The following is a 56,302-nucleotide window of genomic DNA, read 5'->3' as shown; positions in this document are numbered from 1 at the left end:
GGCGGCGTTGACGGCGATGCCGCGGTCCAGTCGGTCGAGGTACTCGCCGACGGACCGCCAGTCGAAGTCGATGTCGCTGCCGTCGCCGTTCCATCCGGTGATGGCCCGCCGCACCTCACCGAGGGTGCGGTCGTCGACGGGCGCGTACGAGAGCCCGTCCTGCCCGAGCACTTCCAGGGTGACGCCCTGGGCGGCCTTGGCGCTGTGGTCCGGGTCGCGGAGCAGGGCCAGGTCGGAGTGGGCGTGCATGTCGATGAACCCGGGGGAGAGCGCGAGGCCGTGGGCATCGAGGGTGCGGCGGGCGGTGAGCGGGGGTTCGCCGGGCTGCCGGATCCTCTCGATCCGGCCGTTGGCGAGGCCGACGTCCGCGGGGTAGGAGGGGGTGCCGGTGCCGTCGATGACGCGAGCGTCCCGGATGACCAGGTCCATGGTGCCTCTTCTTGTTTCGTCGCTGCGTGCGGCTGCGCCGGGCGGGTGCGGGGTGCGGCTTGCCCGGGGTGCCCTGGGGCTCCGCCCCGGACCCCGGGACTTCGCCCCGCCCCGCCCCTTCCCGCAACCCTCCGGGGGAGAGTTCGTCGTCTGCGGACCGTAGGGGCCGTTCGCGCAGTTCCCCGCGCCCCTGTAGGTGACCGGAACTCGCGGTGCGGGCCCGCATCGGGGCATTTCAGCCTGTCCGGCGTTTGAGGACGAGCGCCGTTCAGGCGCGAACGGGGGTCTGGGGGCGGAGCCCCCAGGGGCCTTTCAACCCCCGGGGTCTGGGGCGGAGCCCCAGGGGGTGCTGGGGCCCGGGTCAGAAGTACGTGCGGATGTAGTCCGAGACCTCCCCGTCCGCCCCCACCACCGGCACCAACCCCCACTTGTCGAACACCGTGCACGGATGCGAGAGCCCCATCCCCACCCAGTCCCCGACGGACAGCGAGACCCCCGGTTCCGTGCGGAGCCACCCGTGCTGGTCGGAAAGACCGGTGACCGAAATGCCGGAGGCGTCCCGCAGCTCGCCCGTACGGGCGTCCCGCACCACCTGTGCCTCGGGCAGATCGAGGTCGTACGCCGCGTCCCGCTTGCCCGCGTTCACGAAGGCCTGCTCGGGGGAGGGGCGCGAGACGACCTGGGCCCAGAGCCGGAAGGCGGGCCGGAGGGTCCCCTCCGAGGGCACCCGGTTGAAGGGGGTCAGCTTCCGGTAGTGCCCGTCGTCGTGCGAGACGTACGCCCCGGAGCGGAGCAGCTTCAGTACGGGCAGGCTCAGTCCGGGCACGGACGCGAACACGTCCGCGACCGCGTCGAACCACGCGGAGCCCCCCGCGCTGAGCACGATCTCGGAGACCCCGAGCCCGGCGAACCGCCCCGCCTTGTCGAAGTCGGCCGCGAGGGAGACGAGCCGGGTGAGGTAGGCGTGGACCCGCTCCGGGTCGGCCCGGGGCACCTCGCCCTCGTACCCGGCGACCCCCACGAGCCGGAGCGTGCCCGTGCCGGCCACCGCGTCGGCGACCTCCGCGCACTCCGCCTCCGTACGCACCCCGGTGCGCGCGCCCTCGCCCGCCGCGAGTTCGACGACGACGTCGACCCGTCGGGCCGAGCCCCGCAGCGCCTGGTCCATCAGCTCGACCCCGCGTACGGAGTCGACGTAGCAGATGAAGCGGAACGCCTCGTCCCGCTCCAGCTCGCCCGCGATCCAGCGCAGCGCCACCGCGTCGACGAGTTCGTTCGCGAGGAAGATCCGCTCCACCCCGAACGCCCTTGCCACGCGGACCTGGTGGGGCATGGCGAGGGTGATGCCCCAGGCGCCGCGCTCGATCTGGCGGGCGAAGAGCCGCGGCGCCATGCTCGTCTTGCCGTGCGGCGCGAAGGCGAGGCCGTGGCGTTCCGCGTACGTCTCCAGGAGCGCGAGGTTGTGCTCGACGGCTTCGGCCGACAGGGTCAGGACCGGCGTCGTGAAGCCGCCGGTGAAGAGGTCGCGCCGCTCGGCCGCGAGCTCCGCGACGGTGAGCCCCTCGGCGTCCGGCGGGAGCCCCTTGAAGCGGTGGTCGACGCGCTCGGCGCCCAGCGCCGCAAGCCTGTCTTCGCGATCGGTGGCTGCCACGGAAACCTCACCCTCCTCGGGACGGCGTTGCAGCATCTGCAACACCCATTGCGCATATCGCTTAATGCTGTCTAACATCCGGGCCAACGCCGGGTCAATGACCAGCCTCGGCCGCCCAGCAGCGAGGAGCCAGCAGTGACCACCGGATCCCCAGCCGTCACGGACGACGCCGACACCCCCGTCGACGTCGTCTGCCTCGGCGAGTCCATGGTCACCTTCCTGCCCGCCCGGCCGGGCCGCCTCGCCGACGTCCCGGCCTTCGAGCGGGCCATCGGCGGCGCCGAGTCCAACGTGGCCTGCGCGCTCGCCGCCGCCGGACACAGCACGCGCTGGGTCAGCCGGGTCGGGGCGGACGGCTTCGGCGACCACCTGGTCGAGGCGATCGGCTCGTACGGCGTCGACGTGCGCGCCGTGGGCCGCGACCCGGAGCGGCCCACCGGCATCTACTTCCGCACCGCCGACGACCGGGCGGCCCACGGGCACGAGGTGCTCTACTACCGCGCGGGCTCGGCGGCCTCCGCGATGTCGCCGGCGACCGTCCCGTACCGCGATCTGTGGACGGGCCGCATCCTGCACCTGTCCGGGATCACCGCGGCCCTCTCCGACGACTGCCTCGCCCTGATGCGCGACCTCGTCGTGCCCCGCCCCGGCCGCCCCCCGGTCTCCTTCGACGTCAACTACCGCCCGGGCCTGTGGCGGGACGCGGCAGGGCCGCGCGTCCTGCTCGACCTCGCCCGGGGCGCGGACATCGTCTTCGTCGGCGAGGACGAGGCGGAGGCCGCGTGGGGGCTGCGCGGCGCCGCCGCCGTGCGGGCCGCCCTGCCCGAGCCGGAGGTGCTCGTGGTCAAGCAGGGCGCGGCCGGGGCGACCGTCTTCGCCCGCGAGGATTCCCCCGCATCCGGCGAGGCCGGCTGCTTCGCGCCCTCCCCCCGTGTCGACGTCGTCGCCCCCGTCGGCGCGGGCGACGCGTTCGCCGCGGGCTTCCTCTCCGCCACCCTGCGCGGCCTCGGCGTCCGCGACCGGATCCGGCACGGGCACCTCATGGCCGCCGCCGTGCTCACCGTCCCCGGCGACCTCACCCAGCCCCCGGCGCGCGCCCACGCCGACCGGCTCGTGGCCCTGGACGACACCGCCTGGGGGAGACTTCGACTCGGCCCCGGGTGGACGGGGGACGACCAGGAGGTACGTACGTCATGAGCCAGACCGTCGACCGGGCGCTGAGCATCCTGCCGCTGCTCGCGCAGGGGCCCGCCGACCTCGGGCAGGTCGCCGACCGGCTCGGGGTGCACAAGTCCACCGCGCTGCGGCTGCTTCGCACCCTGCACGAGCACGGGCTCGTCTACCGCCAGGAGGACCAGCGCTACCGGCTCGGCGCCCGCCTCTTCGCCCTCGCGCAGGAGGCCGTCGAGAACCTGGACGTGCGCGAGATCGCCCACCCCCACCTGGTCGCGCTCAACGAGCGGATCGGGCACACCGTCCACCTCGCCGTGCACGAGGAGGGCGAGGTCCTCTACATCGACAAGGTCGAGAGCCGCTACCCGGTGCGGATGTACTCCCGCATCGGCAAGCCCGTCGCCATCACGGTGGCCGCCGTGGCCAAGCTGCTGCTCGCCGACCTCCCGGAGGCCGAGCGCCGCGCCGTCGCGGAGAAGCTCGACTACCCCACCTACACGTCCCGTTCGACACCCAACGCCGCCGCCTTCCTCAAGGAACTGGCGACGGTGCGCGAACAGGGCTGGGCCACCGACCTCGGTGGCCACGAGGAGTCCATCAACTGCATCGGGGCCCCCATCCACGGTGCGGACGGCCGGGTCGTCGCCGCCATGTCGGTGTCCGCACCGAACGTCGTCGTCACGGCCGAGGAACTCCTCACCCTGCTTCCCCAGGTGCGCCGCACCGCGGAAGCGATCAGCCGCGAATACTCCGGCACCGCACCCAACACCCCATCCGCACAAGGAAGTTCCGATGACCGATAAGACCGCCCTCACCCCGGCCACGCACACCACCCCGCCCGCCAAGTTCTCGCACGGCGTGCGCAAGGGGAACATCCTCCAGGTCGCAGGCCAGGTCGGCTTCCTGCCGGCGGTCGAGGGCCAGGCGCCCACCCCGGCGGGCCCCACCCTGCGCGAGCAGACCCTCCAGACCTTCGCCAACGTCAAGGCGATCCTGGAGGAGGGCGGCGCGAGCTGGGACGACGTGATGATGATGCGCGTCTACCTCACGGACGTGGACCACTTCGCGGAGATGAACGAGATCTACAACGCGTACTTCGAGGAGCAGGGCCTCAAGGCCCCGGCCTCCGCCCGCACCACCGTGTACGTCGGACTCCCCGCGGGCCTGCTCATCGAGATCGACGCCCTCGCGGTGCTGGACGCCTAGTTCCTTGCCGCCCTTAGTCCAACCGCTCGACCCGCCGCACGGTGCGGCGCCCCGGACCGCCGGGGTGCCGTGCCGCGGTCCCCCCTGCCCTGGAACCCCCCTGCTGTACAACGGAGTTGGCACATGTTGTTCCAAGCTGTCGCGGCCGCCGCCCCACCACCCCCCGTGCACACGGGCGGCATCCTCCCCCTCGTCGGCGGCACCGCCGGTCTGCTGACCGTCGCCGTCCTGGGCATAGCCCTGCTGCTCTTCCTGATCATCAAGGTCAGGCTCCAGCCCTTCGTGGCGCTGCTCGCGGTCTCCATAGCCGTCGGCCTCGGCGCCGGGCTCTCGGTCACCGAGCTCTTCGGAACCGTGCAGAAGTCCGCCGCCGTCTCGGTCATCGAGTCCGGCATGGGCGGCATCCTCGGACACGTCGCGATCATCATCGGCCTCGGCACGATGCTCGGCGCGATCCTCGAAGTCAGCGGCGGCGCCGAGGTGTTGAGCACCCGGCTGCTCACCCTCTTCGGCGAGAAGCGCGCCCCCCTCGCGATGGGCCTCACCGGCCTGATCTTCGGCATCCCGGTCTTCTTCGACGTGGGCATCTTCGTCCTCGCGCCGATCGTGTACGCGGCCGCCAAGCGGTCCGGCAAGTCGATCCTGCTCTACTGCATGCCGCTGCTCGCGGGCCTGTCCATGACCCACGCCTTCCTGCCGCCGCACCCCGGCCCGGTCGCCGCCGCCGGTCTGTTCCACGTCTCGCTCGGCTGGGTCATCCTGATGGGCGCCCTCGTCGGCATCCCGTCCGTGCTCGCCGCCTGGGGCTACGCCGCCTGGATCGGCAAGCGCATCTTCGTCGAGGTCCCGCAGGACATGGTCGAGGCCGCCGAGGAGGCCAGGGCCGCCGTCGCGGCCGAACAGCAGGCCTCCGGCGTGACGCCGCGCGAGGAGCCGGTGTCGCTCGGCGCGGTGCTCGCGATCATCGGCACCCCGCTGATCCTGATCCTGGCCGCCACGTTCTCCTCGATCGCCCTTGCCCCCTCCACCCTGCGCTCGGTCCTGGAGTTCTTCGGCAACCCGTTCGTGGCGCTGACCATCGCCCTGGTCCTCGCCTACTACCTGCTCGGCATCCGGCGCGGCTGGTCCCGCAAGTCCCTTGAGACGGTGTCCACTTCCTCGCTCAAGCCGGTCGGCAACATCCTGCTCGTGGTCGGCGCGGGCGGCATCTTCGGCGCGGTCCTCAAGGCGTCGGGCATCGCGGACGCGCTCGCCGACACCTTCCACAGCGTCGGCCTCCCGGTGATCCTGCTCGCCTGGCTGATCTCGGTCGTCCTGCGCGTCGCCCAGGGCTCGGCGACCGTCGCCATCGTCACCACGGCCGGCATCGTGGTCCCCCTGGTGGAGGGCTCCGGCTACTCCCAGGCGCACCTCGCCCTGATCATCATGGCCATCTCGGCAGGCTCGATCTTCGCCTCCCACGTGAACGACGGCGGCTTCTGGATGGTCGCCAAGTACTTCGGCATCACCGAACGCGACACCCTGAAGTCCTGGACGGTCCTGGAATCCGTCCTGTCGGTGGCGGGCTTCGTGGTGGCGGCACTGCTCAGCCTGGTGATCTAGCCGGACGAGCAGGGACGAGCACGGACGAGTACATCCCATCGAGGGCGCCCTCCGCGTGAGGGCGCCCTCGAACACGTTCGTCCGCTCAGTAACTCCTTTTGTCCACTTGCCGGTTGGGAGGTGCACACTCAACAATGCGCATGACAAAACAGCACTCCTTCATCATCCGAGCACCCCCACAAAGGGAACCCCCACATGAAGAAGTCCTACGTCGGCGCACTCGGCGCCGTCAGTGCCCTGCTGCTCGCGGCCGCGGGCGCGGTGCCCGCCGTCGCCGCGCAGCCCGCGGACGGCCAGGCCCGCGTCGCCGCGCAGACCTCCGTCAGCAAGGCCGCCCCGGCCCCCGTCAAGGCGGTCAACTTCGCCGGAACGGTGGCGCTGAGCAACTGTTCGGGCTCAGTGGTCCGTACGCCCAGCTCGCAGCCGAGTGACCCCGCGCTCGTGCTCTCCAACGGCCACTGCCTCGAAACCGGATTCCCCGCCGCCGGTGAGGTCATCACCAACCAGCCGTCGTCCCGCACCTTCTCGCTGCTCAACGCGTCCGGCTCCAAGGTCGCCACGCTGCGCGCCAGCAAGGTCGCGTACGCCACGATGACCGACACGGACATCACGATCTACCAGCTCAACACGACCTACGCCCAGATCCAGAGCAGCTACGGGATCAGCGCGCTCACCCTCAACGACGCGCACCCGACGCAGGGTTCGGCCATCAAGGTCGTCTCCGGGTACTGGAAGCGCACCTACAGCTGCAACGTGGACGGCTTCGTCTACCGGCTGAAGGAGGGTGACTGGACCTGGAAGGACTCGGTCCGCTACACCTCGTCGTGCAACACCATCGGCGGCACCTCGGGCTCCCCGGTGATCGACACGACGACCGGCAAGGTCGTCGCCGTCAACAACACCGGCAACGAGGACGGCGAGCGCTGCACGGAGAACAACCCGTGCGAGGTGGACCAGAACGGCAACGTCACCGTCCGCCAGGGCATCAACTACGCCGAGGAGACGTACATCATCGTCCCCTGCATAGGCGCCGGCAACAAGATCGACCTGAACCGCGCGGGCTGCACCCTGCCCAAGCCGTGACCCGGTAGGACACGCACGACAGCAGCGCCACCCGGGGGAGCGGGGGGCGCTGCTGCCGTATGCGGTGCGGGTTACGGAAGGGCGTGGACGTGCGGACCGACCGAGCCGGACCAGGCGTTGCCCGACTTGGCGTCCCAGTTGGTGGACCAGGCCATCGCGCCGCGCAGGGTCGGGTAGGTCTTCGAGGGCTTGAAGTTGCCGCAGCTCGTGCCCTTGGTCAGGCAGTCGAGCGCCGCGTTCACCACGGACGGCGAGACGTAGCCGCTGCCCGCGCCGGAGGTGGAGGCCGGCAGGCCCAGGCCGACCTGCGAGGGGTCGAGTCCGCCCTGGAGCTGGATGCAGGCGAGCGCGGTCAGGAAGTCCACCGTGCCCTGCGAGTAGACGTTGCCGTCGCAGCCGTTCATCGAACCGCTGTTGTAGTACTGCATGTTGACGACGGTCAGGATGTCCTTGATGTTGAGCGCCGTCTTGAAGTACTCGTTCGACGGGGACTGCATGTCGATGGTCTGCGGGGCCATCGTGATGACGGTCTTGCTGCCGCCCTTCGCGGCGATCGACTTCAACGCCTGTGTCATGTAGGTGGAGTTGAGGCCGTTCTCCAGGTCGATGTCGACGCCGTCGAAGCCGTACGTCTGCATCAGCGAGTAGACCGAGTTGGCGAAGTTGTTCGCCGAGTTGGAGTCGCTCACCGAGACCGTGCCGTTCTGGCCGCCGATCGAGATGATCACCGACTTGCCCGCCGCGTGCTTGGCGGCGATGTCCGCCTTGAACTGGTCGACGGTGTAACCGCCGAGCCCGGCCGAGTCGAGCGTGAAGCTCACCGCGCCCGGGGTGGTCGTGGCGTCCGCGAAGGCGACCGCGATGATGTCGTAGTTCGCCGGCACATCGCTGATCTTCTGGACGGTCGCGCCGTTGTTGAAGTTCTGCCAGTAGCCGGTCACCGCGTGCTTGGGCACGTTGCCGCCGCCGCCCGGGTTGCCGCCGGAGGCCGAGGTGGTGCCGGTCACCGCCGCCGACTTCGGGGACTCGCCCGCCGCGTTGGTCGCGGTCACCTGGAACTGGTACGAGGTCGACGCGCTCAGCCCGGTCACGGCCGCCGAACTGCCCGTCACCGACTGCACCTTGGTGCCGCCCTGGTAGACGTTGTACCCGGTCGCGTTCGACACCGCGCCCCACGACAGGTTCACCGAGGACGAGCTGACCGAGCCGACCGCGAGGCCCGCGGGCGCCGCCGGAATCGTCGGGGCCGGGTCGCCGCCCCCGCCGCCGTCGGGCCCGTACACCGAAATGTCGTCGGCGTAGTACGCGGGCTGGCCGTACCAGCCGTGCGTGTAGATCTGCACCGAGGTGGTGGATGCGCCGGTCTTGAAGGTGGTGGACAGCTGGCTGTAGCCGCTGCCGGTGCCGGGCGTCCAGGTCGAGACGTCGGTGGTGCCGGTGCCGCTCGCGCCGAGGTAGACGTAGCTGCCCTGGACCCAGGCGCTCAGCGTGTACGTCGAGTTGGGCTTCACGGCGACGGTCTGCGAACACTGGGCGGTGTCCGAGCCCGACGGGGTGGCCTTGAGCGCGGAGGTGCCGCCGTGCACGGGGGAGGAGACGGTGGCACCGCTCCCGGCCGAGCAGCTCCAGTTGCCGAGGCCCGACTCGAACCCGGCGTTCTTGGCGTTGTTGACGTCGGCCGCCTGGGCGGTGCCGGCAAGCCCGGCTATGGACAGGGCGCCGGCCGCGGCCACGGCCAGAGCGAGCCTTGCATGTCTCGCGCGGTTCACTTGCTGCCTCCGGGAGGGGAGTGGGGAGGGTGGGGAGTGACGGGACGGGGGAGCAGGACGGGAGGTGGCGGTGGGCGTCGTCCTGGTCGCACAACTTGGTCCAGACCAATTCGGTTGTCAAGACCTCCCGCACGGACCCGCGCCCCCGGCCCCCGCGCCGGCCCCCGCGCCGCTCCCCTCCGAGCCCGGAGGATCAATTCCGGCCGGGGACATGGCCGACTTCGTACGCAACTCCCGTCCCACGCGCACCAAAACCGGCCTCGGAAGCACACAGGAAAGGAGAAGACGGTTCTCCGGCCGGTAGGTCGTGGATAAAGTGCTGATGCAGGTGGGAATTGCAGGGATCAGTTGCGGTCGTGGGGGCTCGCACAGGCTCGCGCACCGCACGGAACGGGGGCCCAAGGTGGCGACCGCGAGCAGCGAACGGGGGCCCGAGACGTGCCGACCGCGATAGCCGTCACCAGCCCCGACCTGGTGCTGGCGCCGACCGACCCGCAGACGCCGCTCGCGGCGCTGCTCCAGTCGCCGGACGCCCAGCCGCTCGACTCCGCACTCGTCGACATGCACCGCCTCCTGGAACAGCACGGCTACGTCATCGCCTTCTATCCGGCGTCAATTCCGGCGGCCCATGAACACCGGCTGCATACCGTTCGGTCGCTTCTCGAAACCGACCGGATCACGCTGATCAAATCCGATCTGCCACCGCTCGGACTCGCCATCCTGGTAAGGCAGTTGAGGCAGCTCTCGGTGTGCGACTTCAGCCCCGGCGTCATCGCCTCGGCGGCCCGGCTGCTGTCCCACTACATCCACACCGGCGCCGTCCTCAACTCCGTGGCCCGCCTTGAGCGGATCCCGGTCGGCCTCACCGCGCACGCCAGGTCCTGGATGCCCGGCAGCCAGTTCGCCGTCGTCGCCAACCCGCGGCCCCAGCTCGTCAAGGTCGGCCAGGCGGCCACCCCGGCCGGGCCGGACTTCGCCTGCGAACTGCTCCTCGCCAGGGGATCCGCCGGCCCCGACTGGATCACCGGCACGCTCGCGCCCGCCTGGGGAATCAAGACCGTGCGGGAGACTGCCCTGCCCGCCGATTCGGCCGCCTGGTGGGGCACCGGCAAGCTGACCGAGTTCGCCGCCTACCTGCCCGACATCGCGGTGCTCTACCAACTCGTCGCCTCCGTACGGCGCGAACAGTGCCGCTGGTGCGCCATGGAGCTCATCGGCGACCGCTGCGGCTTCTGCGCCTCGCACCAGCCGGCCGAGGAGGAGCCCGACCCGCCGCACGCGGCCGCCGCCCTCGGCCCGGTACCCGCATCCGCCTACCGCTCCCGGCCCCTCACCCGGGCCGAGCGCCGCCGCGCCATCGCCCCGGGCCCCTGACCCGACATCCGTCAGCAGCAAGCCACTTGCCCGCTCTGCCCCACGTCAGCGAACGAGGTCGTACGGTCAATGAACTCCCGCCAGCGCCGCGGCATCATCCTTCTCCTCCTCTCGCTCCTGTGTGCCCTGGGCGCGTTCGCCGGGGTGTTCACCGTGATCAGCGACGTGGACTCCAAGGTGGGCCCCGAGGTGACGGCGTACAAACTCAAGGACGACATCGACGCCTACGCACCTTTGAAGGCGGACCAGTTCGCCAGGACGAGCATGCCCAAGCGGTGGCTCTCCCAGGGGGCGGTCACCGATCTGTCGGACGTCATCGGCAAGATGGCCGCCACCCATCTCACCAAGGGCTCGCTGCTCCAGGACGGCATGTTCACCGACCGGCCCCAACTCAGGCCGGGTGAACAGGAGATCGCCATCATGATCGACGCGTCGACCGGGGTCGCCGGAAAGATCAACGGCAACGACAACGTCAACATCTTCGCCACGTTCGCCGCCACCAAGCAGGGTGACACCCCCGAGTCCAAGCTCATCGTGGCGAACGCCCGGGTCATCCAGGTGGGCGCCGTCCAGGCGCTCAACCCGAGCGCCTCGGACAAGAACCAGGCCACCCAGGCCGTCCCGATCACCTTCGCCCTCAGCACCCTGGACGCCCAACGGGTCGCGTACGCCGAGTCGTTCGCCACCCACGTCCGCCTCGCGCTGGTCGGCCGCGGCAACGGCGACAGCACGATTCCGCCCGGTGACCGTACGTACCGGCTCGAAAAGGACCAGTGAGGTGCGGATGACCACCCGAATCCTTCCGGCCGTCTCCGACGCGGACGCCGCCCGATCCGTCACCACCCTGCTCAGCCAGCTCCCCGACGCCGAACCCGCGGTGCCCGTCGGCGACTCGACCCAGCTGCTCGACACCCTGGCCAGGCTCGCGGGCGAGTCCCTCGACGAGCTGCCCGAGGTGGTCCTCGTCCACGAGCGCATCGGCCCGGTCCCGGCCCTCGAACTCATCCGGGAGGTCGCCCTGCGCTTCCCGGCGGTCGGCGTCGTCCTGATCTCCTCCGACGCCGGGCCCGCCGTCTTCTCCGCCGCCATGGACTCCGGCGCGCGCGGCCTGGTCGCGCTGCCCCTGTCGTACGAGGAGCTCGCGGTCCGCGTCCAGGCGGCGGCCCAGTGGTCCGCGGGCGTACGCCGGCACCTGGGCGCGAGCCTCGACGTCTTCACCGGGCCCGGCGGCACCGTCACCACCGTCACCGGGGCCAAGGGCGGCGTCGGCACGACCCTCGTCGCCGTCCAACTCGCCCTCGCCGCACGGGCGTCGGGCCGCACCACCGTGCTGCTCGACCTGGACCTCCAGGCCGGCGACGTCGCCTCCTACCTGGACGTCCAGTTCCGGCGCTCCATCGCCGACCTCGCCGCGATCACCGACATCTCGCCCCGCGTCCTCGCCGACGCCGTCTTCAACCACGAGAGCGGGCTCGCCCTGCTGCTGGCCCCGGGCGAGGGCGAACGCGGCGAGGAGGTCACCGACCGGGCCGCCCGCCAGATCATCGGCGCCCTGCGCACCCGCTACGAGGCCGTCGTCGTGGACTGCGGCACCCAGACGACCGCGGCCAACGCGGCCGCAGTCGAGATGGCCGACGTGGCGCTCCTCGTCACCACCCCGGATGTCATCTCCGTACGCGGTGCCAAGCGGACGGTCCGCATGTGGGACCGGCTCCAGATCCGCAAGGCCGAGGAGACCACCACCGTGGTGAACCGGCACACCCGGAACACCGAGATCCAGCCCCCGCTCGTCCAGAAGATCACCGGCACCCGGGTCGCCCAGAACGCGGTACCGGCCCACTTCAAGGAGCTGCAGTCCGCCGTGGACGCGGGCCGGCTGCACGACCTGGACAACAAGAGCACGGTCAAGCAGGCCGTGTGGGCGCTGGCCGGTGAGATCGGCCTGCTCAAGGCCCCGGAGGGCAGAGCCAAGGCGCGGGCCGCCCGGGGCTCCGGCCTGGTGCTCCGGCGCAGGGGCGGATGATGTCCGCGATGCGCCGGGGGCGTCCGGTGCTGGGGGCTTTCGCGATGCGCCGGGGGCGTCCGGTGCGGGGGATGCGTGGGGTGCGGCCACGGATCCCCGTGGGCGAGCGAGACCGGGGACAGACCGTCATCGAGTTCGTCGGCGTGGTCCCGCTGATCCTGCTGCTCCTCGTCGCCCTGTGGCAGTGCGCCCTGGTCGGATACACCTTCGTCCTCGCGGGCAACGCGGCGGACGAGGGGGCGCGGGCCGGGGCCGCGGCGGAGGGGGACGCGGCGGGCGCGTGCCGGACGGCCGCCCTGCGTGAGGTGCCGTCCTCCTTCGAGGGCGCCGCGGTGTGCGGCGAGTCCGGCGGCGGGATGTACCGGGCCACCGTCACCCTGAAGATGCCCGTCCTGATCCCGGGCGTCCTCAACAGCCTCCCCGTCGACGGCACCGCCGCCCATGTGAAGGAGCGGTGAGCCGTGCGCATCCGTATGCCGAGAGGCCGCGACCGGGGTCAAGTCGCCCTGGAATACATCGGGTTCGTCGCCCTGTTGCTGCTCGTCGGCCTCGCCGCGATCCAGCTCGGGGTCGCCGCGTACGCCGCGAACCAGGCGGGCACGGGGGCACGGGCGGCGGCGCGGGCGGCGACCCTGGACGCGCCACGGGCGGGCGAGCCCGCGCCGGACCCCGTGGCAGCGGGCACGGCCGCGGTCAGCGGCTGGCTCAATCCGCAGGTCACGCCCGCCGGGGGAGGGGGCGACGGCGTGACGTACACCGTCACCGTCAAGATCCCCAGCGTCATCCCCGGCCTGGACGCCGGCTTCTTCGGCACCGCCACCCGGAGCTCCACCATGCCCAAGCTCCGGCAGCAGAACTGATGCGCACGAGCCGACCCGAGAAGACTGGAGACAGGACATGAGTCTGCGGGCACGGATCGCCGCCCCCGAGGAGAGCGGTGCCGGACGCGAGGACGGCCACCTCGTCGCCTCCTACCGGGCCAAGCTCCTGGAGGAGATCGACCTCGCGGAGATGTCGTCCCTCGCCGCCGCCGAGCGCCGGGCCCGTCTGGAACGGGTGCTGGGGCACATCATCAGCCGCGAGGGCCCGGTGCTCTCCACCACCGAGCGGGCCCAGCTGATCCGCCGGGTGGTCGACGAGGCGCTCGGCCTCGGCATCCTCGAACCGCTCCTCGAAGACGCCTCGATCACCGAGATCATGGTCAACGGGCCCGACCAGATCTTCGTGGAGCGCGGCGGCCGGGTCGAGCAACTCCCGCTCCGGTTCGCCTCGCACGAGCAGCTGATGCAGACGATCGAGCGGATCGTGTCGACCGTGAACCGTCGCGTCGACGAGTCGAACCCGATGGTGGACGCCCGGCTGCCGTCCGGCGAGCGCGTCAACGTGATCATCCCGCCGCTGTCCCTGACCGGCGCGACGCTCACCATCCGGCGCTTCCCGAGGTCGTTCACGCTCCAGGAGATGATCACCTTCGGCTCGCTCGACGAGCCCATGCTCCTGTTGCTCGCCGGTCTTGTGCAGGCCCGCTTCAACGTCATCGTGTCGGGCGCCACCGGCACCGGCAAGACCACCCTCCTCAACGCGCTCTCCGGCCTGATCCCGCCGCACGAACGCATCATCACCATCGAGGACTCCGCCGAACTCCAGCTCCAGCAGGCCCACGTCATCCGCCTGGAGGCGCGGCCGCCCAACGTCGAGGGCAAGGGCCACATCTCCATCCGCGACCTCGTCCGCAACTCGCTGCGCATGCGCCCCGACCGGATCGTGGTCGGCGAGGTGCGTGGCGGGGAGTCCCTCGACATGCTCCAGGCGATGTCCACCGGCCACGACGGCTCGCTCGCCACCGTCCACGCCAACAGCGCCGAGGACGCTCTGATGCGGCTCCAGACGCTGGCCTCCATGTCCGAGGTGGAGGTCCCCTTCGAGGCGCTGCACGACCAGATCAACTCGGCCGTCGACGTCATCGTCCAGCTCACCCGGCACGCCGACGGCGCCCGCAAGATCACCGAGATCGCCATCCTGGAGTCGCACGGCCGCGACCCGTACCGCATCACCACCGTCTGCCGCTTCGAGGCCCGGCCGATGGCCGCCGACGGCCGCGTCCACGGCCGCTTCCAGTACTTCCCGCTGCCCCGCCGCGTCGCCGACCGCCTCTACCTCGCCAACCAGCCCGTGCCCCAGGCCTACGGCGTCGCCTCGCACGCCGAACAACTGGCCGTCCGCCACGCCAACTGACGTACTGAAAAGCCAACTTGCCGCTCTCCACGCCACTGGCCGCCCACTACCCCAACCGACAGGGAACGCGCAGATGAACCTCTCCTTCCTCACGCTCGGCGTCACCCTGCTCGCCGGGGTGCTGGCGGTCCTGGGGCTGCGCTCCTACGGGGCGGGCCGCGCCCAGCGCGAAGCCCTCATCGACCGGCTCAGCAACCCCGGCGCCCAGCACGCACCCGGCCGGAACCGCCCGTTCCGTGGGGTGGACCGAAGGCTGCGCGGTACGAAGCTGGGCCGCCGCATCGAGCTGAAGCTGGCCGCGACCGGCCTCGATCTGACCCCCGGCGAGTTCTTCGTGTACATGCTGGCCGGGGTGGCCGCGCTGTGGCTGATCGCCGCGTCCGTCCTCGCGTCCTTCTTCGGCCCGCTCGCCGGTCTCGCCGCGCTGTGGGGCGCCAACTCCTTCCTCAACTGGCAGCGCCAGAAGCGCATCGAGCGCTTCATCAACCAGCTGCCCGAGCTGTCCCGCATCCTCGCCAACGCCACCCAGGCGGGCCTCGCCCTGCGCACCGCGATCGCCATGGCGGCCGAGGAGATGGAGGCCCCGGCGGGCGAGGAACTGGGCCGGGTCACCGACCGGCTGGCCGTGGGCGAGTCCCTCGAAGACGCGCTCGGCGAGATCGCGGAACGCCTGCCCTCGCGCGAACTGGTCGTCCTGGTGACGACATTGGTGCTCGCCAACCGCGCGGGCGGCACCGTCGTCAGCTCGCTGCGCAACCTGACCACCACCCTGGAGGAGCGCAAGGAGACCCGGCGCGAGGTGCGCACCACACTGGCCCAGGTGACCGTCACCGCCTACGCCGTACCCGGCTTCGGGATAGCCGCGCTGCTCATGCTGAACGCGGTGATGCCGGGCGCCCTCGACCGCATGACCGGCGCCTTCCTCGGCCAGGCGGCGGTCCTGGTCTCGATCGCCCTGTACGCCCTCGGGTTCATCGTGGTCCGCCGGCTGTCCCGCATCGACGTATGAGCCCGAGCCGAAGAGGTTGAAGAGAGGGGAGTGAGCGACACATGGGACTGCTCTTCGCGGCCCTGATGGGCCTGAGCGTGTACGGGATGTTCCTCGGCATCCGCATGTACCGGGCCGAGGTGAAGCTCCCGAGCGACCTCTCGGTGGCCCTGGAGGTGGGCGCGACGCGCACCACGGCAGTCGGCTCGGCCGTCGACCGGCTCGGCATGCGCTGGGCGCCCGCCGTGCTGCGGATGATGGGCCCGGACCGGGTCGCGAGGAAGCGCCGCCAGATCGACCTCGCGGGCAACCCGGGCGGCCTCACCGTCGACCGGTACGCGGCCCGCCGCGCGGTGTACGGGCTGCTCGGCGCGGCGGCCGCGCTGCTCATGCTGCTCGAAGGGCACTGGATCATCGCCCTGGTGATGGTGGCCTTCGCCCTGTTCTGGGTGGAGGTCGGCATCTGGTCGGCGGTCCGGGTGCGCCGCGACCACATCGAACGCACCCTGCCCGACTTCCTCGACGTCCTCGCCGTCGTGGTCAGCGCGGGCCTCGGCTTCCGCCAGGCACTCGACCGCGTGGCCGACAAGTACGAGGGGCCCTGGTCGGACGAACTGCGCATCACCCTGCGCCAGATGGACATGGGCGTCAGCCGCCGGCAGGCCTTCGAGGAGCTGCGCAAGCGCAATGACTCCGAGCAGGTCGCGATGTTCGTGACCGCGCTCCAGCAGGGCGAGGAGCTGGGCGCGCCCATCGTGGACACCCTGATAGCGATCGCCGCCGACATGCGCCGCACCGACGCGCAGAACGCCCGCCGCAAGGCGGCCCGCGCGGTCCCCAAGGCCACCTTCGCCGTGACGACCTTCCTGCTGCCGGGCACCCTGATCCTGCTCAGCGTGGGCTTCGTGTACGGAGCCAACCTGGACTTCGGGGGCTTCCTGGGAGGCCCCAAGTGACCCTGCAACTGGCCGTCGGCGCAAGGGGGTTGGGGATGCCACTGCTCCGCCGAGGGGTGGCGGAGCCGGTGCCGCCGCCCACCCTCACCCTGCAGATCAACGCCCTCCAGGCGATGTGCCGCCAGGTGTTCGGCTTCCGCCTCGCGATGATCGCCACGGGCGCCCCCTTCGCGCTGGCCGGCGCGGCACAAGGAGCGCCCGGACTGCTGGTGGGCGCGGCGGTCCTGGTCACGTTCATGGGCTCGTACGTCCTGTTCCGCGACTGGGAGCGCTTCGGCCCGCTGCTCCTCAACCACCCCTGGCTGCTGGCGGTCGACGCGGTCTTCGGCGCGCTGCTGCTGATCACGGCGACCCCGGAGTCCTCCCTCGGCTACGTCACCACCTGCACCCCGCTCCTCGCCGGCCTGGTCTACGGCTGGCGCGGCGCGGGCCTCTTCGCGGGCCTCCAGGTCGCGATCCTGACCCTGGTGTACGCCACCGGCCCCCGCCACCAACTCGCGGACGCCTCGGCCCTGTTGCTGCCGGGCTTCTGCGTGATAGCCGGCGCGCTGGGCGTCACCATCCGCAATCTGCTCTTCCGTTTCGGCGCCGCGAGCCAGGCCCTCACGGAGACCCGGGCGCGGCTCGCCGTGCACGACGCGGTCGAGGAGGAGCGGGCCCGTCTCGCCCGCGACCTGCACGACTCGGTGGCCAAGACGCTGCACGGCCTGGCCCTGGCCGCCGACGGACTGGCGGCCTCCGCCGACCGGATGGACCCGCCCGCCCTGCGCCACCGCGCCGAACTGGTGGCACGGGCCGCGCGCCGGGCGGCGGCGGAGTCCCGCGAACTCCTGGGCGACCTGCGGCGAACCCCGGGCGAGATCGACGTGACCCATGAACTGGCCTCACTGGCAAGCGACTTCACCCACCGAACCGGCATGCGGACGGAGTGGCGAGTGCTGGGCGGGCAAGCGGCACCGATGCTCCCGGCGGGGGTGGCCCGTCAGCTCCTGGCGATCGCGAGCGAGGCCCTGGACAACGCCCACCGGCACGCGGGCCCGGCCCGCATCCGGGTGTCGGCGGGTGTCGAGGGCGCCCTGTTCCGCCTCAGCGTCCAGGACGACGGCCGGGGCCTGCCGCCCGGCACCACCCTCGACGACCTGAGACGCGCGGGCCACTTCGGCCTGGTGGGCATGGTGGAACGCGCGGCGGCGATCGGCGCGCGGATCAGGGTGGGGCGGGGAAGCGGCCCAGGCGGCACGGAGGTACGCGTGGAACTGCCGTGGAGCGCGGCCGAGTCGGGGGAGTCATGACGGAAACGGAACGAGGCGGCACCGTGCCGAACGCGGACGCGACGTGCGCCCCGGACCGTGGCGGGACGCCGCTGCGGATCGTCATCGCGGACGACAACCCGGTGGTGCGGGCGGGCCTGACCGCGCTGCTGCACGGCCGCGAGGACATCGAGGTGGCGGCGGAGGCGACGGACGGCCACGAGGCGTACGAGGCGGCGCTGCGCCACCGCCCGGACGTGATCCTCCTCGACGTGCGCATGCCGGGCGTCGACGGCATAACGGCACTGCCGCACCTGGTGGTCCTTGCACCTGTAATGATGCTGACGTACAGCCGCGAGAGCGAGATCGTGCGGGAGGCGTTGCGGCTCGGCGCCGGGGGGTACCTGGTCCACGGAGAGTTCACGGCGGATGAACTCACCGCAGCGGTAAGGGGAATGGCGCACGGCAGGCCCGTCTTCACCGTCACGGCGGCGAACACTCTGCTCGCCCATGTGCGCGAGCAACCGGACCGGCCGACAGCCATTTCCGCAGAACCCCTTTCGCAACTGCAACCGGTTGTGGCACAGTCTTCAACTGGACGGCGTGCGGTGTCCATGCGCAACAGGGAAGACTTCAGGCTGAGTTCGCGGGAGGCCGAGGTGATGGAGTTGATCGCGGCGGGCATGAGCAATCAGCAGATCGCGGCCACGTGCTTCATCAGCGAGAAGACGGTCAAGAACCACATCAACCGCATCTTCGCGAAGCTGCACAGCGCGACCCGCAGCGAGGCGATCGCCCGCTGGCTGGGGGTGCGCCATGCGTAACCCCCGCATTTGGGCCCGCATTTGGGCCCCTGGACCCTCGGTGGCCCCCCCGGCCCCGGCCTACGTTCCCGGTGACGTACGCGATGCCGCAACCGGAGGAGAGCCGCGAGATGCCGCAGGACACGCTGCTGAGGACCGCCGTCGCCGCGCAGCTGCGCGTACGCGACTGGCGGGACACCGCCATCACCCGGGCCCGCGCCCGGTACGCCTCCGGGGAGCGGGACCGGGGGCAGACGTCGTTCGAGTATCTGGGGATCATTTTGGTGGTGGTGGCGATCATCGGCGGGATCATGGCGACCGGGATCGGCACGTCCATCACCAACAAGATCAAGGAGCAGATCGACAAGATCAAGGCCGGCGGCTGATCGCGGATCTTCGCCAGGACCGAGGGCAGGCCTTCCCCATCTACGTCGTGATGGTGGCGGGCTTGCTCTTTCTTGCGTTCGCTTTCTTCGCTGTGGGCCAGGCCTCGGCGACCCGCAACGGGGCTCAGGGCGCGGCCGACTCGGCGGCTCTCGCCGCTGCGCAGCGCGCCCGCGAGGAACTGGGCCCGAAGGTTCTGGCGGCGCTGACCACGCCCGGCGGCCTCGACGGCTTCTTCAATGACAGCCTCGTCCTCGCGGATGCGCACGCCGAGGCCGTGAGCTTCGCGGCGAGGAACCACGCCGACCTGATGACGTTGGTGCCGCAGTCCGGCGGCATGGGCCGGTTTAAGTTCACGGCAAGCGTCCAGACCAAGTACACGGTGGGTGAATCGGTGATCCCGGGCACCGGGCAGGAGCACGGCACCGCCACCGCCACCGCGATGATCGAGCTGCGGTGCGGGCTGCCGCCCGGGAGTGGCGACGACACCGGTCCGACACCCACGCCGACGCCGGCGCCCACGTCTGGGCCGGCGCCTCCTGTCACGATCACGTGCGACGGCAAGGACCTGCCCACCGATCCCTTGCCCGCTCCGGAAGAGTTGTTCGCAGTGAAACTGGTCGACTGACCTCAAGTGACGAGCAGAGGAAAGACACCGATGAGCGTTCGGCATGCGTTGAGGGCCCGTAGGGGGGCGGCGGCGGCAGCGATGGCTGTGGCCCTGGCGTTGGCTGTCGGCGGATGCGGCAGCGACAGCAAGGACGGCAAGTCCGGTACGGCGAGCAGCAGTTCGCAGTCCAAGGGTGGTTCCGGGGGCGGCCAGCAGACGGGTTCCTCCTCGCCCAGGACCGATCCGACGATCAAGCTCGCGGAGTCCACGGGCCAGGGCGGGATCGTCCTCACCATCAACAGCGTGGCACGCGATTCCGGCGGATTCGTCACGGTGTCCGGTCAGCTGAAGAACCCCGGCTCGGAGAACTTCGTCGACACGTCCGGCTGGGTCGGTACCGAGAAGGACGTACTGGCCAGCGGTGACTCGGTGGCCGGGGCGACACTGATCGACAAGGTCGGCAAGAAGCGTTACTACGTGCTGCGCGACACGGGCGGGAAGTGCCTCTGCACGATGGGGATCGTAGGAGTGAAGGCGGGCCAGACCGTCCCGTTCTTCGCCCAGTTCCCCGCTCCCCCCACCGGCACCAAGGACGTCGACTTCCAACTCCCGACCTTCCCCACCATGACCGTCCCCGTCTCCGGGTGATCACCACATGACCAGAACCCGGCACGCAGCCGTAGCGATCGCCGCCGCGCTAGTCCTGGCCGCCGGCGGCACCACCTCGTACGCCGACGAGACGCCGAGCAGCCCCCCACTGCCCGGCACCGAGGCGACCACCGACCCCTCGGTGAAGGTCGACGGGACCTCGCCGAACCTGAAGCTCCCCGAGGGCGGCACGCTCGCCGCGCCCAAGGTGTTGGACATCAAGTCGATCGTCGAGGACCAGGGCGGCGAGGAGCGCCGCTCGGACACCAACACCAGCGTGACGTTCGCGCTCCAGGCGGAGGTGCTGTTCGCGATGGACAGCGCCGCGCTCTCGCCCGACGCCAACGACCGCATCCAGGGCATCGCCGCCGAGATCAAGAAGCAGAAGGCGACGAACGTCCGCGTCTTCGGCTTCACCGACAACCTCGGCACGCACGAGCATGGCGTGGTCCTGTCCAAGGAGCGCGCCGACGCCGTGCAGAAGGCCCTCTCGCTGTCCCTCGGCCCCGACGTCACCTTCGAGATCCGCGGCTACGCCGAGGACTACCCGATCTCCGACAATTCGACGGAGGACGGCCGCAAGAAGAACCGCCGCGTGGAGGTCAGCTTCACCCGCAGCGGCGGGTAGCGGTCGGCGGGACCGGTCAACTGGCGCCTGAAAGCGCTGAGTTGTCCGGTGCGTTAGGGGACCCCCAGCCCGGGTAACCGGGTCAGGGCGGCGGCGGGGCCGTGCTCCGGCGGGGCGTCGGGGGAGGGAAAAAGGGCGGGGCGGGACCCAGCCAATCCACAGGAGTCGTTGTTACGGTGCTGGGTATGAAGCCAAGGCTGCTACGGAGCCGTGCGGCGACGGCCGGGGTGTGTCTGGTCGCCCTCGCCGCCGCGGCGGGGTGCGGGCCCGGCGGTGCCGGTGGCAAGGGTGCCGAGGGTGCGGAGGGTTCCGTGCGGGACACCCCGGCAGCACCCGCCGCCAGCGGTTCCTCGCAGGTGAAGGCGGCCGCCGGGGGGCTCAGCCGGGACGAGCTCGCCGAGGCCGCGCTCGTGACCGGCGACGTGAAGGACTTCTCGGCCGAACCGCTGGAGGGCGGCACCCCCACCGGAAGCTCCCGGACAGCCAAGGCCGAGTGCATGCCCTTTGTCGCCGTCATCAACGGCACGCCCGACCCCGCGCCCTCCGCGACCGTCTACCGGCGCCTGGTGAACGCGACCGAGGACGGGCAGGCCGACCAGACCGTCGTCACCGAGGTGCTCGGCGCCCACCCCTCCGGCGCGAACGAGGTGCTGCCCCGGCTGCGTACCGCCATCGAGGACTGCGCCGACGGGTTCAAGACCAAGGGCGGGGACCTGGAGCCCAGCGAGTTCACCGAGGTCAAGGAGCTGCCCGCGCCGAAGGCGGGCGACGACGCGGTCGCGTACGAGCTGATGGGCACGGCACAGGGCGACCCCGTGCCGATGGTGTTCCTGGTGGTGCGGAGCGGGACCACGGTCGTGACGTACTACGCGGTCGACGTCACCGGCGACGACACGCCCCAGATTCCGCCGGAGCTCGCCGTTGCGCAGGCGGCCAAGCTCAAGTCCTGAGATCCTGACCGGTCGCGACGGCGACCGTCACCCCCGGCCGCAGGCCCCACGCGGCCATCGCGCCCGCCTCCGCCTCAAGGACGTACCGGGCCCGCGGCCGGATCGCGCCGAGGCGGCCCGGGCGCATCGTGCGGACCGCGATCACCCGTAGCCGGCGGTCCAGATGGGCCACGTCGATCGCGAAGCGCATCCGGAAGGTGTGCACACTGCTCGCCGGGGTGAGGAGGATCGCGCCCGTGATGCCGTCCCGGCCGAGCAGGCCCCGCGTACGGGCCCGATAGGACGCCGCGATCTCCAGCGGGACCGGCTCCCCGGCGCCGTCGAGCACACTCAACTCGCCCGTTCCGTCCCTCCATCGGCCCATGGATAAACGGTAGTGGCTCACGGGGCCGCCGCGTAGGGTCCGCAACATGGGCCGAAACATCAGGAACCACAACAACCGCCCCTTCGAGGAACTGATCGACGAGGCCGCGTCCGTCTCCGTCGACGGCTGGGACTTCTCCTGGCTCGACGGCCGGGCGACCGAAGAGCGGCCGTCCTGGGGGTACGCCCGCTCGATGGCCGGGCGGATGGCGAAGGCCACCGCCGCCCTCGACGTCCAGACCGGCGGCGGCGAAGTCCTCGCCGCCGTGCCCCAGCTGCCCCCGCTCGCCGTCGCGACGGAGGGCTGGCCGCCGAACGTCGCCCGCGCCACCGGCCTGCTCCACCCGCGCGGAGTGGCGGTCGTCGCCGACGAGGACAAGCCGCCGCTGCCGTTCGCCGACGGCGCCTTCGACCTGGTCGTCAGCCGTCATCCCGTCACCACGTGGTGGTCGGAGATCGCCCGCGTCCTCTCCCCGGGCGGCACGTACTTCTCCCAACAGGTGGGCCCGGCAAGCGTGTTCGAGCTCGTCGAGTACTTCCTGGGACCGCAGCCGCCGGAGGTGCGCGGCGGCCGCGACCCCGGCAAGGCGCGCAAGGAGGCCGAGAGTGCCGGGCTCGAAGTCGTCGACCTGCGGCTCGAAAAGCTGCGGACGGAGTTCCTGGACATCGGCGCAGTCGTCTACTTCCTGCGCAAGGTGATCTGGATGGTCCCCGGCTTCACCGTCGAGGAGTACCGCGACCAGTTGAAGGCGCTGGACGAGCAGATCCGTACCGAAGGCCCCTTCGTCGCGCACACGACACGCTTCCTGATCGAGGCGCGGAAGCCGCTGAGGCCCACGCGCGCTGCTTAGCATCGGGGCATATGGGGACAATCGCCGATCAAAGGGTAGGGCGGGGCGCACGGTCGCCGAGCACGCTCGTACCCGTCATCTTCCGCATCCCGCGCGTACGCATCGGCCGGCCCGCCCTCCTGTGGTGGGGGTGGGCCGCCGCGCTTTTCCTGCTGTACGCCACCATCTCGGCCCGCCGCCAGGCGCTGGTCCGCACCACCGGCTACGACCTCGGCATCTTCGAGCAGGCCGTCCGCGCGTACGCCCAGCTGCGCGCCCCCGTCGTCCCGCTGCGCGGCGACGGCTTCAACCTCCTCGGCGACCACTTCCACCCGGTGCTCGCCGTCCTCGCCCCCCTCTACCGCGTCGCCCCCTCCCCGTACACGCTGCTCGTGGCCCAGGCCGCGCTGCTCGCGCTCGCCGTGGTGCCGCTCGCCCGGCAGGCCGCGCGGGTCCTGGGCCGCCGGGCCGCCCACGTCGTGGCGTGCGGATACGGGCTGAGCTGGGGCATCGCCTCGGCGGTCGGGTTCGACTTCCACGAGGTGTGCTTCGCGGTCCCGCTGGTGTCCTACGCCCTCGAAGCGCTGGCACGGCGCGACTGGCGGCGCGCGATCGCCTGGGCGGTGCCGCTGCTCCTGGTCAAGGAGGACCTCGGCCTCACGCTCGCCGCGATCGGCGCGTACGTGGCCTGGCGCGGTCCGCGCCGTCTCGGCATCGTGGCCGCCGTACTCGGCCTGGTGGGCAGCGCGCTCGAATTCAAGGTCCTGATGCCGTACTTCAACCCGGCGGGCACCTACGCGCACGCCGCGAACCTCGCGCCCGGCCACCACTCGCTGCTCACCACGCTCGCCCTCGCGCCGCTCGACGCGGTGCGCCCCGAAGTGAAGGCGACCACGCTCGTCCTCGTCTTCGCTCCGGCCGCGCTCATCGCGCTGCGCTCGCCGCTCGCCCTGATCGCGGTGCCCACGCTCGGCTGGCGGATGCTGTCCACCAACGCCTTCCACTGGGGAACGGCCTTCCACTACTCGGCCGTCCTGATGCCGGTCGTGTTCGCCGCCCTCATCGACGCGCTGCGGCCGTACGCCGCCGCCGACGACCCGCTCGCCCGTCGTCACGTACGGGCCTCGCTCGCCACGGTGGCGGCGGTGACGCTGATCCTCGTCCCGTCCTTCCCGCTCGCCCAGATCGCCCACCGCTCCACCTGGCGCAGCGCCCCGCACGTCACGGCCGTACGCGAACTGCTGCGCCGCATCCCCGACGGCGCGACCGTGGCGGCCTCCAACCGCCTTGTCCCGCAACTGACTTCGCGCACCGCGGTCGCCCTGTTCCCGACCTTCCCGGTGCGCTGGACGCTGTACTCCACGGACGGTCCGATCCCGGCCCCCACGGCCCAGTGGATCGTCTACGACCGCGTCCCCCCGGAGTCCTGGCCCTACCCGCCCGGCCCCTGGCCCTACCCGGCCCCCCGGCAGGAGCAGGAGTACGCCGCCGCGCTCGCGCGGTACGGATACGTACGGGTGGCGGAGGCGGACGGCGTCTCGCTGCTGCGCCGGGGAGGCTGACGTCCGCTCGGCGGGTGGGCCCTCGCGGTAAGCGCTCTCGTGTACGGGACGGCATCGGACGGTCACGCGGAGCTGTCCCGCTTGGGCCAGTGGGGTGAAGCACACGCGGAGCGGATTTCCGCCCCCGAAGCGCGCCCGCGAGCGCGCTCACGACCCCGCGGCGACCCCTCTGACCTGCACGGTCAAGGTCGATCCCGGAGTCGTGGTCACCCCTGAGGGGGACCGCTGAACCGTACTGGCCCGGTTTCGGAGCGTAGTTCTGGAGCGCCGTGGCACCCAGCATCACTTACGAAGGGTTATGGTGGAAACCCCCCCTCGGGCCGGTCCGTATCCCCCCCACGGACCGGCCCGTTTTTTCTTCACGGGGCTGTTCTCCACGGGGCTTGGCTAAGGTTCTGGATCATGTCCGACCAGCAGCCCGCACCCCAGACTCCCCAGCCGCAGAACCTTCCGCCGCAGCCCTCATGGGGCCCGCCGCAGCAGCCCGGCCCCTACCCGCCTCCCGCGCCGGGCCCGTACCAGCAGCCGGCGCCGGGCCCGTACCAGCAGCCCGTGTACGGCCAAGTCCCGTACCAGCAGCCTCAGTTCGGACAGGCCCCGCAGTCGCAGCCCGGCTACGGGCAGCCCCCTTACGGTCAACTCCCTCATCCCCAGGCGCCGTACGGATACGGGCAGCCGTACGGAACCGGTGTGCCGCAGTCCATGCCCGGCGGGGTGCGGGCCGCGCAGGTGGTCGTCTTCGCCATGTGCGGGTTCAGCGCGCTCGGCTCGGTGGTCATGGGCGCGGCCGGCGGCGCGGAGGCGGCGGGCTACATGATCGGGGCGAACCTGTTCGGCTGGGTCCTGCTCGTGTTCGCGTTCCTCTTCGGCGGCGGACGCGGCGGGGTACGGGTCAGCGCGATCGTGTTCGCGAGCCTGCAGATCCTCGCCGGTCTCGGCGCCATCGGCGGCGGCCGCCCGGCCGGAGCGCTCGGGGGGCTCGCCTCGATAGCGGTCGTGGTGCTGCTCAGCCAGCGCTCGGCGGGCCAGTGGTTCGGCCGGCCGCGCACCCCCGACCCGGGGCAGGGGTACGCGGCCTGAGCCGGGTGGGTCAGCTGCGGCCGGCCCAGATGTTGGTGCCCTCGGTGTCCACGGCGAAGGCGTCGATCTCCTTCAACTCCGCGTCGGTGAGCGCCAGTCCGGCCAGCGCCGCCACGTTCTCCTCCAGCTGCTTCACGCTGGACGCGCCGATGAGCGCGGAGGTCATGCGCGGGTCGCGCAGTACCCAGGTGAGGGCCAGCTGCGCGAGCGACTGGCCGCGCCGCGAGGCGATGTCGTTCAGGCCGGCCAGACGGCGTACGACCTCGTCGCTCAGCAGGTTCGGGTCAAGGGACTTGCCCTGGCTCGCGCGCGAGCCCTCCGGGATGCCCTTGAGGTACTTGCCGGTGAGCAGGCCCTGGGCGAGCGGCGCGAAGGAGATGCAGCCCATGCCGGCCGTCTCCAGGGTGTCGAGCAGGGCGTCCTGTTCCGTCCAGCGGTTGATCATCGAGTACGACGGCTGGTGGATCAGGGCCGGGACGCCCATCTCCTTCAGGAGGCGGGCGGCCTCGGCGGTCTGCTCGCTGTTGTAGGAGGAGACGCCCACGTAGAGCGCCTTGCCCTGCTGGACGGCGGACGCGAGCGCACCCATCGTCTCCTCCAGGGGGGTCTCCGGGTCGAAGCGGTGCGAGTAGAAGATGTCGACGTAGTCCAGGCCCATGCGGTTCAGGGAGGCGTCGAGCGAGGACAGCAGGTACTTGCGCGAACCCCACTCGCCGTAGGGGCCGGGGTGCATCAGATAGCCGGCCTTGGTGGAGATGACGAGCTCGTCCCGGTAGGGGGCGAAGTCCTGGCCGAAAATCTTGCCGAAGTTGAGCTCGGCCGAACCGGCCGGCGGCCCGTAGTTGTTCGCCAGGTCGAAGTGGGTGATGCCCAGGTCGAAGGCGCGGCGCAGGATCGCACGCTGGGAATCCAAGGCGCGGTCGTCACCGAAGTTGTGCCACAGGCCGAGCGAGACGGCGGGAAGCTTGAGGCCACTGCGGCCGGTGCGGCGGTACTCCATGGAGTCGTAGCGGTCGGCGGCGGCGTGGAAGCGGAGCGATTCAGTCACGTTTCCCTGCTTATCACGGACTTGTGACAGACCGAGTTGGGCCGCCGTGACCCGTCCGCAGTACTGTGCTTTCCCTGGGGCGGCCGGAGTGCGGGGCGGCGGCGGGCCCCCGGAAGGCAACGAGAGGGTGGAATCGGTGAGTTTGCGCGACCTGGTGTACAGGCTCTATGCACGCCGGGTGGAAGGCCGCCTCGACCACGAGCAGGTGCCCAAGCACATCGGCGTCATCCTGGACGGCAACCGGCGCTGGGCCAAGGCCTCCGCTCGCAGCCTCGAGCAGGGCCACCAGGCCGGTGCAAGCAAGATCCAGGAACTGCTCGGCTGGTGTGCCGAGACGGACGTCGAGGTCGTCACCCTCTGGCTGCTCTCCACCGACAACCTGGACCGCCCCGAGGACCAGTTGACCCCGCTGCTCGGCATCATCGAGGACGCGGTGCGGGATCTGGCGGCGGACGGCCGCTGGCGGGTGCACCACGTGGGCAACGCGGATCTGCTGCCCGGGCACACCCAGGCGGTGCTCAAGGAGGCCGAGCAGGCCACGCACGACATCGACGGGATACTGGTCAATGTCGCCGTCGGCTACGGCGGGCGCCAGGAGATCGCGGACGCGGTCCGGTCGTTGCTGCTGGAGCACGCGGCGAAGGGGACGTCGTTCGAGGAGCTCGCGGAGATCGTCGACGTCGAGCACATCTCGGAGCACCTGTACACGCGGGGGCAGCCCGATCCCGACCTCGTGATCCGCACGAGTGGTGAGCAGCGGCTCTCCGGCTTCATGCTGTGGCAGTCGGCCCACTCCGAGTACTACTTCTGCGAAGTGTTCTGGCCGGCCTTCCGCAAGGTCGACTTCCTCCGTGCCCTGCGCGACTACGCGGCGCGGCACCGGAGGTACGGCACCTGAGACCCTGCCGAGCGCCGGCGGCCGTCCGCAGACCGTGCACGGCTGGTCGCGCAGTTCCCCGCGCCCCTGGCAGGACCGGTGCTGGGCCACCTACAGCCTGTCATGGGGGTCCCCCAGGACACGAGGCTCAGCCCACTCACACCCCCGGAGGGTCTCGGGAAGGGGCGGGGCGGGGAGAACCCAGGCATATGACGGGGCATGGCTTCGCGTGTTCGAGGGCATAACCCACCCAGGTCGACGTCCGGTCCACGGACGCCGTATCTCAGTGAGCGGCAGCAGCGCCGCTCGCCCGGGAGGCCCTTTGCACCAGGACGACCGCGCACCGCGCGCGGGCGACGTGGAGGGCCGGAGCTCGGCCCGCGCAGCGCGGTCGAAGCCCGGTCCCCGTTTCCGCGACGCCGTCGCACCCCGATCTCATGCGCCTCTTACGAGGGGGTACGTCCTTCCGTGGTGACCAGCACAAAGCGCCGCATGCCCGACCGGCGCACCTACGTCCTCGACACCAGCGTCCTGCTGGCCGACCCCAACGCGATGACCCGGTTCGAGGAGCACGAAGTGGTGCTCCCCATCGTCGTGGTCACGGAGCTGGAGGCCAAGAGGCACCATCCCGAGCTCGGTTACTTCGCCCGGCAGGCACTGCGCCTGCTGGACGACTTCCGGGTCCGGTACGGACGTCTCGACGCCCCCATCCCGATGGGCGAGCTAGGCGGCACCCTCCGTGTCGAGCTGAACCATTCCGATCCCGGCGTACTGCCCGCCGGCTACAGGTTGGGGGACAACGACTCCCGCATTCTCGCCGTGGCCCGCAATCTCCAGGCGGAGGGGTTCGACGTCACCGTCGTCTCCAAGGACCTGCCGCTGCGGATCAAGGCGTCGTCGGTCGGTCTGCTCGCCGAGGAGTACCGCGCCGAACTGGCCATCACCGACTCCGGTTTCACCGGCATGGCCGAACTGCCGCTGAGCGGCGAACAGGTCGACCTGCTCTTCGAGGAGGAGACGCTCTACGTTCCGGAGGCCGCCGAGCTTCCCGTCCACACCGGGCTCGTGCTGCTCTCCGAGCGCGGCAAGGCGCTCGGGCGGGTCTCGCCGGACGGCAACGTCAAGCTGGTGCGGGGCGACCGCGAGGCGTTCGGCATCCACGGCCGCAGCGCCGAACAGCGGATCGCGCTCGACCTGCTGCTCGACCCCGAGATCGGGATCATCTCGATGGGCGGCCGGGCCGGCACGGGCAAGTCGGCGCTCGCGCTCTGCGCGGGCCTGGAAGCGGTCCTGGAGCGCAGGCAGCACAAGAAGGTGATGGTCTTCCGGCCGCTGTACGCGGTGGGCGGACAGGAACTCGGCTATCTGCCGGGCTCCGAGGCCGAGAAGATGGGCCCCTGGGCCCAGGCCGTCTTCGACACGCTGTCCGCGGTGACCAGCCGTGAGGTCATCGAGGAGGTCACCTCGCGCGGCATGCTCGAAGTCCTGCCGCTCACTCACATCCGGGGCCGTTCGCTGCACGACGCCTTCGTGATCGTGGACGAGGCGCAGTCGCTGGAACGGAACGTACTGCTGACCGTTCTGTCCCGGATCGGGGCCAATTCGAGGGTGGTGCTCACTCATGACGTGGCCCAGCGCGACAACTTGAGGGTCGGTCGGTACGACGGTGTCGTGGCGGTCGTCGAAAAGCTGAAGGGACACCCGCTGTTCGCGCATGTCACCCTCACCCGGTCCGAGCGTTCGCAGATCGCCGCCCTGGTGACCGAAATGCTGGAGGACGTCTCGATCTGAGGCGGTAAGCACGAGTTGGCGCCGTCCGGCGAGCGCAGCAGCGTAGCCGGGCGGCGCCTTCGTGTGCGTGCGATTGGAAAAAACTACTGGGGTGAACGAGGTGTGAGGTTTAACACGCAACGGGGAATTGCCTTGCGGCGTCGGCTTCCGGCAGAGTCTTGGATCCGTCAGGCCCCGCATACGGCACCCCTGTATCCGGGTACCCCGGTACCCACGCAACTCAATAGCCGAGCCGTATGCCGCCCGCGCATCACGCGGCACTTCCCGCAAGGGAGTTGCCCATCGGGTCAGTTCCTCCCGTGACCCAGTAGTTGGGAGGAGAGAGCCAGGGGCACGATTGCGTCCGCGAGGTCACCCGTGCGGATGCTGCTGGAAGGAAACCGTGTGAGCCGGATCTCGGTCCGGGGGTTCGCGGTGGCGTCTGCCACTGCGGTCACCACCGTTGGCGCCGTTGTCGGCGTTGCCGCAGGAAGCCCCGCTGCCGCTTCGAACGACAACTTCGAGGCGACCGCAGCCGACACGACGCTTCTCGCGGACATCCCCGCCGGTCAGCAGGCCCAGGTGCAGACCGCGTCCCTGACGCAGCAGGCGGACGCGCAGTCCGCCCAGGCGAGTGCCGCCGCGAAGAAGTCCGCCGAGGAGGCCGCCCGCATCCAGGCCGCCCAGGACGCCAAGTCCAAGAAGGACGCCGCGGACAAGGACAAGGCCGACAAGGCGGCGGCGGACGCCAAGGCCCGCGACCTGGAGACCCAGGCCGCCAGCCGCTCGTCGAGCCGCACGGACTTCGCGGTCAAGAGCTCCTACTCGATCGCCGAGGTCCAGGCGATCGCCCAGCAGATCGTGCCTTCGGGCCAGTTCCAGTGCTTCAGCCACATCGTGAACAACGAGTCGAGCTGGGACTACACGGCCACCAACGGCGGTTCCGGCGCCTACGGCCTCGTCCAGGCGCTGCCCGGCAACAAGATGGCCTCGGCCGGCTCCGACTGGCAGACCAACCCGGCCACGCAGATCAAGTGGGGCCTGAACTACATGAACGACCGCTACGGCAGCCCGTGCGGCGCCTGGTCGTTCTGGCAGGCCCACAGCTGGTACTAGAGATCGTTCGGCAGGCCGGACCGGCGCAGAAACCGACGGCAGCCGCTCAACCTCCGGAAGCCCCGCACCGTCCTTCGGTGCGGGGCTTCGCCCGTGTACGGTCAGATTCACGGTTCGGGGGTAAGCGGTGGGGAGACTCAGCGTCGGGGAAAAGGGAAATGGCGGGATCATGTCGAGAGTGCCCAGTTTGCTCGGACGGCTAGGCGCGGGACTGACCCGGATGGGAGAGCGTCTGGACGAGCGCCGGAGCGAGGTGGAGGGCGAGGCCGGGATCGACCCGGTGGCCGTCGACCCCGCACCCCCCGCTCCCGTACGCCCCGCCCCCGTGCCCAGGACGCCGCCCGCCGCCCCCGCGTCCGGATCGTCGGCCGAGTCGTCGGCCGACCCGTCGGCCGAGCTGGAGCTCGCCGACGAGCACGCCCCCGAACACGTACCGCCGCCGCCCTCGTACGCGCCCGCGGTCTCCGCCCGGCCGGACCCGGTCGATGCGGTGCCGTGGAGCATGCGGGTCGCCGCCGCGGTCGGCTGGCGCCTGCTCGTACTGGCCGGGTCCATCTACGTCCTGACGCAGATCATCAGCGCGGTGAGCCTGGTGGTCCTCGCGTTCGTGGCGGCCCTGCTGATCACCGCGCTGCTCCAGCCGACCGTCGCCCGGCTCAAGCGGATGGGGCTGCCCAGGGGGCTGGCCACCGCGCTGACCGCGATCTCCGGGTTCGTCATCATGGGGCTCGTCGGCTGGTTCGTGGTGTGGCAGGTCATGGACAACCTCGACGACCTGTCCAGCAAGGTGCGGGCCGGTATCGAGGAGCTCAAGCGCTGGGCGCTCAACAGCCCGTTCCACGTCACCGAGGACCAGATCAACCAGATCGCCAAGAACCTCAGCGACACCATCGGGGCCAACACCAACGAGATCACCAACGCCGGGCTCCAGGGCGTGACCGTGCTCGTCGAGGTGCTCACCGGGATACTGCTCGCGATGTTCTCGACGCTGTTCCTGCTGTACGACGGCCCGAAGATCTGGCAGTGGGTGCTCAACCTGGTGCCGGAGGCCGCCCGTCCGGGCGTCGCGGGCGCGGGGCCCAAGGCCTGGCGCACGCTGACCGCCTATGTGCGCGGCACGGTGATAGTGGCTCTGATCGACGCGATCTGCATCGGCATCGGCATCTACTTCCTCGGTGTACCGATGGCGGTGCCGCTCGCCGTGTTCATCTTCCTGTTCGCGTTCATCCCGCTGGTCGGCGCGGTCGTCTCGGGCGCGCTCGCCGTCGTGGTCGCCCTGGTCACCGACGGCGTGTTCAACGCGCTGATGGTGCTGCTCGTGGTCCTGGCCGTGCAGCAGATCGAGGGCCATGTGCTCCAGCCCTTCATCCTGGGCCGCGCGGTACGGGTGCACCCGCTCGCGGTGGTCCTCTCGGTGGCCGCCGGCGGCCTGGTGGGCGGGATCGGCGGCGCGGTGGTCGCGGTCCCGCTGGTCGCGGTCACCAACACCGTGGTCGGCTATCTGCGCAAGTACTCCCGCGAGAACGCCCTGCGCAGCGCCCGGGCGGTCGAGGGCGCCCCGCCGGCCGCCGTGGCGCCCGCGGTGACCGCCGAACGCGAGTAGTCCGGCCCGTGACGCATGCCGAAAGGGCCCCGCCGGTGCGATACCGGCGGGGCCCTTCTGGTGCTGCTCGCATGGCCTACTGGGCCAGCGCGGCCTCGGAGTCGAGGGTGACGCCCACGGCCTGGACCACCGCGGCGATCTTGAAGGCTTCCTGGATCGTCTCGCGGTCGACACCGGCCTTGCGCAGGACCTGCTCGTGCGAGTCGAGGCACTGGCCGCAGCCGTTCACGGCGGAGACGGCGAGCGACCACAGCTCGAAGTCGACCTTCTCCACGCCCGGGTTGCCGATGACGTTCATCCGCAGACCGGCCCGCAGCGTGCCGTACTCCGGGTCGGAGAGCAGGTGACGGGTGCGGTAGAAGACGTTGTTCATCGCCATGACCGCGGCGGCGGCCTTGGCCGCCGTGTACGCCTCGGGCGACAGGTTGGCCTTGGCCTCCGGCTCCAGCTCGCGCAGCACGATCGGGCTGCGCGAGGCGATGGCGGTGGCGAGCACCGTGCCCCACAGCTGCTGGGCCGGGAGCTCGGAGTTGCCGATGACCGAGCCGAGGTTCAGCTTCAGGTCCTTGGCGTAGTCCGGTACGGCGGACTTCAGCGCGTCGAGGGACATGGGTTACTCACCGGCCAGCAGCGCGACCGGGTCCAGGGTGTTCTCGCCCTTGGTCCAGTTGCACGGGCACAGCTCGTCGGTCTGCAGGGCGTCGAGGACCCGCAGGACCTCCTTGGGGTTACGGCCCACGGAACCGGCGGTCACCATCGTGAACTGGATCTCGTTGTTCGGGTCGACGATGAAGACGGCGCGCTGCGCGAAGCCGTCCTCGCCCTCGATGCCGAGGTCACGCATGAGCTCGTGCTTCGAGTCGGCCAGCATCGGGAACGGCAGGTCGGTCAGGTCCGGGTGGTCCTTGCGCCAGGCGTGGTGCACGAACTCGGAGTCACCGGAGAAGCCGAGGATCTGGGCGTCACGGTCGGCGAACTCGTCGTTCAGCTTGCCGAACGCGGCGATCTCGGTGGGGCAGACGAAAGTGAAGTCCTTAGGCCAAGCAAAAACGACGCGCCACTTGCCCTCGTACGTCTTGTGGTCGATCTGCTGGAACTCCTGGCCGCTCTCCAGCGACACACAGGCAGTCAGGTCGTACGTGGGGAACTGGTCACCAACAGTGAGCACGCGCTCTCCTTGCAAACGAGGAAGTCCGAATCGAGCGGATTCGGGAAGCTTCCTGCGGGGTTGGACGGATTGCCGATCCTGGCACAGGGAGTATTGATCAGGGAAATAGCTAGACTGGGTCAGCGTGATCGGAGGTGCCTATCAGTGGCCATGACTAATAGGGGCAAGCAGCCCAGCCTGGCGCAGTTGCGCGCCTTCGCGGCCGTCGCGGAGCATCTGCACTTCCGCGACGCGGCGGCGGCCATCGGCATGAGCCAGCCCGCGCTGTCCGGCGCGGTCTCGGCCCTGGAGGAGGCGCTCGGCGTCCAGCTCCTGGAGCGTACGACCCGCAAGGTGCTGCTCTCTCCGGCGGGCGAGCGGCTCGCGGTACGGGCCAAGGCGGTGCTCGACGCGGTCGGCGAGCTGATGGAGGAGGCCGAGGCGGTACGCGCCCCCTTCACCGGGGTGCTGCGGCTCGGCGTGATCCCGACCGTGGCGCCCTATCTGCTGCCCGCGGTGCTGCGGCTCGTCCACGAGCGCTACCCCGAGCTCGACCTCCAGGTCCACGAGGAGCAGACCTCCTCGCTGCTCGAAGGCCTCGCCGCCGGACGGCTCGACCTGTTGCTGCTCGCGGTGCCGCTCGGCCTGCCCGGGGTCAGCGAACTCCCGTTGTTCGACGAGGACTTCGTCCTCGTCACCCCGCAGGACCACTGGCTCGGCGGGCGCACCGGAATCCCGCGCGAGGCCCTGCGCGAACTGCATCTGCTGCTCCTCGACGAGGGGCACTGCCTGCGCGACCAGGCGCTGGACATCTGCCGGGAGGCCGGGCGGACCGACGGGGCGCCGGTGACGACGACCGCGGCCGGCCTTTCCACCCTGGTGCAGCTGGTGGCGGGCGGGCTCGGGGTGACGCTGCTGCCGCGTACCGCCGTCGAGATCGAGACGGGCCGCAACGACCGCCTGGTCACCGGGTACTTCGCGGAGCCGGCCCCCTCGCGCACGATCGCCCTGGCGATGCGGACGGGTGCGGCGCGCCAGGGCGAGTTCGAGGAGTTCGCCGCGGCCCTGCGGGGGGCGCTGCGGGGCCTTCCGGTACGGGTGCCGGCGTAGGCCGGCGTCACCCCGCTCGGTGTCAGGGGCGGGGCCCCTTCGACCCCGCTGTCGGCTGCGGGCCGTGCTCGCCTCTCGCGCGGTTCCCCGCGCCCCTGGTGGGGCACCCGGTACCCAGCGGTCGCCCCCGCCGTGGCGGAGCCCCGCACCCCGCTTCCCCGCGGAGCTACTCCGTACGCAACCCCTCCGGACGCATCAGCCGCCACAGCGGGGGCAGCGACAGGGCCGTGACGAGCAGGACCACGCCCGCGCCGATGCCGACCATCGAGACCGCCGGGACCCAGTCGACGGTCACCGGGCGGCCCACCATCCGCAGCAGCACCGAGCCGAGCCCGAGGCCCACCGCCGCCGCGAGCGCGAGGCCGAGCGCGACCGGGACGGCGGTCTGCCACAGGACCGACCAGCTCAGGGTGGTGCGCCGGGTGCCGAACGCGACCAGCGCCGAGAGCAGCTTCTTTCGCTCGCGCAGCTGCTCCAGCATCGACACCAGCAGGCTCGCGCCGATCAGCATCAGGACCGCCGCGGCCCCGATGTAGAGGCCCTTGCGGACCCCGGCGAACCGGCCGGAGGTCTGGACGTCGTTCAGGGCGCGCGCACTGCTGAGCGGGTCGGCCCTGGCGGCCAGGTTCAGGACCCGCTCCTTGGCGAGGTGGTCGCCCGGAACGGTCGAGACGAACGCCGAGGAGTGCGTCGGCAGCTTCGCCCCGTGCGGGAGGGCGCCCGGGGTGACCAGGAGGCCGTTGCGGCGCTCGCCCATCGGGTCGGGCCGGGACGGGGCCTCGCGCGTGGCCGCCGGAACGGTCCAGCGGACCTCGGCGCCCCGGGTGTCGGAGGCGCCGTTGGTCGGGTCGAGGTAGACCGTGCTGCCCGGCGCCGGGGGCTTCTCGCCGGGGTAGTCGCTGCCGGTCGCGACGAAGACGTCGCCGTCCTGGCAGGCCGGCATGGTGGCGACCTCGCCCAGGTCCGCGCAGGTGCCGACGGTGACGCGGGTGTAGTGCTCGGGCTCCTTGGCCTTCTCGCCGGCGCTCAGCGTGCCGAGGGCCGTCGCGCCGGTCACCCCTTCGGTGCTCCTCAGGGCCGCGAGCTCGCGGGTCTGCTCGTCGGCCGAGGAGGCGCCGAGCGGAACGAGCAGCTGGGCCCGGGTGGTGTCCTCGCCGCTGGAGCGCACGTAGTCGCCCTCGACGGCTCCGAACAGCATCTGCAGGGCGATCGCACCGGCCACCGCGACGGCGATGCCGTTCACCATGCGGGCCGCCGAGCCGGACGTCAACTGAAGCCTGCGGACGGCCAGTTGCCACCCCACCGGGCCCCCGCCGAGCCTGCGCACGACGGCCTCCACCAGCCAGGGAAGCAGGGCCGTCACGCCGATGAGCAGCAGGACCGTGCCGCCGATCACCTGGGCCTGGTTGAAGGGCCCGCTGTCGCGGCCCCGGCCCATCAGCGGGAGGAGCAGCCCGAGCCCGGCCAGCGGCGGCAGCACCCGCCACCACATGCGCCGCCTGCGCGGCACCGAGGTGCGCACCACGCCGAGGGGTTCGACGACCACCGAGCGCATCGCGAACAGGGTCACCGCCACGGCCGACGCGGGCACCGCGAGGGCCACGCCCACCGCGAGCAGCGGGCTCGGGTCGATGTCGGCGGGGAAGACGTTGAGACCCGCGACCGAGATGTCGCCCACGTACTGGCGGCCGATCAGGAAGAAGAGGGAGCCGACCACGACGCCCACCACGGCTCCGGCCAGCGCCTCGCCGGCCGCGATCCACCGGGTCATCCGCCGGTCCGCGCCCGCCAGGCGCAGCGCCGCGAGCCTGCGGTCGCGCCGGTCGCCGCCGAAACGTACGGCGGCCGCGATGAACACGCCGACCGGCATGAGCAGCACCACGAAGATGATCACGATGAGCAGTGCGAGGACCGGGTCGAGCTTCTCCTGCACCCGGTTGACGAAGCCGTTGACGCGCAGCACCTCGCCGGGGCCCTCCGCCGCGTCCTTGCGCTGCTTGAGGCTGTCGCTGCCCGCGTAGTAGGCGAGTTCGTGCGGGCCCATCAGGCCCTGGTCGGCGATCGTCGAGGCGATCGTGTACGGGATGCGCTCGCGCAGCAGCTTGCCGTCGGGCGAGGCGAGCAGCTCGCGCAGGGCGGGCGAGACGGCCATGGTGCCGGTCGCCGGGAGCGCCGAAACACCGGGCGGCAGCGGTGCCTTGGGGCCCTCCGCCTGGAGCAGGCGGCCCCGGACCTCCTCGCCCTGGTACTGCGTCTGGGCGCGCCCGATGAGCAGGGTGTCGTCCGCGGGGCCGCTGTCGACCGAAGCCCCGTAGTCGTTGCGGGCGTTGTCGCGCGCGTTGCGGGCGTTGAGGGCGCCCGGCAGTGCGGTGGTGCCGAGCAGCAGGGCGACGCCGAGGCCCACGCCGACGGCGGTGAGCAGGGTGCGCGTCCAGCCCTCGCGGCCTCCCGACAGGGCGAACCGGGCGCCGAGCGCGAGGTCGCGGAGCAGGCTCATACGGAGTGCTCCAGCATCATGTCGCGGGACTTTCCGTCCCGGACCACGATCTCGCGGTCCGAGTAGGCGGCGACCCGCGCCTCGTGGGTGACCAGGACGACCGCCGCGTTGGTGGAGCGGGCCGCCTCGGTGAGCAGCTGCATGACCCGCTCGCCGTTGAGGGAGTCGAGGGCGCCGGTCGGCTCGTCGGCGAAGACGACCCGGGGCTGGGTCACGAGCGAGCGGGCCACGGCCACCCGCTGGCCCTGGCCGCCGGAGACCTCGCCGGGCCGCTTGTGCCCGAGGTCCGCGACCTCCAGGCGCTCCATCCACTCCAGGGACCTGCGCTCGGCCTCCTTGCGCTTGACGCCGGTCAGGCGCAGCGGCAGTGCCACGTTCTCCACGCACGTCAACTCGGGTACCAGCTGGCCGAACTGGAAGACGAAGCCGAACTCGGTGCGGCGCAGCGCGCTGCGCTCGCCGTCCGACATCGAGGACAGCTCGCGGCCGTCGTAGAGGATCGTGCCGGAGTCCGGCGTGACGATCCCGGCGAGGCAGTGCAGGAGCGTCGACTTGCCGGAGCCGGAGGGGCCCATGACCGCGACGACCTCGCCGGGGTGGATGGAGAACCCGGCGCCGTCGAGGGCCGGGGTGGGGCCGTAGGCCTTGTGCAGGTCCTGGGCGACGAGAAGGGAGCCGGCGGGCGTCATTTGCGTACCTCCGAGGCGAGCTGGACGAGGCGGGCGGCGGTCAGTTCGAGCCACCGCAGATCGGCCTCCAGGTGGAACAGGGCGTGGTCGCAGATCAGCTGGTCGGTGAGGTCGCCGCGCCGCTTGCGGTCGGTGAGCACACGCATCAGGCGCAGGTGTTCGGCGCGCTGGGTGTCCAGGACGTCGCCCGCGTCGCGACCGGTGAGCAGGGCGAGGACGACCTTGGTGTAGAGGGTCGACTGGAGGTAGGGCTCGGGCTTCTCGGGCTGCCTGATCCACGTCTCGACGTCGGTGACGCCGGCCTCGGTGATGGCGTACCGCTTGCGCTCGGGACCGCCGCCCGCCTCCACGCCGTCGACCTCGACGAGGCCGTTCTTCAGGAGCCGGGACATCGTCGAGTAGACCTGCCCGTAGTGCAGCGGACGGTCGTGCCCGAACTTCTCGTCGAAGGCGCGCTTCAGGTCGTACCCATGGCGTGGGCCCGACTCAAGGAGCCCGAGGAGGGTGTGGCCGATGGACATGGGGTGTTCCTCTCTTCTCAACTGCCGGATCTCGACTACCGGACCTGGTGCTTCTCAACTGGCTTACATGGAAAGGAAGTTGGTGGCCGTCATTCGGTGCGCAGCCCGTCGGGGCGCATCAGGCGCCACAGGGCCGGCAGGCTCAGCAGGGTGACCGCGAGGATCACGGCGGCGCCCGCCCCCGCCAGCGGCAGGAAGAGCCACCAGTCGGTGACGGTCTTGCCGATGATCCGCAGCATCAGGGCGCCGAGCCCGAGTCCGCCCCCGACCGCGAGGCCGATGCCGAGCACGACCGGGACCGCCGTCTGCCACAGGACCGAGCCCGCGAGCGTCCCGCGCCGGGTGCCGAAGGCGAGCAGCGCCGCCAACAGGCGCCTGCGCTCGCGCAGTTGCTCCAGCTGCGAGACCAGCATGGAGGCCGCGATCAGGCCGAGCGTGGCGAGCCCCGCGGCCTGGAGCCCGGTCCGGATGCCGGTGTACTGCTGGTCGCGCTCCAGGGTGCGTACGGTTCTGACGCCGAGCTGCGGGGAGATCCGGGCCGCGGTGTTGCGGATGTGCTCGGCCGCGTCCGGCACCCGCTGGTCGACGGTGAGCATGGCGGAGGTGTGGGCCGTCGAGCTCAGGAGCGAGGCGTCGATCGCCCCCGGGGTGGCGAAGATGCCGTCGTGCTCGGCGCCCGTGGGGTCCGGGCGGGCGGTGACGGTACGGGCCGTCGCGGGCAGCGTCCACAGCTTCGGCGTGACGCCGGGCTCGCCCGCGGTGGTGTCGATCGGCTCGCCGGGCCGGGCCGTGCGGTCCACCCAGGCGGCCCTGTCCCGGTCGTCGGCGGGGTGCACCACGAAGGTGTCGCCGTTCGCGCAGGAGTCGATGCGGGCCAGCTCGCGCAGGGTCGCGCAGTCGCCGAGGGTCAGCTCGGTGATGGGCCGGACGTCCTCGGAGGCGACCGGGCCCGGCATCGTCACATAGCTGCTGACGGTGCCGATCACCTTGTGCACGCCCGGCGTCTCGCGGAAGGCGTCGATCATGCGCTCGGCGAGCTTGGCGTCCGGGTACTCGGCGAGGACGGTGTACTGGGCGCGGCTCGCGTCGGCGCCCGTCACCTTGTTGAAGTCGTCGTGGATGCCGACGGAGTACATCTGGAGTGCCACCGAACCGGCGACCGCCACGGTGATCCCGCCGACCGCGCGCGCCGCCGGGCCGCTGTTCAACTGGAGCCTGCGCACGGCCAGTTGCCAGGCGGGCGAGCCGCCGCGCAGCCGGCCGACGACCGCCTCCACCAGCCACGGCAGCAGGGCGATGAGGCCGACGAGGACGAAGGTGGCGCCCGCGGCGATGGAGGCGGGAGAGGCGTACTCGTACAGCGGGAGGCCGAGCGCGCTGGACGCCGTCGTCAGCGGTCCCGACCCCGCGTCCGGGCTCTGCGAAATCAGGAGCAGCCCCACGCCGAGGGCCGGGAGCGCGAGCCGCCACCACAGCCTGCGGCGCCGGACGGGGCCGCCCCGTACGACGCCGAGGGGTTCGATGACCACCGAGCGCAGCGCGGCCAGGGTCACCCCCACCGCGAGGGCGGGCACGGCGACGGCGACGAGCAGGGCCAGCCAGGGCAGCGGCCGCAGATCGCCGGGGAAGAAGCCGAAGCTCCACAGGCCGACGGGGCCGATGAGTTCGGCGCCGCCGAGGAAGAGCAGGGTGCCGACCACGAGCCCCAGCACCGCCCCGGCCAGGGCCTCGCCGCCGGCCATCCAGCGGGTGCCGCGGGCGTCGGCGCCGACCAGGCGCAGTGCCGCGAGCCGCCGGTCGCGCCGCTCGCCGCCGAAGCGTACGGCGGTGGCGATGAAGATGGCGACGGGCATCAGGAGCACGACGCAGATCAGGACCACGAGCACGACCAGCATCGGGTCGAGCGGCTGCACCTCGCCGATGTTGCCGAACCCGGCCGCGCTGGAGGCGCCGCTTCCGGGGGAGAGGGAGGAGCTGCCGGCGTAGTAGTAGAGCTCCGAGGGCTCGACCAGACCGGCGTCGCCGATGGTCGCGGTGATCTCGTACGGGAGCCGCTGGCGCAGCAGTTGGCCCTCGGGGGAGTCGAGCAGGTCGCGCAGCGCGGGTGAGACGGCCATGGCGCCGGGGGCCGGTATGGAGGTCAGGCCCGGCGGGAGTACGGGGTCGGCGTTGGCCGGTCGCAACAGCTTTCCGCCGATGGTGGAGTCCCGGTACTCGGTGTCGGCGCTCGCGTAGAGGAGGGAGGCCTTCACGTTCCCGGTGTTCTTCTCCGAGCCCGCCGAGAAGGGCTGCCGGCCGTGGATGCGGTCGGCCCGCTGGTCCGACAGGTGGGGCACCGACGCGGCGCCCAGGAGCAGGGCCACGCCGAGGCCGACCCCGACCGCGGTGAGCAGGGTACGGGCCCAGCCCTCCCGGCCGCCGCCGAGGGCGAACCGGATGCCGAGGCCGAGATCATGGAGGCGTCGCTTCATGGAAGAGGACTATACGCACCGGGTATACCCACCGTGTATACCCGGGGTGCATAGCAGTCCGCGATGCTTCCATTACGGGGCAAACCGGGGCGGCATCCGAAACCTTGGCAACCCTTGGCACGATTCAATCGTCGGTTCCCATGGGGCAGGTGCTGATTCTCACGTACGGAAAAGACGTGATCGAATCCGCTTTGTCCATACGTGCGGTGTTAGTTTTCTGAGCTGATCTGGCGAGTCTGGTGAGTCATATGAAGGCGAGCGACTGAGGTTATGGGCCGAGCGGAAGAGCGGCGCGCCCGGCAGAGTGGGGCGCGCCGGGGCAAGCAGAAGGCGAAGAAGAAAGGCATACGCCGGTTCTTCACCTGGAAGAAGATGCTCGGCACGTTCTTCGGGCTCTGCCTCCTCGCGATGGGCGCCTTCTACGTCATCTACCTGATGGTGCCGATCCCCACGGGCAATGACGAGGCCCAGATGGAGAGCAACGTCTACAAGCTCTCCAACGGCCAGGTGCTCGCCCGCACCGGTTCGGTCAACCGCGAGACGGTGTCCCTCGACAAGGTCCCCAAGCCGATCCAGCAGAGCTTCGTCGCCCTGGAGAACAAGACCTTCTACGAGGACAAGGGCGTCGACTTCAAGGGCACCGCCCGCGGCATCATCAAGACCCTGATGGGCAAGGGCGCCCAGGGCGGCTCGACGATCACCCAGCAGTACGTCAAGAACAACTACCTGACGCAGGAGCAGACGGTCACCCGCAAGCTGAAGGAGATCGTGATCTCCCTCAAGGTGGACCAGCGCTACAGCAAGGACACCATCCTCGCCGGGTACATGAACACCAGCTACTACGGCCGGGGTGCCTACGGCATCCAGGCCGCGGCCCAGGCGTACTACGGCAAGGACGTCTCCAAGCTGTCGCTGGAGGAGGGCACCTACCTCGCGGCGCTGCTCCAGGCGCCCAGTCAGTACGACTGGCAGACGGCCGGCCCGGTCGGCAAGCAGCTGGTCCAGGGGCGCTGGGCCAAGGCCCTCGACAACATGGTCGAGATGAAGACCCTGACGCCGGACGCCCGGGCGAAGCTGAAGTTCGAGCCGCCCCACGACGCCAAGATCGCTCCCGGGATGGAGGGCCAGACCGGTTACCTGGTCGACGCCGCCAAGAAGGAGCTGATGCACAACGGGGTGGACGAGGCCCTCCTGGCCCGGGGTGGCTGGACCGTCACGCTCAACATCGACCCCGCCAAGCAGAAGCTCCTGGAGAGCGCGGTCAAGGACCAGCTGACCAGCAAGCTCGACCCCAAGAAGCGCAAGGTCGACGCCGACCTCCAGGCCGGCGCGGCCTCGGTGGACCCGAAGACCGGCTCGGTGGTCGCCCTCTACGGCGGCCAGGACTACATCAAGCACCAGCTCAGCAACGCGACCAACGCCACCTACCAGCCCGCCTCGACCTTCAAGCCGGTCATCCTCGCGGCCGCCTTCAACCAGGGCGCCGAGACGCAGGACGGCAAGCCGATCAAGGCGAACACCGTCTACGACGGCGACAGCAAGCGGCCGGTCAAGGGCAGCGACATCCCCTTCGCCCCGCCGAACGAGGACGACGCCGACTACGGCTCCATCAGCGTCCAGGACGCGATGAACAAGTCGGTCAACTCCGTGTTCGCGCAGATGGGCGTCGACGCCCACCTCGACAAGGTGCGGGACACCGCCGTGGCGATGGGCATGACGTCCATCAAGGACCTGAAGCCGGTGCCCGCCATGACGCTGGGCTCCTACGGCGCCAGCCCGCTCCAGATGGCCGCGGTGTACGCCACGCTCGACAATCACGGCAAGGAAGTCACGCCGTCGATCGTCAAGTCCGCCGAGCACAAGGACCACAAGTACAACAGGCCCGACCCCATCGGCAGCCAGGTCATCAGCAGGGACGCGGCGGACTCGGTCACCTCGGTGCTCACCGGCGTGGTCGACGACGGTACGGCCAAGAAGTCGGTGGCCGCCGCCGACAACCGCGACGGCAAGCAGGTCGCGGGCAAGACCGGTACCTCCGACGACAACAAGTCGGCCTGGTTCACCGGCTACACCCCGGACCTGGTCACCTCGGTCGGGATGTGGGGCGAGGCCGCCGATCCGCGCACGGTGAAGGCCGACGGCAAGGACGTGCACATCCCCAAGGGCGGCCAGGTCACGATGACCAACGGCGCCGGCGAGGACGGCCGGGTCAACGGTGGTTCCATACCGGCCCGCATCTGGGCCGGATACACCTTCGACGCGGTCAAGGGCGGCGCCGACAAGTTCGACCTGGAGACCGATCAGGGCGCGGCCAAGGAGCCGCTCTTCACACCGTCCAAGACGCCGTCGAACACGCCGTCCAAGTCGCCGTCGGGCACTCCCTCGAAGTCCCCGTCGAACACCCCGTCCAAGTCGCCGTCGGGCACCCCGTCCAGGACGACGGATCCGACCGGCTCGCCGAGCGGTACGACCTCGCACAAGCCGAAGCCGCCCACGCCGACGTCGAGCAAGTCCGACGGCGCGAGCCCGCCGGACGACCCGCTCCTGCCCAACGCGGGCAACTGACACGGCCGACGGCCCCCATCCCCGCTCGGGGGATGGGGGCCGTTCCGCTGTCGGAGGACGTGCCCGGGGTCAGCCGCGCGTCGGCAGCTCGAACCAGACGACCTTGCCGCCGGAAAGGCGGGTCGCGCCCCAGCGCCGGGCGAGGCGGTTGACCAGGAACAGCCCGCGCCCGCCCTCGTCGGTCTCACGGGCCCGGCGCTGGCGCGGCAGCTGCGGGGAGTCGTCGCCCACCTCGCAGCGCAGCACGTCGGTCTTGAGCAGCCGCAGCGTGACCGGCCGCTCGGCATAGCGCACCGCGTTGGTGACGACCTCGCTGACCAGGAGCTCCACCGAGTCGGTCAGCTCCTCCAGGCCCCAGCGCTCGAGCGCCCTGCGGGCGAGCCGCCTGGCCCGGCCGGGGGCGGTCTCCTCCGGGTCGAGGAACCAGTACGCCACATCGCTCGGCGCGATCCCGTCGAAGCGGGCGGCGAGCAGCGCGATGTCGTCGTCCCGGTCACCGGGGCCGAGCATGTCGAGCACGTCGTCGCAGAGCGCTTCGAGCGGCGGCGAGTGGTCGGGGCCGGTCAACTGGGCGGTGGCGGCGAGGCGTTCACGCAGCAGCTCGATGCCGGTCCACACGTCGCGCAGCCGGGACTCCACCAGGCCGTCGGTGTACAGGAGCAGCGTGGCACCCGCCGGGGCGTCCAGCTCGACCGCCTCGAAGTCGACCCCGCCGACCCCGATGGGGGCGCCCGGCGGCACCCGCAGGACCTCGGCGCGGCCGCCGAGGTGCAGCAGCACTGGTGGCGGATGGCCGGCGTTGGCGATGGTGATGCGGTGCGCGACGGGGTCGTAGACCGCGTACAGGCAGGTCGCCATGCGGTCGGTGCCGAGCCGCTGGGCCTGCTCGTCGAGGTGGTGCAGCACCTCGGCGGGCGGCAGGTCGAGACCCGCCAACGTCTGTGCGGTGGTGCGCAGTTGGCCCATGATCGCGGCGGAGGTCATGGAGTGGCCCATCACGTCGCCGACGACCAGGGCGACCCGGCTGCCGGGCAGCGGGATCGCGTCGTACCAGTCCCCGCCGACCCGGGCGGTCTCGGCCGCCGGGAGGTAGCGCGAGGCGAGCCGCACACCGGTGGGCTGGGGGAGGCTGTCGGGCAGCATGGTGCGCTGGAGCTCGTCGGCGATGTAGGCCTCGCGTCCGTACAGGACGGCCTTGTCGATGCCGAGCGCGGTGTGGGTCGCCAGCTGGGCCGCGACCAGGAGGTCGTTGGCCTCGAAGGCGGGCCGTTCGGGGCCGCGCACGAAGACGGCGGCGCCGATCACCCGCCGCCGGCCGCGCAGCGGGGCGAGTATCGCCCGTCGGCCGCCGGGCACCGTGCGGTCGGGGCCGAGCAGTTCGGCCAGGGCCGCGCGGGCCGCGGGGGACTCCGCGAAGACCGGGCGCACCCCGCGCAGGACCTCGTTCAGCTCCCCGCCGGTGCGCACCTCGCACAGCTCGGACGCGGGGGTGAGGTCGGGACCCGGGCCGCCGAGCACGGTGAGGCCCTCGGCCTCCGCGCTCTCGCTCAGCGCCTCGTCGACTAAACGCAGCCGGTCCGTGCGGCGCAGGCGCAGCACGAACGGGGTGGCCGGGCGCTCGTCGCCGACCGGCAGCGGGTCGCGCAGATGGACCAGGATGGCGTCGGAGAACGTCGGCACGGTCGCCCGGCACAGGCCCAGCACGATCTCGTCGAGGTCTATGCCACGGGCGATCCGACGGGTAGCGGCGCCCACGAAGCGCAGCCGGTCGCCCTCGCGCCGGGCGACCGCGGCGGCGCCCTCGCCCGGATCCGTGAGGGCGCTCTCGCCGCCCGCGCCCACCGGGGGCACGGCGGCGGCGGCCGCGGTGTCGCGGCTCGCCCGCTCGGGCTGGCCCGGCACGGACGCGGTCACCGCGCCGCCCCGGTCGGCCGCGCGGGCGCCCAGCGGGGCGCGTCGGGACGTGCCGCCCGGTTCCGGTGCGGCCGGGGTGTCGGCATGGGGCCTCCCCTGCTCCTCAAGAGCGTGCGGAAGGGTCTGCTCGGTGGGCCGGGCGCGTTCCTTGTGCCGGCTCTCGTGCGAGGTGGGCTGGGGCTCCGTCACGCGTCGGGTTCCGTCCGTCCGGGATGAGGCGTCCACCCTGCCGCGAGCGGCGGCAGTGGCGGCGACAGGGTAAGGATGCGTGATGCCGTCGCTTCACGCGGGATACCCTCCCCCAACTTCTCGAGGCGCGGGGGAGGCTCCGTCCGGGCGGCGGCGACACCGGACACGCTCCACCCCCTGTGGTGACATACGGTCAATTCTCGCACCGGGTCCGCCGGTCGACCCCTGTGGCCCCTGGATGGCCCTGCGGAGGACGATCCTACGTTTGAACCCCGGGGGCGCATCAAGGGTCTCACGACGTCATGTGCGCCGGGGTGCGATCCCAGTCCGCCGGGAGTGCGGGAACGGGCCAGCGCGGGTCCGGTCGCCATGCCTCCCAGCCGTCCGAGAACGGCCGCCCCCACGCGGTGATCACCTCGACCGCGGCGTCCCCGGCCGCCCGCACCCGCCCCGCGAGGTCACCGTCCATCAGGCCCACCCGCTGGGCCTGGGCGAACTCGTCCTCGTCCAGCCAGCGCCAACTGCGGTCCGGAGAAACGGAGATGTCGAGGAAGTGGTCCGTGGAGTCGATGCCCCCCGACCAGCGTGCGCGGGGCTCCTCCAGGTTCACGTACCAGTTCTTGAAACGCCAGCCCCGTTCCCAGAAAAGCCACACCGACCAGGGCTCGCCGGGGCGCGCCAGCTTGAGCACACCGCTGCCGAACCACTGGGAGCGCTCCGTGGTGCGCGGGGCGGTGTAGCGGGTGGCCAGGGGCTCCTGGAACAGGGGGCGGCCGTCGGCGAGCACCGGGCGTACGCACTCGGTGCGGGGCGCCATCCACACGGCGAGCAGCTCGTCGGTGTCCTGCACGACCGTCACCGGGCGACAGATGTGGACCGGCCCTTTGCCGCTCCCCAGGTGGGGGGCGTGATCGCGATAGCGCCAGAGGATCTGGTCCCCTGGCGCCCAGTGTGGGGTGCCGCCTCCTGTACCTGTCATGTGCAGATATTACGGAGTCCGGGCCGGGCCACGCTGCGATTCGGATCACCCGGTGCTCAGGGGCGGGTCATTCCGAGCACGTCGAGGGCCGCGTCGAGCTGCTCGACCGTGAGGTCCCCGCGCTCGACGTACCCCGATTCGAGGACCACTTCGCGGATGGTCTTCCGCTCGGCCAGGGACTTCTTGGCGACCTTGGCGGCCTCCTCGTACCCGATGTACTTGTTGAGCGGGGTGACCACCGACGGCGAGGACTCGGCGTACTCGCGGGCCCGCTCCACGTTCGCGGTGATGCCGTCGACGGTGCGGTCGGCGAGCAGCCGGGAGACTTTGGTGAGCAGCCGGACCGACTCCAGGAGGTTCTTGGCGATCACCGGCAGCATCACGTTGAGCTCGAAGTTGCCCGCCGCCCCGGCCGTCGCCACCGTCGCGTCGTTGCCGACGACCTGGGCCGCGACCATGAGGACGGCTTCCGGAATGACCGGATTGACCTTTCCGGGCATGATCGACGAGCCCGGCTGGAGGTCGGGAAGACTGATCTCGGCCAATCCTGTGCGCGGCCCCGAGGCCATCCAGCGCAGGTCGTTGGAGATCTTGGTGAGCGACACCGCGATGGTGCGCAGCTGCCCGCTCGTCTCCACCAGGCCGTCCCGCGCGCCCTGCGCCTCGAAGTGGTCCCGGGCCTCGGTGAGCGGCAGTCCCGTGACCCGCGCGACCTCGGCGATCACGGCCGCCGAGAAGCCGTGCGGGGTGTTGATGCCGGTGCCCACCGCCGTGCCGCCCAGGGGGAGTTCGGCCAGGCGGGGCAGCGAGGAGCGCAGCCGCTCGATGCCGTAACGGACCTGCGCCGCATAGCCGCCGAACTCCTGGCCGAGGGTGACCGGGGTCGCGTCCATCAGGTGCGTACGCCCCGACTTGACCACGTCCGCGAACTCGGCCGACTTGCGCTCCAGGGCGGTCGCCAGATGGTCGAGGGCGGGGATCAGATCGCCGGTGACGGCGGCCGTCGCGGCGATGTGGATGGAGGAGGGGAACACGTCGTTGGAGGACTGCGAGGCGTTCACGTGGTCGTTCGGGTGGACGTCGCGGCCCAGCCTTTCGGTGGCGAGCGTCGCCACGACCTCGTTCATGTTCATGTTCGACGAGGTGCCCGATCCGGTCTGGAAGACATCGACCGGAAAGTGCTCGTCCCAGCGGCCCTCGGCGACCTCGCCGGCCGCCTCCTCGACCGCGCCCGCGATGTCCTTGTCGAGCACTCCGAGCTCGGCGTTGACCTTGGCGGCGGCCGCCTTGACGCGGGCCAGCGCCTCGATGTGGGCGCGCTCCAGGCGCTGCCCGGAGACGGGGAAGTTCTCCACCGCCCGCTGCGTCTGCGCCCGCCACTTGGCGTGCGCGGGCACCCGTACCTCGCCCATCGAGTCGTGCTCGGTCCGGTACTCGCTGTCGTTCATGGCGAACCTCCTGAAAAAGATGAGCAGTTGTCTTGTTCTACCTATTCCCAACACGCCTTACCGGCCAGTAAATACCGGGGGGCCGCATTCTCCCGGGGGGCGAGCCCCGTACCCCCGGGAACCACCAGGGAGGCGTAATGAGGCGCACCAGACACAGACTTCGCTGTACGTTCGCGGCGGCGGTGGCCGCCGCGGCGGCGTTCGGGGGCATGGCGGTGGGCGCGACCGGCGCCCAGGCCGCGTCCGCACCGACCGTCAAGTCCACCCCGCTGTCGCCCGACCTGGAGAAGATCCGGGCGGCGGAGGCCACCCAGCTCTACGGCGATCCGGCCGAGCGGCCGCTGGCGGACCGCAAGACCGGCCTGATCTCGCTCGGCGACAGCGAGATCTCGGGCGAGGGCGTCGGCACCTACGAGGCCGGCACCAACGGCCCCGACAACTGGTGCCACCGCTCGCCCGACTCCGCGATCCACCGCACCGGCATCCCGGCCGACGAGACGTACAACGTCGCCTGCTCGGGCGCGTACACCGGAAACATCAGGATCGGCGGGACCAAGCAGTACGCCGATGAACTCGTGCAGAGCGACAGCCTCGCCATCAAGGCGCGCAACACCCGCATCAAGATGGTGCTCCTGGTCGCCGGGGCCAACGACGACCTCCAGTTCGGCCCGGTCATGACCGACTGCGTCGAGCGCTATCTGCTGCTCCAGGGCCCGTGCCAGTCCAAGTACGAGTCCGGCTGGCAGGCCCGCGTCGACGCGCTCGTGCCCAAGGTCGAGCAGACGGTGAGCGACCTCAAGTCCGTGATGCGCGACGCCGGTTACACCGACGGCTCGTACAAACTGGTCGTGATGGGCTACCCGAGCCCGATCGGCCCCGACTTCCACGACAACCCTGGCTTCCCCGGCAAGCTCGCCTGCGGTGGGCTCGGCTACGACTCCGACACCGTGTGGGGCCGCAACACCGCGGTGCCCGCCTTCGAGGTCGGGATGCGCAAGGTGGCCGCGGACACCGGAGTGACCTACCTCGACGACTCGCGGCTCTTCAACGGCCACGAGGTGTGCATGGAGGACACCTGGGCCCGCGGTCTCTACATCGACCTCTCCAAGCCCGGACTGCCCGACGAGAACTCCGTCCGCCAGTCCTTCCACCCCAACTACCGGGGCCACGGCGCCTTCGCCTCCTGCCTCACCCAGATCTACAACTCCGGTGTGCGGGAAGGCAGTTGCGCGGACCCCGCCTCCACCGGGACGCCCACGCTCTACCCGCTCGCCTGGGACGACGCGTACCGGCCCCTCAAGAACGAGGCGACCGGCACCTGCGTCGACGTCACCGCCTCCACCAGCGCCAACGGCACGGCCGTCCTCGGCTGGGACTGCCACGGCGGACGCAACCAGAACTGGTGGTACGACAGCGACCGCAAGTCGGTGCACACCCAGCTCACCCAGGACCGCTGCCTGGACGTGCCGGGGGCGAACTACTCCGCCGGCGCCAAGCTGATCATCTGGAACTGCTCGGGCGCCGCCAACCAGGAGTGGGTGCGCCAGTCCGGCACCCTGCGCCCGGCGGCGGCCACCGGTCTGTGCGCCACGCTCGGCGCCGCCAAGGACCCGCTCACCCTGCGGGCCTGCGACGGCACCGCGGGCCAGCGCTTCGCCTGACCTGTCCATCGCCCGGCCCCGTCACGGACAGCCGTCCGCGGCGGGGCCGAGGTGCGCCACCTCGATGGCGGAGGGGGAGAGCGCCGAGGACACCCGTACGCGGGCGCCGGAGTCGAGCGGAGTGCGCGCCCGCGCCGCGTACTTGAGCGGCCGGCCGTGCACACAGAAGAGGACCTCGCCGTAGCCGCCCCGGGGGATCGGCGTGACCACCCGGCCGGCCGCGCCGACCATCGCGGCGGCCGTCGGCGAGGCCTTCGCGCGGCGCCGGAACAGGCTCAGGTCGAGCCCCGCCAGTAAGCCGCCAGGCCCGGTGAACCACCCCAACTGCGCCACCCCTCCCGGTGGTTGAACCTCCCCGGCCGATGCGGCGGCCGGGGCGATTGCGGACACATGCCAGGATAGGTGGCTAATTCAGTTGGTCCTTAGGGCCTTTGGACCCTATTCGGATCCGGTGGCCCGTCGAGCGAGATCAGGCCTGTCCGGCGCCCCGGACGGGGATGTTCAGGAACGTCGGCGGCTCGGCCGGCGCCTGGAAGAAGTCGTTGCCCTTGTCGTCGACGACGACGAACGCCGGGAAGTCCTCGACCTCGATCTTCCACACCGCCTCCATGCCGAGCTCCTCGTACTCGACGACCTCGACCTTCTTGATGCAGTCCTGGGCCAGGCGCGCGGCCGGGCCGCCGATCGAGCCGAGGTAGAACCCGCCGTGCGTGCCGCAGGCGTCGGTGACCTGCTTGCTGCGGTTGCCCTTGGCCAGCATCACCTTCGAGCCGCCCGCCGCCTGGAACTGCTCGACGTAGGAGTCCATCCGGCCGGCCGTGGTCGGGCCGAACGAGCCGGACGCGTAGCCCTCGGGCGTCTTGGCCGGGCCCGCGTAGTAGACCGGGTGGTCCTTGAGGTACTGCGGCATCTCCTCGCCCGCGTCGAGCCGCTCCTTGATCTTGGCGTGCGCGATGTCGCGGGCCACGACCAGCGGGCCGGTCAGCGAGAGGCGGGTCTTGACCGGGTACTTGGTGAGCTCGGCCAGGATCGCGTCCATCGGCTGGTTGAGGTCGATGCGTACGACGTCGCTGTCGTCCAGGTGCTCGTCGGTGGTCTCCGGCAGGAAGCGCGCGGGGTCGGTCTCCAGCTGCTCCAGGAAGACGCCCTCGGCGGTGATCTTCGCGACGGCCTGGCGGTCGGCCGAGCAGGACACGGCGATCGCGACGGGCAGCGAGGCGCCGTGCCGGGGCAGACGCACCACGCGCACGTCGTGGCAGAAGTACTTGCCGCCGAACTGCGCGCCGATGCCGATCTTCTGCGTCAGCTCGAAGACCTTCTTCTCCAGCTCCTCGTCCCGGAAGCCGTGCCCCAACTCCGAGCCTTCGGAGGGCAGTTCGTCGAGGTAGTGCGCGGAGGCGTACTTCGCGGTCTTCAGCGCGAACTCGGCGCTGGTGCCGCCCACCACGATGGCCAGGTGGTACGGCGGGCACGCGGCGGTGCCGAGCGAGCGGATCTTCTCCTCCAGGAACTTCATCATGGAGGCCTCGTTCAGGACGGCCTTCGTCTCCTGGTAGAGGAACGACTTGTTGGCCGAGCCGCCGCCCTTGGCCATGAACAGGAACTTGTAGGCGCCGCCGTCGGTCGCGTACAGCTCGATCTGCGCGGGCAGGTTCGAGCCGGTGTTCTTCTCGTCCCACATGGTGAGGGGGGCCATCTGCGAGTAGCGCAGGTTCAGCTGCGTGTACGCGTCGTAGATGCCGCGCGACAGGGCCGCCTCGTCGCCGCCCTCGGTCAGGACGTTCTGGCCGCGCTTGCCCATCACGATCGCGGTGCCGGTGTCCTGGCACATCGGCAGTACGCCGGCCGCCGCGATGTTCGCGTTCTTCAGGAGGTCGAGCGCGACGAACTTGTCGTTGCCCGAGGCCTCCGGGTCGTCGACGATCTTGCGCAGCTGGGCCAGGTGTGCCGGGCGGAGGTAGTGCTGGATGTCGTGGATCGCCTCGGCGGCCAGCTTGCGCAGGGCCTCAGGGTCGACCTTGAGGAACGTACGCCCGTCGGCCTCGAAGGTGGCGACACCCTCGGCGGTCACCAGGCGGTACGGCGTGGTGTCCTCTCCCAGGGGGAGAAGGTCGGAGTACTGAAACTCTGGCATTGCGGCCATTCCTCACTCGGCAGACAGCTGCTGTACCTCCATTGGCACAGCATCCACCAGCGTATGCCGCCGCCCCGGCGCCGATCCTGTGAGGTAAGGCTCAGTTGCCCGGCCCCGGCCGGGGACGGCCGGCGCGCGCCCGGTCCGGGGGAAGCCGAGGTCGGCGCCTCCCGCGACTAGTCGCGATCTATCGCGTTTGGGTACGCTGACCCCGTGGACCTCGAAAAGCACGCCAAGGCGGATCCCGCGCAGCCCGCGAAGGCCGACCTCACCAAGCATGCCGAGCCCCCGGCGCTGCGGGCCTCCGACGCCGACCGGGACCGGATCGCCGACATCCTGCGCGACGCCCTGGCCGAGGGCCGGCTCGATGCCACCGAGCACGCCGAGCGCATCGACGCGGTCTACCGCGCCAAGACCGTCGGTGAACTGGAGCCCCTGGTCCAGGACTTGCCCGTGAGCGGAGCCCGCGCCCGCCCGGTGGCCGCGCCCCGGCCGCACGAGGTGGAGGAGAGCGGGGTGCCGGTCGACGCGGAGAACCTGATCGCGGTCTTCTCCGCCTCCACCCGCAAGGGCCGCTGGCGGGTCGGCAGGCGCACCAACGCCTTCTCGCTGTTCGGCAGCGTGGAGATCGACCTCACCGAGGCGCTCTTCGAGCAGCGTCTGACCGTCATCAACGCGACCGCGATTTTCGGCAATGTGGAAGTGCGGGTGCCGGAGAACCTGAGTCTGCGCGGCAGCGGCACCGGCATCTTCGGCAACTTCGAGGTGCACACCCTCGAAGCCGACGATCCGGAGGCTCCGGTGGTCGTCGTCAATGGATACTCCGTCTTCGGCAACATCGAGGCCAAGCCGAAGCGGGGCAAGCTCATCGCCGACCTGCACCAGAGGCTGCGCAAGCGGCTCGAATCCTGACGTCCGGATCCGCGCGCGGCGACGCCGGGTTCAGGCCATCGGGCGTCCGAGCGCAGTTCCGCACTACGGAACTCAGTGCATAGGCCCGCGTACAGCGGGTAGGGACTGTCGCATCGTCGCTCGCTCGCGAAGCCGTCGTCAGGAGTAGACCGTGCTGCATCCGCCGCATCATTCCCTGCAGGTCGCCGCCGTTCCGCCGCAGCGTGGTCCAGCTCGGGAGGACCAGGCGGGCCCGTGGCACGCGGAGGCGGTCTGCCGCCGGGACGAGGCGGGTCTCTTCTTCGCCCCCTCCAAGGAACCGACGGCCGCCCGGCTCTCCCGCGAGGAGGCCGCCAAGCGCGTCTGCGCCCGCTGTCCCGTGATGGTGGAGTGCCGCGAGCACGCCCTGCTCATGCCCGAGCCGTACGGAGTCTGGGGCGGCCTGACCGCCGCCGAGCGCCGTGTGGTGACCGCCCGCCGCAGGCGGCGCGAGGTCGAGCTGAAGAAGTCCGCGTCCGCCGCGTAGCTCCGCGTGCGGGAACGCGTGGTCTGCGTACGTGAAGGGGTGCCCCCGCCGCACAACGGGGACGCCCCTTCACATACGTACGAACTGCCTTGGTTCCAGGGCTACTTGGCCCGGTCGAAGTCGATCGCGCTGTACGCGCGCAGCTTGGACAGGCGGTGCGTGGAGTCGATCTGGCGGATGGTGCCCGACTTCGAGCGCATCACGAGCGACTGGGTGGTCGCGGTCTCCCCGCGGTAGCGCACCCCGCGGAGAAGCTCGCCGTCGGTGATGCCGGTCGCGACGAAGAACACGTTGTCGCCGCTGACCAGGTCGTTCGTGGAGAGCGTACGGTCCAGGTCGTGCCCGGCGTCGAGCGCGCGCTGACGCTCGGCCTCGTCCTTGGGCCACAGCTTGCCCTGAATCACACCGCCCAGGCACTTGATCGCGCAGGCGGAGATGATGCCTTCCGGGGTGCCGCCGATGCCCATGAGCAGGTCGACGCCGGTGCCCTCGCGCACGGCCATGATCGAACCGGCGACGTCGCCGTCCGAGATGAACTTGATGCGCGCGCCGGTCTCGCGGATCTCCTTGACGATGCCCTCGTGGCGCGGGCGGTCGAGGATGACCACGGTGACGTCCTCGGGCGAGGACTTCTTGGCCTTGGCGACCCGGCGGATGTTCACCGACACCGGGGCGTTGATGTCGACGAAGTCGGCGGCCTCGGGGCCGGTCACCAGCTTGTCCATGTAGAACACGGCGGACGGGTCGAACATGGCGCCGCGGTCGGCGGCGGCGAGCACGGCGATCGCGTTCGGCATGCCCTTGGCGTTCAGGGTGGTGCCGTCGATCGGGTCGACGGCGATGTCGACCTCGGCGCCGGTGCCGTCGCCGATGCGCTCCCCGTTGTAGAGCATGGGGGCTTCGTCCTTCTCGCCCTCACCGATGACGACGACGCCGTTCATCGAGACGGTGGAGACGAGGGTCCGCATGGCGTTGACCGCCGCGCCGTCCGCGCCGATCTTGTCCCCGCGGCCGACCCAGCGGCCCGCGGCCATGGCGGCGGCCTCGGTGACCCGGACGAGCTCGAGGGCCAGGTTGCGGTCGGGAGCCTCGGGGGAGACCTCGAGTTCGGACGGCAGATGATGCTCGGTCATCGGAGCGCACCTTTCTGTACGGCGACGGCCGCAGGGTAAGAGGGTGCTAGGACTCTATCCGCACGTCGACAAATTGAGCAGAGGGGTCCACGTATGAGCGCCGACATGACCTGAGAACATGGGGTCGTGGCAGGAACGCGCAGCAGTAAGCAGACAGTCCGGAACATGCTGCAGTCGTTGGTGGTGATCGGCATCGCTGCGGCTGTGATCTATGTGTTCATCCCGCACGACGAATCGGACGCCCCACCGCTGAAGGCGGTCAACTACAAGGTCGAGCTCTCGACCGTGCGCCGGGCCGCACCGTACCCGGTGGCGGCCCCCGTCGGCCTGCCCGACCAGGACAAGTGGAAGGCGACCTCGGTGTCGTACGACGGCGCCAAGAACAACGCCTGGCACCTGGGCTTCCTCGACCCGCAGAACCAGTACATCGCCGTCGAGCAGTCGACCGCGCCCCTGGACAAGTTCGTGGCCGAGGTGAGCCGGAGCGCGACGAAGACCGAGAAGTCGCAGCAGATCGCCGGCGCGACCTGGACGTACTGGGACGGCCCCAAGTACGACGCCCTCGTCCGCCAGGACCAGGGCCACACCACGGTGGTCACGGGCACGGCACCGTACGACCAGCTGGTGACGATGGCGGGGGCGCTGGAGTCGAAGAAGACGGCGGACTGACGTCCCACGGTTTTCGTACGCATACGACGAGGGCCGCCGCACCGGAACGGTGCGGCGGCCCTCGTCGTATCGAGCGTGCGCTCGGACGCGCCGAGCGGTGACTCAGACGGTGGTGACGACGTCCTCGTAAGCCAGGCGCGGGCTACGCGGACTGTGTCTGCCCGGGGGGCAACCCCCGGACCCCCGGGCCGGACGGCCCGTGGTCAGACGGTGGTGACGACGTCCTCGTAAGCCAGGCGCGGGCTACGCGGGAACCAGGCGTCCTCGCCCGGCTTGCCGATGTTGACGATCATCAGCGGGGTGTGGTCGTCGTCCAGGAACTCCTTCTGCACACCGGCGAAGTCGAACCCGGTCATCGGGCCGGCGGCCAGGCCGGCGGCGCGGACGCCGACGATGAAGTACGCGGCCTGCAGCGCGGAGTTGAGCAGCGCGGCGCTCTCGCGGGCCGGGCGCTCCGAGAAGAAGGCGTCCTTGGCGGCCGGGAAGTGCGGGAAGAGGGCCGGGAGCTCCTCGTGGAACTCGTTGTCCGCGGAGAGGATCGCGACCAGCGGCGCGGCGGCGGTCTTCGGGCGGTTACCCTCGGCCATGTGCTGCACGAGGCGCTCGCGGGCCTCGGGGGAGCGGACCAGGGTGACGCGCAGCGGCGACTGGTTGAAGGCGGTCGGGCCGTACTTGACCAGGTCGTAGATCGCCTGGACCTGCTCGTCGGTCACCGGCTCGTCGGTGAACGTGTTGGCAGTGCGGGCCTCGCGGAAGAGGAGGTCCTGGGCGGCGGGGTCAAGGGCGAGGGACATCTGAAAGCTACCTTCCGGGCTGCTGATCAAGCGATGTCTCCGACGGTACGGCAGGTTTAGGTTAACTTTCAACTAAACCGGGGTTTGCGTGATCAGACTCACAGGGCGGGCTGTGCCTCGGTGCGGTGCGGGTTGCTTGAACCCGCCTTCGGCTGCGGACCGTGCGTGGCCGGTCGCGCCCACGCGGCGGAGCCGCATATGTCACAGCCCCGCGCCCCTAAATGCCTTGGTGCCGGGCCGCGTTGGGGCATTTCAGCCCGTCCGGCGTTTGAGGACGAGCGCCGTTCAGGCGCGAACGGGGGTCTGGGGGCGGAGCCCCCGGGGGCCCGGAACCAACCGACCCCGGGCTACGGGCGGGAGGGTGGGAAAACGCCCCCCGGGTCCGGGGCGGAGCCCCGGGTAACCCCGGGGGCCCGTACCGGAGGGGTCAGCTCTCCTCGGCCGGGTCGGCCAGCGCCGCGTCGAGGCGGGCGCGAGCCCCCTCCAGCCAGCGCCGGCACACCTTGGCCAGCTCCTCCCCCCGCTCCCAGAGCGCGAGGGATTCCTCCAGCGTCGTACCCCCCGCTTCGAGCCGCCGTACGACATCGATCAGCTCGTCCCGCGCCTGCTCGTACCCCAGTGCCGCATCACCCGATGCGACCTCGTCCGTCTTGGCCATGCGATCCACCCTATGTCCGCGGTACGACAGTGACGTGCAGCTCGCCCTCGGCGACCCGGGCGCGCAGATCCTCCCCGGGCGCGACCTCGCCGGGGGAGCGGACCACCTCGCCGCCGGCCCGCTGGAGCACCGCGTACCCCCGCTCGAGCGTGGCCGCCGGCGAGAGCGCCACCACCCGGGCGTGGGTGTGCGAGAGCTCCGAGTCGGCCCGGTCCAGGAGGTGCCCGAGGACCCGGCGCGAACGGTGGACCAGCGCGTCCACCTCGTCCGCCCGGTCGTCCAGCATCCGGTGCGG

53 protein-coding genes (2 of these 53 only partly in view) are annotated in these 56,302 nt (G+C 71.0%); 33 read left to right on the top strand and 20 right to left on the bottom strand.

Going from position 1 to position 56,302, the window contains the following annotated elements; translation table 11 throughout:
- Positions 1-429 carry the 5' end (the start) of an amidohydrolase family protein gene (locus ACFYZA_RS11805; protein WP_388489607.1) on the bottom strand. It extends 1,173 nt beyond the left edge of the window, so the window shows 429 of its 1,602 coding nt (coding positions 1-429); its start codon is at positions 427-429; its stop codon lies off the left edge, out of view.
- 361 nt (positions 430-790) lie between these two features.
- On the bottom strand, positions 791-2,080 hold the full coding sequence (locus ACFYZA_RS11800; RefSeq protein ID WP_388489604.1) for an amino acid deaminase: 1,290 nt from the start codon (positions 2,078-2,080) through the stop codon (positions 791-793).
- 135 nt (positions 2,081-2,215) lie between these two features.
- On the opposite strand from ACFYZA_RS11800, the gene ACFYZA_RS11795 reads away from it, so the two are divergent.
- From ACFYZA_RS11795 to ACFYZA_RS11775, 5 genes are all read left to right on the top strand, one after another.
- A complete protein-coding gene (locus ACFYZA_RS11795; RefSeq protein WP_388489601.1) occupies positions 2,216-3,277 on the top strand; it encodes a sugar kinase in 1,062 nt (353 codons plus the stop codon).
- Complete coding sequence (locus tag ACFYZA_RS11790) at positions 3,274-4,056, top strand: IclR family transcriptional regulator (RefSeq protein ID WP_100574837.1); 783 nt, start codon at positions 3,274-3,276, stop codon at positions 4,054-4,056. Before ACFYZA_RS11795 ends, ACFYZA_RS11790 begins: the two co-directional genes overlap by 4 nt.
- Positions 4,046-4,459 carry a RidA family protein gene (locus ACFYZA_RS11785; RefSeq protein WP_382594473.1) on the top strand — a complete coding sequence of 138 codons (414 nt, stop codon included), beginning with the start codon at positions 4,046-4,048 and terminating at the stop codon, positions 4,457-4,459. Before ACFYZA_RS11790 ends, ACFYZA_RS11785 begins: the two co-directional genes overlap by 11 nt.
- 123 nt (positions 4,460-4,582) lie before the next feature.
- Positions 4,583-6,061 (top strand): GntP family permease, encoded by a 1,479-nt coding sequence (locus tag ACFYZA_RS11780; RefSeq protein ID WP_388489597.1) that lies wholly within the window; start codon positions 4,583-4,585, stop codon positions 6,059-6,061.
- Positions 6,062-6,256: 195 nt separating this feature from the next.
- Positions 6,257-7,144, top strand: a complete 888-nt coding sequence (locus ACFYZA_RS11775; RefSeq protein ID WP_388489595.1) for a serine protease — start codon at positions 6,257-6,259, stop codon at positions 7,142-7,144.
- 71 nt (positions 7,145-7,215) lie between these two features.
- Here the strand turns inward: ACFYZA_RS11775 and ACFYZA_RS11770 are convergent, their stop codons facing one another.
- Complete coding sequence (locus ACFYZA_RS11770) at positions 7,216-8,913, bottom strand: chitinase (RefSeq protein ID WP_382594466.1); 1,698 nt, start codon at positions 8,911-8,913, stop codon at positions 7,216-7,218.
- A 438-nt stretch (positions 8,914-9,351) separates the two neighbouring features.
- On the opposite strand from ACFYZA_RS11770, the gene ACFYZA_RS11765 reads away from it, so the two are divergent.
- The 15 genes from ACFYZA_RS11765 (at position 9,352) to ACFYZA_RS11695 (ending at position 21,762) form a co-directional block, all read left to right on the top strand.
- The gene (locus tag ACFYZA_RS11765) at positions 9,352-10,287 is read left to right on the top strand and encodes a hypothetical protein (RefSeq protein WP_388489593.1); all 936 of its coding nucleotides are present in this window, start codon (positions 9,352-9,354) and stop codon (positions 10,285-10,287) included.
- A 69-nt stretch (positions 10,288-10,356) separates the two neighbouring features.
- On the top strand, positions 10,357-11,064 hold the full coding sequence (gene cpaB, locus ACFYZA_RS11760; protein WP_388489591.1) for a Flp pilus assembly protein CpaB: 708 nt from the start codon (positions 10,357-10,359) through the stop codon (positions 11,062-11,064).
- A 7-nt stretch (positions 11,065-11,071) separates the two neighbouring features.
- Positions 11,072-12,310, top strand: coding sequence for a CpaE family protein (locus ACFYZA_RS11755; protein ID WP_382594458.1), 1,239 nt, complete (start codon positions 11,072-11,074; stop codon positions 12,308-12,310).
- A gap of 98 nt (positions 12,311-12,408) precedes the next feature.
- A complete protein-coding gene (locus ACFYZA_RS11750; protein WP_388489588.1) occupies positions 12,409-12,768 on the top strand; it encodes a TadE/TadG family type IV pilus assembly protein in 360 nt (119 codons plus the stop codon).
- Positions 12,769-12,771: 3 nt separating this feature from the next.
- Entirely contained in the window at positions 12,772-13,170 is a 399-nt protein-coding gene (locus tag ACFYZA_RS11745) for a pilus assembly protein (RefSeq protein WP_382594452.1), read from the top strand.
- 37 nt (positions 13,171-13,207) lie between these two features.
- On the top strand, positions 13,208-14,545 hold the full coding sequence (locus ACFYZA_RS11740; protein ID WP_382594449.1) for a CpaF family protein: 1,338 nt from the start codon (positions 13,208-13,210) through the stop codon (positions 14,543-14,545).
- Positions 14,546-14,618: 73 nt separating this feature from the next.
- Complete coding sequence (locus tag ACFYZA_RS11735; protein WP_382594446.1) at positions 14,619-15,554, top strand: type II secretion system F family protein; 936 nt, start codon at positions 14,619-14,621, stop codon at positions 15,552-15,554.
- A gap of 41 nt (positions 15,555-15,595) precedes the next feature.
- Positions 15,596-16,489, top strand: a complete 894-nt coding sequence (locus ACFYZA_RS11730; protein WP_382594443.1) for a DUF5936 domain-containing protein — start codon at positions 15,596-15,598, stop codon at positions 16,487-16,489.
- Positions 16,486-17,781: a sensor histidine kinase gene (locus tag ACFYZA_RS11725; RefSeq protein WP_388489584.1), complete on the top strand. Its 1,296-nt coding sequence runs from the start codon at positions 16,486-16,488 to the stop codon at positions 17,779-17,781. The genes ACFYZA_RS11730 and ACFYZA_RS11725 overlap by 4 nt, the downstream gene beginning before the upstream one ends.
- Positions 17,778-18,563, top strand: coding sequence for a response regulator (locus ACFYZA_RS11720; RefSeq protein ID WP_388489581.1), 786 nt, complete (start codon positions 17,778-17,780; stop codon positions 18,561-18,563). The genes ACFYZA_RS11725 and ACFYZA_RS11720 overlap by 4 nt, the downstream gene beginning before the upstream one ends.
- A gap of 110 nt (positions 18,564-18,673) precedes the next feature.
- The gene (locus ACFYZA_RS11715) at positions 18,674-18,928 is read left to right on the top strand and encodes a hypothetical protein (protein ID WP_388489578.1); all 255 of its coding nucleotides are present in this window, start codon (positions 18,674-18,676) and stop codon (positions 18,926-18,928) included.
- A 53-nt stretch (positions 18,929-18,981) separates the two neighbouring features.
- Entirely contained in the window at positions 18,982-19,554 is a 573-nt protein-coding gene (locus ACFYZA_RS11710) for a pilus assembly protein TadG-related protein (protein ID WP_388490265.1), read from the top strand.
- Positions 19,555-19,635: 81 nt separating this feature from the next.
- Positions 19,636-20,184, top strand: a complete 549-nt coding sequence (locus ACFYZA_RS11705) for a hypothetical protein (RefSeq protein ID WP_388489576.1) — start codon at positions 19,636-19,638, stop codon at positions 20,182-20,184.
- Between the two features lie 7 nt (positions 20,185-20,191).
- Positions 20,192-20,812, top strand: a complete 621-nt coding sequence (locus ACFYZA_RS11700; RefSeq protein ID WP_382594427.1) for an OmpA family protein — start codon at positions 20,192-20,194, stop codon at positions 20,810-20,812.
- Between the two features lie 185 nt (positions 20,813-20,997).
- Entirely contained in the window at positions 20,998-21,762 is a 765-nt protein-coding gene (locus ACFYZA_RS11695; RefSeq protein ID WP_382594424.1) for a hypothetical protein, read from the top strand.
- On the opposite strand, the gene ACFYZA_RS11690 is transcribed toward ACFYZA_RS11695, so the two are convergent.
- Entirely contained in the window at positions 21,752-22,126 is a 375-nt protein-coding gene (locus tag ACFYZA_RS11690; protein ID WP_382594421.1) for a DUF192 domain-containing protein, read from the bottom strand. The two genes, ACFYZA_RS11695 and ACFYZA_RS11690, sit on opposite strands and share 11 nt — an antisense overlap.
- 46 nt (positions 22,127-22,172) lie before the next feature.
- Between ACFYZA_RS11690 and ACFYZA_RS11685 the strand changes: the two genes are divergently transcribed.
- The 3 genes from ACFYZA_RS11685 (at position 22,173) to ACFYZA_RS11675 (ending at position 25,597) form a co-directional block, all read left to right on the top strand.
- Complete coding sequence (locus tag ACFYZA_RS11685) at positions 22,173-22,976, top strand: class I SAM-dependent methyltransferase (protein WP_100574852.1); 804 nt, start codon at positions 22,173-22,175, stop codon at positions 22,974-22,976.
- An 11-nt stretch (positions 22,977-22,987) separates the two neighbouring features.
- Entirely contained in the window at positions 22,988-24,517 is a 1,530-nt protein-coding gene (locus ACFYZA_RS11680; RefSeq protein WP_388489572.1) for a DUF2079 domain-containing protein, read from the top strand.
- Between the two features lie 402 nt (positions 24,518-24,919).
- Positions 24,920-25,597: a hypothetical protein gene (locus ACFYZA_RS11675; RefSeq protein ID WP_388489570.1), complete on the top strand. Its 678-nt coding sequence runs from the start codon at positions 24,920-24,922 to the stop codon at positions 25,595-25,597.
- A gap of 10 nt (positions 25,598-25,607) precedes the next feature.
- Here ACFYZA_RS11675 and mgrA read toward each other — a convergent pair whose 3' ends face one another.
- Positions 25,608-26,645 (bottom strand): L-glyceraldehyde 3-phosphate reductase, encoded by a 1,038-nt coding sequence (gene mgrA / locus ACFYZA_RS11670; RefSeq protein WP_388489567.1) that lies wholly within the window; start codon positions 26,643-26,645, stop codon positions 25,608-25,610.
- A 136-nt stretch (positions 26,646-26,781) separates the two neighbouring features.
- On the opposite strand from mgrA, the gene ACFYZA_RS11665 reads away from it, so the two are divergent.
- The 4 genes from ACFYZA_RS11665 (at position 26,782) to ACFYZA_RS11650 (ending at position 32,011) form a co-directional block, all read left to right on the top strand.
- Positions 26,782-27,543: an isoprenyl transferase gene (locus ACFYZA_RS11665; protein ID WP_382594409.1), complete on the top strand. Its 762-nt coding sequence runs from the start codon at positions 26,782-26,784 to the stop codon at positions 27,541-27,543.
- A gap of 447 nt (positions 27,544-27,990) precedes the next feature.
- A complete protein-coding gene (locus ACFYZA_RS11660; protein ID WP_100574855.1) occupies positions 27,991-29,313 on the top strand; it encodes a PhoH family protein in 1,323 nt (440 codons plus the stop codon).
- 384 nt (positions 29,314-29,697) lie between these two features.
- Positions 29,698-30,408 (top strand): transglycosylase SLT domain-containing protein, encoded by a 711-nt coding sequence (locus ACFYZA_RS11655; RefSeq protein ID WP_382594404.1) that lies wholly within the window; start codon positions 29,698-29,700, stop codon positions 30,406-30,408.
- Positions 30,409-30,577: 169 nt separating this feature from the next.
- Complete coding sequence (locus ACFYZA_RS11650) at positions 30,578-32,011, top strand: AI-2E family transporter (RefSeq protein WP_388489562.1); 1,434 nt, start codon at positions 30,578-30,580, stop codon at positions 32,009-32,011.
- 76 nt (positions 32,012-32,087) lie between these two features.
- Here ACFYZA_RS11650 and ACFYZA_RS11645 read toward each other — a convergent pair whose 3' ends face one another.
- Both ACFYZA_RS11645 and ACFYZA_RS11640 read right to left on the bottom strand, forming a co-directional pair.
- Positions 32,088-32,621, bottom strand: a complete 534-nt coding sequence (locus ACFYZA_RS11645; RefSeq protein ID WP_161251190.1) for an alkyl hydroperoxide reductase — start codon at positions 32,619-32,621, stop codon at positions 32,088-32,090.
- A gap of 3 nt (positions 32,622-32,624) precedes the next feature.
- The gene (locus ACFYZA_RS11640) at positions 32,625-33,179 is read right to left on the bottom strand and encodes a peroxiredoxin (RefSeq protein WP_100574859.1); all 555 of its coding nucleotides are present in this window, start codon (positions 33,177-33,179) and stop codon (positions 32,625-32,627) included.
- Positions 33,180-33,329: 150 nt separating this feature from the next.
- On the opposite strand from ACFYZA_RS11640, the gene ACFYZA_RS11635 reads away from it, so the two are divergent.
- Positions 33,330-34,268, top strand: coding sequence for a LysR substrate-binding domain-containing protein (locus ACFYZA_RS11635; protein WP_382594397.1), 939 nt, complete (start codon positions 33,330-33,332; stop codon positions 34,266-34,268).
- A gap of 166 nt (positions 34,269-34,434) precedes the next feature.
- On the opposite strand, the gene ACFYZA_RS11630 is transcribed toward ACFYZA_RS11635, so the two are convergent.
- From ACFYZA_RS11630 to ACFYZA_RS11615, 4 genes are all read right to left on the bottom strand, one after another.
- On the bottom strand, positions 34,435-36,765 hold the full coding sequence (locus ACFYZA_RS11630) for an FtsX-like permease family protein (protein WP_388489558.1): 2,331 nt from the start codon (positions 36,763-36,765) through the stop codon (positions 34,435-34,437).
- Positions 36,762-37,454 (bottom strand): ABC transporter ATP-binding protein, encoded by a 693-nt coding sequence (locus tag ACFYZA_RS11625; protein ID WP_382594391.1) that lies wholly within the window; start codon positions 37,452-37,454, stop codon positions 36,762-36,764. Before ACFYZA_RS11625 ends, ACFYZA_RS11630 begins: the two co-directional genes overlap by 4 nt.
- Positions 37,451-37,975, bottom strand: a complete 525-nt coding sequence (locus tag ACFYZA_RS11620; RefSeq protein WP_382594388.1) for a PadR family transcriptional regulator — start codon at positions 37,973-37,975, stop codon at positions 37,451-37,453. The genes ACFYZA_RS11625 and ACFYZA_RS11620 overlap by 4 nt, the downstream gene beginning before the upstream one ends.
- An 89-nt stretch (positions 37,976-38,064) precedes the next feature.
- Positions 38,065-40,446, bottom strand: coding sequence for an FtsX-like permease family protein (locus ACFYZA_RS11615; RefSeq protein WP_388489554.1), 2,382 nt, complete (start codon positions 40,444-40,446; stop codon positions 38,065-38,067).
- 270 nt (positions 40,447-40,716) lie between these two features.
- Between ACFYZA_RS11615 and ACFYZA_RS11610 the strand changes: the two genes are divergently transcribed.
- A complete protein-coding gene (locus tag ACFYZA_RS11610) occupies positions 40,717-43,011 on the top strand; it encodes a transglycosylase domain-containing protein (RefSeq protein ID WP_388489552.1) in 2,295 nt (764 codons plus the stop codon).
- Between the two features lie 69 nt (positions 43,012-43,080).
- Here ACFYZA_RS11610 and ACFYZA_RS11605 read toward each other — a convergent pair whose 3' ends face one another.
- The 3 genes from ACFYZA_RS11605 to ACFYZA_RS11595 all read right to left on the bottom strand — a co-directional run bounded on the left by ACFYZA_RS11605 (position 43,081) and on the right by ACFYZA_RS11595 (position 47,541).
- Complete coding sequence (locus ACFYZA_RS11605; protein WP_382594379.1) at positions 43,081-45,114, bottom strand: SpoIIE family protein phosphatase; 2,034 nt, start codon at positions 45,112-45,114, stop codon at positions 43,081-43,083.
- A 292-nt stretch (positions 45,115-45,406) separates the two neighbouring features.
- Positions 45,407-46,093, bottom strand: a complete 687-nt coding sequence (locus ACFYZA_RS11600; protein WP_388489549.1) for a DUF402 domain-containing protein — start codon at positions 46,091-46,093, stop codon at positions 45,407-45,409.
- Between the two features lie 56 nt (positions 46,094-46,149).
- Positions 46,150-47,541, bottom strand: a complete 1,392-nt coding sequence (locus tag ACFYZA_RS11595; protein WP_388489546.1) for a class II fumarate hydratase — start codon at positions 47,539-47,541, stop codon at positions 46,150-46,152.
- A 137-nt stretch (positions 47,542-47,678) separates the two neighbouring features.
- Here ACFYZA_RS11595 and ACFYZA_RS11590 point away from each other — a divergent pair, with 137 nt between their 5' ends.
- A complete protein-coding gene (locus ACFYZA_RS11590; protein WP_388489543.1) occupies positions 47,679-49,202 on the top strand; it encodes a ricin-type beta-trefoil lectin domain protein in 1,524 nt (507 codons plus the stop codon).
- 21 nt (positions 49,203-49,223) lie between these two features.
- Here the strand turns inward: ACFYZA_RS11590 and ACFYZA_RS11585 are convergent, their stop codons facing one another.
- Together ACFYZA_RS11585 and ACFYZA_RS11580 are read right to left on the bottom strand one after the other, a co-directional pair.
- Entirely contained in the window at positions 49,224-49,535 is a 312-nt protein-coding gene (locus tag ACFYZA_RS11585) for a hypothetical protein (protein ID WP_388489540.1), read from the bottom strand.
- 136 nt (positions 49,536-49,671) lie between these two features.
- Positions 49,672-51,336 (bottom strand): fumarate hydratase, encoded by a 1,665-nt coding sequence (locus ACFYZA_RS11580; RefSeq protein ID WP_382594364.1) that lies wholly within the window; start codon positions 51,334-51,336, stop codon positions 49,672-49,674.
- A gap of 213 nt (positions 51,337-51,549) precedes the next feature.
- Between ACFYZA_RS11580 and ACFYZA_RS11575 the strand changes: the two genes are divergently transcribed.
- Together ACFYZA_RS11575 and ACFYZA_RS11570 are read left to right on the top strand one after the other, a co-directional pair.
- Positions 51,550-52,248, top strand: coding sequence for a DUF1707 domain-containing protein (locus ACFYZA_RS11575; protein ID WP_382594361.1), 699 nt, complete (start codon positions 51,550-51,552; stop codon positions 52,246-52,248).
- Between the two features lie 151 nt (positions 52,249-52,399).
- On the top strand, positions 52,400-52,753 hold the full coding sequence (locus tag ACFYZA_RS11570) for a WhiB family transcriptional regulator (RefSeq protein ID WP_382594358.1): 354 nt from the start codon (positions 52,400-52,402) through the stop codon (positions 52,751-52,753).
- A gap of 101 nt (positions 52,754-52,854) precedes the next feature.
- Here the strand turns inward: ACFYZA_RS11570 and glpX are convergent, their stop codons facing one another.
- Positions 52,855-53,886, bottom strand: a complete 1,032-nt coding sequence (glpX, locus tag ACFYZA_RS11565) for a class II fructose-bisphosphatase (RefSeq protein ID WP_382594355.1) — start codon at positions 53,884-53,886, stop codon at positions 52,855-52,857.
- Positions 53,887-54,012: 126 nt separating this feature from the next.
- Here glpX and ACFYZA_RS11560 point away from each other — a divergent pair, with 126 nt between their 5' ends.
- On the top strand, positions 54,013-54,555 hold the full coding sequence (locus ACFYZA_RS11560) for a DUF4245 domain-containing protein (protein WP_382594352.1): 543 nt from the start codon (positions 54,013-54,015) through the stop codon (positions 54,553-54,555).
- Positions 54,556-54,758: 203 nt separating this feature from the next.
- Here ACFYZA_RS11560 and ACFYZA_RS11555 read toward each other — a convergent pair whose 3' ends face one another.
- The 3 genes from ACFYZA_RS11555 to xseA form a co-directional block, all read right to left on the bottom strand.
- A complete protein-coding gene (locus tag ACFYZA_RS11555) occupies positions 54,759-55,349 on the bottom strand; it encodes a malonic semialdehyde reductase (protein ID WP_382597398.1) in 591 nt (196 codons plus the stop codon).
- 427 nt (positions 55,350-55,776) lie between these two features.
- On the bottom strand, positions 55,777-56,007 hold the full coding sequence (locus ACFYZA_RS11550) for an exodeoxyribonuclease VII small subunit (RefSeq protein WP_382597396.1): 231 nt from the start codon (positions 56,005-56,007) through the stop codon (positions 55,777-55,779).
- A gap of 10 nt (positions 56,008-56,017) precedes the next feature.
- A protein-coding gene (gene xseA / locus ACFYZA_RS11545) for an exodeoxyribonuclease VII large subunit (RefSeq protein WP_382597394.1) crosses the window boundary here: on the bottom strand, positions 56,018-56,302 show its 3' end. The gene runs 930 nt beyond the window's last position; the window shows 285 of its 1,215 coding nt (coding positions 931-1,215); its start codon lies beyond the right edge, outside the window — the gene reads right to left on this strand; it ends in the stop codon at positions 56,018-56,020.

Origin of the sequence: Streptomyces sp. NPDC001828, assembly GCF_042892175.1 — a bacterium.
Classification (GTDB): domain Bacteria; phylum Actinomycetota; class Actinomycetes; order Streptomycetales; family Streptomycetaceae; genus Streptomyces.
This window is presented reverse-complemented; position numbering and strand designations above follow the sequence as displayed.

What these genes read in the sequence shown, in the direction of transcription:
- ACFYZA_RS11790 (WP_100574837.1), top strand. Translation starts at nt 3,274, where the DNA reads ATGAGCCAGACCGTCGACCGGGCGCTGAGCATCCTGCCGCTGCTCGCG.
- ACFYZA_RS11785 (WP_382594473.1), top strand. Translation starts at nt 4,046, where the DNA reads ATGACCGATAAGACCGCCCTCACCCCGGCCACGCACACCACCCCGCCC.
- ACFYZA_RS11780 (WP_388489597.1), top strand. Translation starts at nt 4,583, where the DNA reads ATGTTGTTCCAAGCTGTCGCGGCCGCCGCCCCACCACCCCCCGTGCAC.
- ACFYZA_RS11775 (WP_388489595.1), top strand. Translation starts at nt 6,257, where the DNA reads ATGAAGAAGTCCTACGTCGGCGCACTCGGCGCCGTCAGTGCCCTGCTG.
- cpaB (WP_388489591.1), top strand. Translation starts at nt 10,357, where the DNA reads ATGAACTCCCGCCAGCGCCGCGGCATCATCCTTCTCCTCCTCTCGCTC.
- ACFYZA_RS11755 (WP_382594458.1), top strand. Translation starts at nt 11,072, where the DNA reads ATGACCACCCGAATCCTTCCGGCCGTCTCCGACGCGGACGCCGCCCGA.
- ACFYZA_RS11740 (WP_382594449.1), top strand. Translation starts at nt 13,208, where the DNA reads ATGAGTCTGCGGGCACGGATCGCCGCCCCCGAGGAGAGCGGTGCCGGA.
- ACFYZA_RS11735 (WP_382594446.1), top strand. Translation starts at nt 14,619, where the DNA reads ATGAACCTCTCCTTCCTCACGCTCGGCGTCACCCTGCTCGCCGGGGTG.
- ACFYZA_RS11730 (WP_382594443.1), top strand. Translation starts at nt 15,596, where the DNA reads ATGGGACTGCTCTTCGCGGCCCTGATGGGCCTGAGCGTGTACGGGATG.
- ACFYZA_RS11720 (WP_388489581.1), top strand. Translation starts at nt 17,778, where the DNA reads ATGACGGAAACGGAACGAGGCGGCACCGTGCCGAACGCGGACGCGACG.
- ACFYZA_RS11715 (WP_388489578.1), top strand. Translation starts at nt 18,674, where the DNA reads ATGCCGCAGGACACGCTGCTGAGGACCGCCGTCGCCGCGCAGCTGCGC.
- ACFYZA_RS11705 (WP_388489576.1), top strand. Translation starts at nt 19,636, where the DNA reads ATGGCTGTGGCCCTGGCGTTGGCTGTCGGCGGATGCGGCAGCGACAGC.
- ACFYZA_RS11700 (WP_382594427.1), top strand. Translation starts at nt 20,192, where the DNA reads ATGACCAGAACCCGGCACGCAGCCGTAGCGATCGCCGCCGCGCTAGTC.
- ACFYZA_RS11695 (WP_382594424.1), top strand. Translation starts at nt 20,998, where the DNA reads ATGAAGCCAAGGCTGCTACGGAGCCGTGCGGCGACGGCCGGGGTGTGT.
- ACFYZA_RS11690 (WP_382594421.1), bottom strand. Translation starts at nt 22,126, where the DNA reads ATGGGCCGATGGAGGGACGGAACGGGCGAGTTGAGTGTGCTCGACGGC.
- ACFYZA_RS11685 (WP_100574852.1), top strand. Translation starts at nt 22,173, where the DNA reads ATGGGCCGAAACATCAGGAACCACAACAACCGCCCCTTCGAGGAACTG.
- ACFYZA_RS11680 (WP_388489572.1), top strand. Translation starts at nt 22,988, where the DNA reads ATGGGGACAATCGCCGATCAAAGGGTAGGGCGGGGCGCACGGTCGCCG.
- ACFYZA_RS11675 (WP_388489570.1), top strand. Translation starts at nt 24,920, where the DNA reads ATGTCCGACCAGCAGCCCGCACCCCAGACTCCCCAGCCGCAGAACCTT.
- ACFYZA_RS11650 (WP_388489562.1), top strand. Translation starts at nt 30,578, where the DNA reads ATGTCGAGAGTGCCCAGTTTGCTCGGACGGCTAGGCGCGGGACTGACC.
- ACFYZA_RS11645 (WP_161251190.1), bottom strand. Translation starts at nt 32,621, where the DNA reads ATGTCCCTCGACGCGCTGAAGTCCGCCGTACCGGACTACGCCAAGGAC.
- ACFYZA_RS11635 (WP_382594397.1), top strand. Translation starts at nt 33,330, where the DNA reads ATGACTAATAGGGGCAAGCAGCCCAGCCTGGCGCAGTTGCGCGCCTTC.
- ACFYZA_RS11630 (WP_388489558.1), bottom strand. Translation starts at nt 36,765, where the DNA reads ATGAGCCTGCTCCGCGACCTCGCGCTCGGCGCCCGGTTCGCCCTGTCG.
- ACFYZA_RS11625 (WP_382594391.1), bottom strand. Translation starts at nt 37,454, where the DNA reads ATGACGCCCGCCGGCTCCCTTCTCGTCGCCCAGGACCTGCACAAGGCC.
- ACFYZA_RS11620 (WP_382594388.1), bottom strand. Translation starts at nt 37,975, where the DNA reads ATGTCCATCGGCCACACCCTCCTCGGGCTCCTTGAGTCGGGCCCACGC.
- ACFYZA_RS11615 (WP_388489554.1), bottom strand. Translation starts at nt 40,446, where the DNA reads ATGAAGCGACGCCTCCATGATCTCGGCCTCGGCATCCGGTTCGCCCTC.
- ACFYZA_RS11610 (WP_388489552.1), top strand. Translation starts at nt 40,717, where the DNA reads ATGGGCCGAGCGGAAGAGCGGCGCGCCCGGCAGAGTGGGGCGCGCCGG.
- ACFYZA_RS11600 (WP_388489549.1), bottom strand. Translation starts at nt 46,093, where the DNA reads ATGACAGGTACAGGAGGCGGCACCCCACACTGGGCGCCAGGGGACCAG.
- ACFYZA_RS11595 (WP_388489546.1), bottom strand. Translation starts at nt 47,541, where the DNA reads ATGAACGACAGCGAGTACCGGACCGAGCACGACTCGATGGGCGAGGTA.
- ACFYZA_RS11590 (WP_388489543.1), top strand. Translation starts at nt 47,679, where the DNA reads ATGAGGCGCACCAGACACAGACTTCGCTGTACGTTCGCGGCGGCGGTG.
- ACFYZA_RS11580 (WP_382594364.1), bottom strand. Translation starts at nt 51,336, where the DNA reads ATGCCAGAGTTTCAGTACTCCGACCTTCTCCCCCTGGGAGAGGACACC.
- glpX (WP_382594355.1), bottom strand. Translation starts at nt 53,886, where the DNA reads ATGACCGAGCATCATCTGCCGTCCGAACTCGAGGTCTCCCCCGAGGCT.
- ACFYZA_RS11555 (WP_382597398.1), bottom strand. Translation starts at nt 55,349, where the DNA reads ATGTCCCTCGCCCTTGACCCCGCCGCCCAGGACCTCCTCTTCCGCGAG.
- ACFYZA_RS11550 (WP_382597396.1), bottom strand. Translation starts at nt 56,007, where the DNA reads ATGGCCAAGACGGACGAGGTCGCATCGGGTGATGCGGCACTGGGGTAC.